The sequence below is a fragment of the Deltaproteobacteria bacterium genome, from assembly GCA_016235345.1.
GTDB lineage: Bacteria > Desulfobacterota > Desulfobacteria > Desulfobacterales > Desulfatibacillaceae > JACRLG01.
This window is the reverse complement of the sequence record JACRLG010000033.1, coordinates 1-50,561: the sequence shown is the minus strand read 5'-3', so window position 1 is coordinate 50,561 and position 50,561 is coordinate 1. Positions and strand designations below refer to the sequence as shown.

General features: G+C 56.1%; 40 protein-coding genes. 28 read left to right on the top strand and 12 right to left on the bottom strand.

All coding sequences use genetic code 11. From position 1 onward, the window contains the following. From HZB23_16125 to HZB23_16030, 20 genes are all read left to right on the top strand, one after another. The coding region (locus tag HZB23_16125; GenBank protein MBI5846186.1) for a glucosamine 6-phosphate synthetase at positions 1 to 408 on the top strand (408 nt) is incomplete at its 5' end. Then, positions 405 to 971 (top strand): gamma-glutamylcyclotransferase, encoded by a 567-nt coding sequence (locus HZB23_16120; GenBank protein MBI5846185.1) that lies wholly within the window; start codon positions 405 to 407, stop codon positions 969 to 971. The genes HZB23_16125 and HZB23_16120, both read left to right, overlap by 4 nt. 150 nt (positions 972 to 1,121) lie before the next feature. Next, positions 1,122 to 1,352 carry a helix-turn-helix transcriptional regulator gene (locus tag HZB23_16115; GenBank protein MBI5846184.1) on the top strand — a complete coding sequence of 77 codons (231 nt, stop codon included), beginning with the start codon at positions 1,122 to 1,124 and terminating at the stop codon, positions 1,350 to 1,352. Between the two features lie 91 nt (positions 1,353 to 1,443). After that, the gene (locus HZB23_16110; GenBank protein ID MBI5846183.1) at positions 1,444 to 3,129 is read left to right on the top strand and encodes an SAM-dependent DNA methyltransferase; all 1,686 of its coding nucleotides are present in this window, start codon (positions 1,444 to 1,446) and stop codon (positions 3,127 to 3,129) included. Further along, complete coding sequence (locus HZB23_16105) at positions 3,119 to 4,447, top strand: restriction endonuclease subunit S (GenBank protein MBI5846182.1); 1,329 nt, start codon at positions 3,119 to 3,121, stop codon at positions 4,445 to 4,447. The genes HZB23_16110 and HZB23_16105 overlap by 11 nt, the downstream gene beginning before the upstream one ends. Next, positions 4,437 to 5,153, top strand: coding sequence for an abortive infection family protein (locus HZB23_16100; protein MBI5846181.1), 717 nt, complete (start codon positions 4,437 to 4,439; stop codon positions 5,151 to 5,153). The genes HZB23_16105 and HZB23_16100 overlap by 11 nt, the downstream gene beginning before the upstream one ends. After that, positions 5,150 to 8,209 (top strand): type I restriction endonuclease subunit R, encoded by a 3,060-nt coding sequence (locus tag HZB23_16095; protein ID MBI5846180.1) that lies wholly within the window; start codon positions 5,150 to 5,152, stop codon positions 8,207 to 8,209. The genes HZB23_16100 and HZB23_16095 overlap by 4 nt, the downstream gene beginning before the upstream one ends. Before the next feature lie 1,121 nt (positions 8,210 to 9,330). Continuing rightward, entirely contained in the window at positions 9,331 to 10,494 is a 1,164-nt protein-coding gene (locus tag HZB23_16090; GenBank protein MBI5846179.1) for a radical SAM protein, read from the top strand. Further along, entirely contained in the window at positions 10,491 to 11,630 is a 1,140-nt protein-coding gene (locus HZB23_16085) for a radical SAM protein (GenBank protein ID MBI5846178.1), read from the top strand. Before HZB23_16090 ends, HZB23_16085 begins: the two co-directional genes overlap by 4 nt. Beyond that, entirely contained in the window at positions 11,627 to 13,714 is a 2,088-nt protein-coding gene (locus HZB23_16080) for an aminotransferase class III-fold pyridoxal phosphate-dependent enzyme (GenBank protein ID MBI5846177.1), read from the top strand. Before HZB23_16085 ends, HZB23_16080 begins: the two co-directional genes overlap by 4 nt. Further along, positions 13,714 to 14,337 (top strand): GNAT family N-acetyltransferase, encoded by a 624-nt coding sequence (locus HZB23_16075; GenBank protein ID MBI5846176.1) that lies wholly within the window; start codon positions 13,714 to 13,716, stop codon positions 14,335 to 14,337. The genes HZB23_16080 and HZB23_16075 overlap by 1 nt, the downstream gene beginning before the upstream one ends. Then, positions 14,334 to 17,399, top strand: coding sequence for a radical SAM protein (locus HZB23_16070; GenBank protein MBI5846175.1), 3,066 nt, complete (start codon positions 14,334 to 14,336; stop codon positions 17,397 to 17,399). Before HZB23_16075 ends, HZB23_16070 begins: the two co-directional genes overlap by 4 nt. Before the next feature lies 1 nt (position 17,400). Then, positions 17,401 to 18,429, top strand: coding sequence for a radical SAM protein (locus HZB23_16065; GenBank protein MBI5846174.1), 1,029 nt, complete (start codon positions 17,401 to 17,403; stop codon positions 18,427 to 18,429). Beyond that, positions 18,426 to 19,508, top strand: a complete 1,083-nt coding sequence (locus HZB23_16060; protein MBI5846173.1) for a hypothetical protein — start codon at positions 18,426 to 18,428, stop codon at positions 19,506 to 19,508. Before HZB23_16065 ends, HZB23_16060 begins: the two co-directional genes overlap by 4 nt. Before the next feature lie 50 nt (positions 19,509 to 19,558). Further along, a complete protein-coding gene (locus tag HZB23_16055; GenBank protein ID MBI5846172.1) occupies positions 19,559 to 20,095 on the top strand; it encodes a hypothetical protein in 537 nt (178 codons plus the stop codon). A gap of 109 nt (positions 20,096 to 20,204) precedes the next feature. Next, a complete protein-coding gene (locus HZB23_16050; protein ID MBI5846171.1) occupies positions 20,205 to 21,323 on the top strand; it encodes a radical SAM protein in 1,119 nt (372 codons plus the stop codon). A 132-nt stretch (positions 21,324 to 21,455) separates the two neighbouring features. Then, entirely contained in the window at positions 21,456 to 22,439 is a 984-nt protein-coding gene (locus HZB23_16045) for a glycosyltransferase family 9 protein (GenBank protein ID MBI5846170.1), read from the top strand. Positions 22,440 to 22,548: 109 nt separating this feature from the next. Further along, positions 22,549 to 24,120 (top strand): asparagine synthase, encoded by a 1,572-nt coding sequence (locus HZB23_16040; protein MBI5846169.1) that lies wholly within the window; start codon positions 22,549 to 22,551, stop codon positions 24,118 to 24,120. Next, a complete protein-coding gene (locus HZB23_16035) occupies positions 24,117 to 25,295 on the top strand; it encodes an SPASM domain-containing protein (protein MBI5846168.1) in 1,179 nt (392 codons plus the stop codon). Before HZB23_16040 ends, HZB23_16035 begins: the two co-directional genes overlap by 4 nt. Before the next feature lie 430 nt (positions 25,296 to 25,725). Continuing rightward, positions 25,726 to 26,778: a methyltransferase domain-containing protein gene (locus HZB23_16030; GenBank protein ID MBI5846167.1), complete on the top strand. Its 1,053-nt coding sequence runs from the start codon at positions 25,726 to 25,728 to the stop codon at positions 26,776 to 26,778. A gap of 399 nt (positions 26,779 to 27,177) precedes the next feature. Here HZB23_16030 and HZB23_16025 read toward each other — a convergent pair whose 3' ends face one another. The 12 genes from HZB23_16025 to HZB23_15970 form a co-directional block, all read right to left on the bottom strand. Beyond that, entirely contained in the window at positions 27,178 to 27,450 is a 273-nt protein-coding gene (locus HZB23_16025; GenBank protein MBI5846166.1) for a hypothetical protein, read from the bottom strand. A 556-nt stretch (positions 27,451 to 28,006) separates the two neighbouring features. Continuing rightward, a complete protein-coding gene (locus tag HZB23_16020; GenBank protein MBI5846165.1) occupies positions 28,007 to 28,750 on the bottom strand; it encodes an aminopeptidase in 744 nt (247 codons plus the stop codon). 52 nt (positions 28,751 to 28,802) lie between these two features. Then, positions 28,803 to 29,402 (bottom strand): hypothetical protein, encoded by a 600-nt coding sequence (locus tag HZB23_16015; protein MBI5846164.1) that lies wholly within the window; start codon positions 29,400 to 29,402, stop codon positions 28,803 to 28,805. Between the two features lie 147 nt (positions 29,403 to 29,549). Then, the gene (locus HZB23_16010) at positions 29,550 to 30,677 is read right to left on the bottom strand and encodes a protein kinase family protein (GenBank protein MBI5846163.1); all 1,128 of its coding nucleotides are present in this window, start codon (positions 30,675 to 30,677) and stop codon (positions 29,550 to 29,552) included. A 204-nt stretch (positions 30,678 to 30,881) separates the two neighbouring features. Further along, complete coding sequence (locus tag HZB23_16005) at positions 30,882 to 32,189, bottom strand: radical SAM protein (protein ID MBI5846162.1); 1,308 nt, start codon at positions 32,187 to 32,189, stop codon at positions 30,882 to 30,884. Positions 32,190 to 32,216: 27 nt separating this feature from the next. Next, positions 32,217 to 33,521, bottom strand: coding sequence for a radical SAM protein (locus HZB23_16000; GenBank protein MBI5846161.1), 1,305 nt, complete (start codon positions 33,519 to 33,521; stop codon positions 32,217 to 32,219). Between the two features lie 213 nt (positions 33,522 to 33,734). Further along, a complete protein-coding gene (locus HZB23_15995; protein MBI5846160.1) occupies positions 33,735 to 34,217 on the bottom strand; it encodes a hypothetical protein in 483 nt (160 codons plus the stop codon). Positions 34,218 to 34,252: 35 nt separating this feature from the next. Beyond that, positions 34,253 to 35,716, bottom strand: a complete 1,464-nt coding sequence (locus HZB23_15990; GenBank protein MBI5846159.1) for a hypothetical protein — start codon at positions 35,714 to 35,716, stop codon at positions 34,253 to 34,255. A gap of 305 nt (positions 35,717 to 36,021) precedes the next feature. After that, a complete protein-coding gene (locus HZB23_15985; protein ID MBI5846158.1) occupies positions 36,022 to 36,690 on the bottom strand; it encodes a DUF5343 domain-containing protein in 669 nt (222 codons plus the stop codon). A gap of 280 nt (positions 36,691 to 36,970) precedes the next feature. Further along, positions 36,971 to 37,261, bottom strand: a complete 291-nt coding sequence (locus HZB23_15980; GenBank protein ID MBI5846157.1) for an integration host factor subunit alpha — start codon at positions 37,259 to 37,261, stop codon at positions 36,971 to 36,973. Positions 37,262 to 37,549: 288 nt separating this feature from the next. After that, a complete protein-coding gene (locus HZB23_15975) occupies positions 37,550 to 37,711 on the bottom strand; it encodes a hypothetical protein (GenBank protein MBI5846156.1) in 162 nt (53 codons plus the stop codon). Between the two features lie 171 nt (positions 37,712 to 37,882). Continuing rightward, positions 37,883 to 38,227, bottom strand: coding sequence for a hypothetical protein (locus tag HZB23_15970; GenBank protein MBI5846155.1), 345 nt, complete (start codon positions 38,225 to 38,227; stop codon positions 37,883 to 37,885). 464 nt (positions 38,228 to 38,691) lie between these two features. Here HZB23_15970 and HZB23_15965 point away from each other — a divergent pair, with 464 nt between their 5' ends. From HZB23_15965 to HZB23_15930, 8 genes are all read left to right on the top strand, one after another. Beyond that, positions 38,692 to 40,947, top strand: coding sequence for a CHASE2 domain-containing protein (locus HZB23_15965; GenBank protein ID MBI5846154.1), 2,256 nt, complete (start codon positions 38,692 to 38,694; stop codon positions 40,945 to 40,947). Between the two features lie 220 nt (positions 40,948 to 41,167). Further along, positions 41,168 to 41,947: a FecR domain-containing protein gene (locus HZB23_15960; GenBank protein MBI5846153.1), complete on the top strand. Its 780-nt coding sequence runs from the start codon at positions 41,168 to 41,170 to the stop codon at positions 41,945 to 41,947. A gap of 44 nt (positions 41,948 to 41,991) precedes the next feature. Beyond that, entirely contained in the window at positions 41,992 to 43,455 is a 1,464-nt protein-coding gene (locus tag HZB23_15955; GenBank protein ID MBI5846152.1) for a CHASE2 domain-containing protein, read from the top strand. Positions 43,456 to 43,462: 7 nt separating this feature from the next. After that, complete coding sequence (locus HZB23_15950) at positions 43,463 to 46,102, top strand: DUF799 family lipoprotein (protein ID MBI5846151.1); 2,640 nt, start codon at positions 43,463 to 43,465, stop codon at positions 46,100 to 46,102. Between the two features lie 99 nt (positions 46,103 to 46,201). Continuing rightward, on the top strand, positions 46,202 to 47,113 hold the full coding sequence (locus HZB23_15945) for an LPP20 family lipoprotein (GenBank protein ID MBI5846150.1): 912 nt from the start codon (positions 46,202 to 46,204) through the stop codon (positions 47,111 to 47,113). Positions 47,114 to 47,182: 69 nt separating this feature from the next. Further along, positions 47,183 to 48,352, top strand: coding sequence for an S-layer homology domain-containing protein (locus HZB23_15940; GenBank protein MBI5846149.1), 1,170 nt, complete (start codon positions 47,183 to 47,185; stop codon positions 48,350 to 48,352). Between the two features lie 59 nt (positions 48,353 to 48,411). Further along, positions 48,412 to 49,158 carry a FecR domain-containing protein gene (locus HZB23_15935; GenBank protein MBI5846148.1) on the top strand — a complete coding sequence of 249 codons (747 nt, stop codon included), beginning with the start codon at positions 48,412 to 48,414 and terminating at the stop codon, positions 49,156 to 49,158. Positions 49,159 to 49,652: 494 nt separating this feature from the next. Further along, positions 49,653 to 50,333 (top strand): Crp/Fnr family transcriptional regulator, encoded by a 681-nt coding sequence (locus HZB23_15930; GenBank protein MBI5846147.1) that lies wholly within the window; start codon positions 49,653 to 49,655, stop codon positions 50,331 to 50,333. The last annotated feature ends 228 nt before the right edge of the window (positions 50,334 to 50,561 follow it).

Genomic DNA, 50,561 nt, shown 5'->3' with positions numbered 1-50,561 from the left:
CGCCGCTGGAAGATGCGGCGCTTCGCCGAGGTGGACAGCGAGATTCTGTTCCGCCTGGCCGCGAACGCAGCCCGGGACGGGAGCGTGGACATCGAGCGGTTCAAGGTCCGGCTCCGGCGCTGCCGCGGCCAGATCACTGCCGTCCTAGCCTGCCGGACCGACCCGGGCGCCGTCCTCGTGCTCAAAGGAAACAGGCCGCTGGAAATGCGCTGGCATCCCAAGCGAAAAGCGGTGCTATACGCTTCGGACCCAATATACTTGGACGTCGTCCTATCCGAGGAAAAGGGATGGAAGGACCTCCCGGTCCCGCCCATGAGCCTCGCGGTGTTCCGGTGCGATAACTTGGCCGGGTTTTCAGTGGAGCCCTTCGAATTCGTGGCCCAGGAGAGAAAGGGAGCGGAACCATGACAGACACCCCCATGAACCAGGCAATGAACCCAGTAGAATCCTCGAAGGCGAACACGAGCGGAATGCTGAGGCTCTTCGTCTACGGGACTCTCAAGCGAGGTTTCTGGAACCACGACCGCTTTTGCCGAGGCGTCCTGGCTGTGGAGGACGCAGTGGTCCGCGGCCGCCTCTTCGAGACGTCCTCCGGCATTCCGGTCCTGCAGGTCCCGGAGGAGGACGTCCTAGCTCATGGCACCACCGACCCCCTGGCCGACGTGGCCACACAAGCGCGCTTCGCGGCCCTCGTGCGCGACCCCGAGTCAACCCCCAATCGGCTCCCCAAGAACGCCACGTGCGCGCCCTGGGGCCCCGTGTACGGGGAACTTTTGATTTTCGACGACCCCGAGACCCGCCTCCAGGCCATTGACCGGCTGGAGGGATTTCACCCCGGCGGCCCTTGCCTCTACTGCCGCGTCCTGGTCCCGGTCCGGGTAAACGGAGCCATGCTTCCTGCCTGGCTTTACGTAGGCGAGAATCGCTGGATCAGCTCCTTCAAAGAGCTATTGGGCGGGGTCTGGCACTGAAGCCAAGTTATCTCCCATCCAGAAAAGCCTCCGGGTGGAAATCCCGCTTGACAGCGCTTTCTTAACATTGCATGATATATCATTTGATATGCTACGTATTATAATTTGTGATCTGCTCAGGTCTCTTTTGGATCTGAAAGGAGAAGATTGTTGAATACGCAGGCAGACATCCATATACTGGTCCGCAAACTTCGGGAACGCACAGGACTCACCCAGGAGAAATTCGCGGCAAAGCTCGGTGTGACCTTTCCAACCATCAACCGATGGGAGAACGGCCGAGCTAAGCCGTCGCCGCTGGCAATGAAGCAAATCGAGGACTTGCTTCGGAACCTGGGCGAGAAGAGCCGTGATCTCCTCCAAGAGTTTTTAGTAGAAGAATAATGATGGTCCATACGGACCAAGGATGTTTGCGCAGGCAAGCCAAAATCAAAAGAGGGCGCATAGGCCGGCCCACAGGGGAAGGTACTGAACCATGGCATCGAACAATCATCAATCCGGGCAAACTGCCATTATCAGCGCCGGTGAGCTAGGTGTTGACCCGGAGGCGCTGTGGCAGACCGCGGACAAACTGCGCGGCTCCATCGACGCCGCAGAGTACAAGCACGTTGTCCTCGGTCTGATCTTCCTGAAGTACATCTCCGACGCCTTCGAGGCTCGCCGGGCAGCTCTCACCGAGGAACTCCAGGCCGAGGGCATCAAGGGGAAAGAAGCCGAGGCTCTGCTCGAAAGCCGTGATGAATACACCGCTGAGAATGTCTTTTGGGTGCCACCGGAGTCCAGGTGGGGCAATATCCAGGCCCAAGGCAAGCAGCCCAACATTGCCAGGCTCATTGATGATGCAATGTATGCCATTGAGCGCGACAACCCAAAGCTCAAGGGCAAGCTCCCACGTGACTACGCCCGGCGCGGTATCGCCCCCGAACGCCTTGGTGGTCTTATTGACCAGATCGCCTCCATCGCAATAGGAACCGACCAGGCCCGCGCCAAGGATGTGCTCGGCCGCGTCTATGAATACTTCTTGGGTAAGTTTGCCGCTGCCGAGGGCAAACTGGGCGGCGAATTTTTCACGCCCCGCTCTGTCGTCCGGTTGTTGGTTGAAATGATCGAACCTTACGAGGGACGGGTCTATGACCCTTGCTGCGGATCGGGTGGCATGTTTGTACAGTCCGTCCGCTTTGTCGAAGCACACACCACTGGAAACGGGAACGGCAAGGGCCCGAAGGCCCGGGGTCAGCGCGACATCTCCATCTTCGGCCAGGAGTCCAACCCCACCACTTGGCGTTTGGCCCATATGAACCTCGCCATCCGAGGGATTGAGGCCAACCTCGGCGAGCAGCCAGCCGACAGCTTCGTCCGAGACCTGCACCCTGATCTCAAGGCCGACTATGTCCTCGCCAATCCGCCGTTCAACGTCTCCGACTGGTCGGGCGCGCTTCTGCGCGATGACGTGCGCTGGAAATTCGGCGTCCCACCGGTCGGCAACGCCAACTACGCCTGGATTCAGCACTTCATCCACCACCTGGCCCCGCCCAACGGGCGTGGGGGCGGTATTGCCGGCTTCGTCATGGCCAATGGGTCGCTCTCCTCGGGTAGCGGGGGCGAGGGCGACATCCGCAAGAATATCATCGAGGCCGATTTGGTGGACTGCATCGTCGCCATGCCGGCGCAGCTTTTTTTGACGACCGGAATCCCTGTCTGCCTCTGGTTCGTCAGCCGCGATAAAACCGGCAAGAAGCTGAAGCCGGCGGGGCGTGACCGGCGGGGTCAGACGCTCTTCATCGACGCCCGCCAGATGGGCACGATGGAAACCCGCGCACTGCGCTATCTCACCGGCCGCGACGAATATCCATTGCCGCCCGACAGCGACATAGGCCGAATCGCGCGTGCCTACCACGCTTGGCGAGGCGAAGCCGGTGCCGGCGACTACGTGGACATCCCTGGCTTCTGCGAATCCACCACGCTCGAAGAGATAAGGAAGCATGGATATGTCCTGACGCCGGGCCGCTATGTCGGCGCAGCCGAGTTCGAAGACGACGGCGAACCCTTCGAGGAAAAAATGGCAAGACTTACTTTTGCGCTAAAGGAGCAAACAAAGGAGTCAGCCAAACTCAGCCAGATCATTTCGAAGAATCTGGAGGGCATTGGCTATGGCAAGTGAATGGGTGCATCGAAGGATTGAGGACATCACCGAAAAAGTCGGAATGGGTCCTTTTGGTTCGTCAATCAAAGTGTCCACTTTCGTACCTGATGGCATACCTGTGATTAGTGGACAACATCTCCATGGTTCACGATTACAGGATGGTGAGTATAACTTTATAGCGCCTGAACATGCGGAAAAGTTAAGCAACTCAAATGTGTTCCAAGGAGACGTTATTTTTACTCACGCAGGGAATATTGGCCAAGTAGCCTATATTCCTGATACATCACGCTATGAACGATATATAATTTCACAGCGACAATTCTATTTGAGGTGTAACAGAAGAAAAGTTCTACCACCATTCATAACTTATTATTTCAAAACCCGTGAAGGCCAACATAAATTGTTGGCAAATAGCTCTCCATCAGGCGTTCCTTCCATCGCACAGCCTGTAACTTACCTCAGGTCTATAGAGGTTCCCACCCCTCCAATTCCCGAACAAGAGGCCATTGTCGACATCCTTGGGTCGTTGGATGATAAGATCGAGTTGAACCGACGGATGAATGCAACGTTGGAGAAGATGGCGCGGGCGATCTTCAGGGCGTGGTTCATCGACTTCGAGCCGGTCAAGGCCAAGGTGGCAGGTGTGACCAGTTTCCAGAGTATGCCACAGGATGTTTTCGACCAGTTGCCTGATCAGCTCACTGAAACCGAACTTGGACCCACCCCAAAGGGGTGGGATGTGGTATCCTTGGACAATTTATTTGAAATCAACCCTCGAAGACCGCTTAAAAATGGACAAATTGCACCCTATTTGGAGATGGCCGATATGCCAACTCGGGGTCATGCTCCGAACAGGTGGGATGAAAGAGCTTTCGGCTCAGGGATGCGGTTTATGAACGGGGATACCCTTGTCGCACGCATTACGCCATGCCTGGAGAACGGCAAGACGGCTTTTGTGGACTTCTTACCACCAGAGGCAATTGGCTGGGGATCGACTGAATACATTGTCCTGCGCCCTTTACCGCCTCTGCCGCCAATATACGCTTACTGCCTTGCCAGGCTGCCGGAATTCCGCGACTTCGCCATAAAGAACATGACGGGTACCAGCGGCCGCCAGCGTGTCGCAGCCTCATCGCTAACTCACTTCAAGGCCGCGCGGCCGATAAAGTCAACCGCTCTCGCTTTTGGGAAAATTGTCGGGCCGATGTTCGCAATGGTTTCTGCCAATCAAACTGAATCCCGCACCCTTGCCCTTATCCGGGATGCGCTGCTGCCGAAGCTGATCTCCGGCGAAATCAGGGTGACCAGTGCGGAGGGGGCGGATAATGGCAAATGATGTTGCCGGCTCTACGCTGCTGCCTGCATGCCGTGAGCTTCTCGCCTTACACCCTGAGTCGCTCCGAATCCGTGAACAGGTCGAAGCCCTTGAGGAGGCGATGCCGGATCGGCCCGGTGTAGTCGTATCCTTCTGTAGAACGATCATTGAGACGACCTGCAAAACCATCCTGACGGACCGAGGCATTGCCGTAGATTCCGCGTGGGAAGCACCGAAATTGGTTTCTGAATCCGTCAAATACCTCAACCTCGGACCAAGGGATGATGGCGGCGTTGATGCGCGGTTGCGCACAGGGGCGGAGCAACTTGTCCGTGGACTGAATCAGATCGTTGCAGGAATTGTGGAAATTAGAAATGCCCACGGCTCCGCAGCTCATGGCTCGGACGCCTATGCTCCCCTGTTGGATGCTCGTTATGCCGAGATTTTAGCTCGCTCTACCGATGCAGTGGTTGGCCTGTTGTTCAAGACCCACCTCGGTTCGGCACGACGCGATCCGTTGTCACGATTCCGGTATGGCGATCACGCAGATTTCGATGAGTTCATCGACAGCAATTTTGGACCATTCCAGGTGCTGGACGTGCCGTTGATTGCAAGCGAGGCATTGTTCCGCGCGGACTTCGGGGCCTACCGTAGTGCCTTGGTCCAGTTCAGACAGGGGCAAGAGACCACTGATGAAGGCGCCGAACCAGAGGAGGGCCTGGAATGAACGAAAAAATCCTGGAAAAGGCATCTCTGGGCTGGTTCGAGGCATTGGGCTACGATACCCGTAAAGGCGCGGAAGTCTCACCCGGTGCAGAAACCCCGCTCCGCATGAGCCACGAGCACGTAGTACTGGAGCCACGTCTTCGAGCAGCGCTACGGAAGATCAACGATCACTTACCCGAAGACTCCATAGAGCAGGCGGTGCGGATAGTCACACGTCCGCCGGAACCAACGATGGAGCAGAACAATCGGTGGTTCCACCGGCTGATGACCGACGGTATTGACGTTGAGTACCGCACCGCTGATGGAGAAGCTCGAGGTGACAAGGCGTGGCTGGTGGATTTTGTCTATCCGGCGAGAAATGACCTCCTTGTGGTGAACCAGTTCACCGTCAAATGCGGCAACAGCCACCGCCGGGCCGATCAGGTGCTATTTATTAATGGCCTGCCCATTGTGGTCATCGAACTAAAGGACCCCGCAAATATTCAGGCGGATGTCTGGAAAGCATACCGGCAGCTTCAAGATTACAAGCAGCATATTCCGTCGCTATTCATCTGCAATGAGTTGATGGTGATCAGCGATGGTGACTCCACGCGGGTCGGCTCGCTGACGGCTGGGTCGGACCGGTTCTCGCCCTGGCGCTCCATCGAAGACTGCCTCAAACCGGGCCAGCCAAACCTTGAGGCTCTTATCAAGGGCCTGTTCGAGCCTGCAAGGCTGCTGGACTATCTCCTGCACTGCGTCACTTTTGAAGACGATGATCGGACCGGGGAGATCATCAAGAAGGTAGCGGGATATCATCAGTTCCGCGCGGTGCGCGGGGCACGATCTACCGTCAAGGTGGCGTTGAAGCCCCCTACAGGCCACGGCGACGGGCGGGGCGGTGTGATTTGGCACACCCAGGGCTCAGGCAAGAGCCTGACGATGCTCATGCTGGCAGGGGCGCTGATTGGCGACACGGAACTGGCGAACCCGACCATCGTCGTGGTGACCGACCGCAACGACCTGGACAACCAGCTCTTCGGCACGTTTGCCTCTGGCCGGGCATTGCTTCGTCAGCAGCCCGAACAAGCCCAGAGCCGGGAAGATCTGACGGCAAAGCTGAATCGGGCCTCCGGCGGCGTTGTGTTTACGACGATCCAGAAATTCGAAGAGAGAGGCGGCCCTGTCAGTGAGCGGTCAAACATCGTCGTTCTGGCCGATGAGGCCCATCGTAGCCAGTACGGTTTTCTCCAAGGCGGTGCGCGGTGGATGCGGGACGCGATCCCAAATGCCACATTCATCGGTTTCACGGGCACTCCTTTGGAGCGCGACGACCGCAGCACGCCGGCTGTGTTCGGTGAGTACGCGGATATCTACGACATCCGCCAAGCCATTGAGGACAACGCAACCGTCCCAATCTACTACGAGATGCGGCTGGTGAAGCTGCTCCCGAATGAAGCAGGCATTGCCGAAGCCGAGAGTCTGCTCGACGCTGCAACAGCGGCCGACAAGGAAGGTTACGGCGTCCCCAAGGACATAGAGGTTCCGCTGGAAGAACTGGTCGGGGCGCGGGAACGGTTGAAGCTGGTTGCAAAAGAGATCGTGGAACACTTCGAGAAGCGCCGTGAAGTCATCGAAGGTAAGGCCATGGCGGTCTGCATGAGCCGCAACATCTGCATGGACCTCTATGAAGAGATTGTGGCTCTGAGGCCCGAGTGGCATGCGGATGGGGACGAAGCCGGATTCGTGAAGGTAGTAATGACAGGAGCGGTAGCCGAGGGTGAACGCGTGGCCTTCCATGCACGAACCAAGGGACGGCGAGAGGCCCTTGCTCGCCGTTTCAAGGACCCCGAAGATGATTTTCGCCTGGTGATCGTCTGCGATATGTGGCTGACAGGATTCGATTGCCCGCCGATGCATACGATGTATCTGGACAAACCCCTGGCGGGTCATAATCTGATGCAGGCGATAGCGCGGGTGAACCGCGTGTTTGGCGAAAAACCAGGCGGCGTGGTCGCGGACTTCCTCGGCATTGCCGATCAGCTCCGCGATGCAGTGCAGACGTACACCCAGGCTGGCGGGGAAGGCAGTCCTGTTGAAGAAATCCAGGGAGAGGCCGTGCCCCTTATGGAGCGCCAGTATGAAGCGTTGCGTGATTTTTTCAACGGCTTCGATTACAGCCCATTCGTCAAGGGTGCCGAGGCAGACCAGTTGCATGCGGTGACGTCGGGAGCGGACTATGTTTTTGAGCAGGAAGACGGTAAAAGGCGGTTCATGACGATGGTGGCGGCGTTGTCCAAGGCTTTTGCGTTGTCGGTTCCACGCAACGAAACCGAGGCCATCCGCGACCATCTGATATATTTCCAGTGTGTGCGGGCTGCGATCCGCAAACGACTTGCGGACGATGGTCCCCCGCCTCCGCCGGATTCGCGGGCTGCGGTACGTCAGGTGATCTCCGGCGCGATAGCCTCTGATGGCGTTATTGATCTGTTTAAGGCGGCTGGTTTACCGGAACCGAACGTGGGCATCCTTTCTGAAGACTTCCTTGAACGGCTGGCTGCGCTGCCGCACAAGAACCTGGCGCTGGAGACCTTGCGAAAACTTCTAAATGACCAGATCCGAAGCCGGGAGAGGGTGAACATCGTGCAGTCGCGGACATTCCGTGAATCGCTGGAGTCGGTGCTCACGCGATACACCAATCGTGCGATCACAACGGCACAGGTAATAGAGGAGTTGATCGGCTTGGCCCGTGCCATTCGGGAGGCAGTTCACCGGGGCGAGGAATCAGGCCTGACCGAAGAAGAGATCGCGTTCTACGACGCGCTCGCGGACAATGCCTCTGCCCGTGAGGTGATGCAGGCCGATACGCTCAGGGTGATTGCACGTGAGCTTGCCGATCGAATCAAGGCCAAGGCGTCGCTTGACTGGACGCAGCGGGAAACTGTGCGCGCGGACATGCGGCGGACGGTACGGCGGCTGCTGACCAAGTATGGCTATCCCCCGGATGCCCAAGAGTCGGCTACCCAACTGGTTATCCGGCAGGCGGAGTTGATGGCCGAAGGCGTTATCAGTGGCTGATAAAAGCTCTTTTGTCTTCCATGGCGAAAGCGATGTTTCGGTTCGAAAGCAACGAGCCCAGATGATATATGATCACTTCCGGGCAGTACACATGAATCGCTCACTCGAGTTCTGGGCGCTTCTCAAACCTCACGAACCTGATTTCATGAAGAAGGATAAGAAACTCCTCTCAGCCTGGCGCTTTATGCCCGTCTATCCCGCACGGCGCCGAACATTGAGATTCGGCGGGGCATTTCCACTACCTTCGATGTCGCCGGGCGTGAATGCTTCTGGACCTCGACGCGGGTTTTGACCGGCGTGAGCATAGCCCCTTCACGGCTGTCCTGGATGGCCAGGATGATTTCCACTCCTTCTTGAGCAAGGCATTCAAGAGTGTGCCGCCTGAAAAAAAAGCTTTACTGAGACGCATGGACGAGGCATACGAAGCGCAGGAGGCACTGGAGGCGTTCCGCAGATAGAGAAGTGTATCCTACCATATTTTTCTTTAAAAAGTTTGACTTCAGTATGGATTATGCCATATAATGAAAATTCTATAGGTTTGTGTGGAAACCGCCTTTGCGCGTGGGTTGCCGTGGGTCCCAAAAAGCTCCTCGCAGGGGGCAGGTTAGTGGAGGGGCGGGGTTGCATGGGACCCGGATATGCTGCCCCGCCAACAGGCTCATCCACACCAAACAGCTAAGAGGCGCTATGGTTTCCTTTGGCGTAACTGTTTAACTCCCTTGGAGGGAAAGGAGGAACACGATGCAGAAAGCAGGGGCACTTCGAAATGAGCAGTCCATCAACGAGCGCGAAAACCTAATCGAAAATCTTGAGACGAGCGATAAACCGGGTGCTCGCGTTATAGCTCGCATCATCCGTAAGGCTGATGCGGAGGATGCAGAGACCGTGATGTGGGCCCAAAACTGGAACGCCCATAGCCGCAGCTCGATGAGATGATGGCTTGATCAGAAAGAGCGGGGGGCGTGCCATTCCCGCATGACCGGGATGTCCCATTTCAAGTCGCAGGTGTTGTTCGAGGAGGATAAATGCACTGAAATTGCACAGGCCCGCTTCTTTGATCAAAGCATGTGCGTGCGCGGGGCGCCGTGTTCTGATCAAGGTCCAGAGTTTTGGAGGGGGCGATGCAAGCAGACCCTATAAAAGAGGCCGTGCTTCCTGACAATATAACAGTAGTGGTACGCATCTCTGCCCGTTGCAACTTGGCATGTACTTACTGTTATGCTAGGACTTCGAATAGGTTAGGAAGCACGGCCTCGTTTATGGCAGCGAAGACCGCTTCACTTGTATGTGAACAGTTTCTATCTTTGCCGGTCAAGCGAGTCGATTTCAATTGGCATGGTGGTGAGCCTTTGCTTTGTGATCCAGCAGTTTTGTGGAGCGCCCTGCGAACCCAACAACGGCTGAAGGCGGACGGTCGTGCTTCGGCCACAAATAAGGTACAGACAAACGGAAAGCACGTCCCCGATGAATGGCTATCATTACTCCGCGAGCATCCCATTGACATAGGGATTAGCCTTGATGGCCCCGCCCGTTTTCACAATCGCCATCGTAAGAGCATGGCTGACGACTCTTCTTCGTGCCATGAAGAAGTTATGGCAAACGCAGCCAAACTGAGAGAAATCGACCTGCCGTTTGGCACACTTCTGGTGATCACCGAGGATATGGCGGCGGCGGCGAAAGAGGTTTTCGATTTCATCACCAACGAGCAGCTCGCGGTCGATCTGCTTCCATGCTTCTGTCGAGGCCCCGGGGGTGAAGTTGCACCTCCTAGCATTAGTCCTCGTTCTCTTGCACGGTTTGTCAAGGAGTACTTCGACGAATGGATTCGCCATCCTGACCCGCCGACATGCCGGATGCTCGAGGATATCTTGGGGGGCTTATTGGGCGTCAAACCAACAACGTGTGCTTTCCGCCACAACTGCCATCATTTTTATAGTGTCGATACGGAGGGGCGCCTCTACCCCTGTGATCTGTTTCTGGGCCAGCAAGACATGTGCTTGGGCGACTTGCGATCGGAGCCTCTGTCGATAATTCTCCGTTCTCCCCGCGCCAGAGCAATTCGATCGCGTATTGCTGCTTTGCCGGAGGGATGCAGTGAGTGCAATTGGCTTGCCTCGTGCGGCGGAGGATGCGCTGCGCATCGGATTGGTCAAAAACCCAACTCCTTTGGACGATACTATTTTTGCGGAGCGCGAAAATCCATCTTCCGACATATAGAGGAGTTCATGGCAGCTAATGCAGATCTGTCTTTGACCGCGCTGACTGCTCTGAGGGGAAGGTCATGAGGGCAGATCTGCCGACCACAATTATCTTGAAGACAACTGACTCATGCAACGCAGCCTGTCGCTACTGCTACGAGGACAATGCCGCAGAGGGGAGCCCGAACACCATCTCCTTGGACGTAGTGGAAGAGGTCTATCGGTGGGCTGTGGCGTCGGGCTTAGCTAAGGTTCAGATAGTGTGGCATGGAGGGGAGCCACTGATAGCGGGCATTCCCTTTTTCCGGCAGGTCTTCTCCCTACAGAAGAGGTATGAAAAGCAAGGACTCGAGTACCTTCATAGTCTCCAGACCAACGGGGTCCTTGTCGACGACGATTGGATTGAGCTATTTCGATCGTTTGATATCGGAGTTGGACTCAGCTTGGATGGTCCCGCTTGGATTCACGATGAGCAGCGCCCGCTGACAGGAGGACGGCCCAGCCACGGTCGTGCGTTAAGTGCGCTTGAGCGCATGACGACCGCAGGACTACGCGTCAGCCTCTCAGCAGTGGTCACTCGACGAAGCCTCGGAGCAGCACGCGAAATAGTCTCCTTCTTCTCTGCACTTCGAGCGGACTCTGTGGATTTCCTTCCGATGGCGGTCCTATCACCGAAGCTCCAAGGCAACTCTTACCTGATTCGCGCCGCTGAGTTCGGAAGGTTTATAAGTGACGTTTATATGGAGTGGGCGAAGCTTGGCGAGGACCGCATCTCTATACGCTACATTGAGAACATGATTCGTGGGGTAACGGGCTACCACCCTACTCTATGCACCTTTTCGGGCCGATGCGGGGCGTACATCTCGATCGATTTCGACGGCAGCGTGTACCCATGCGACTCGTTTATGCGGGCACCAGAGTTAAAATTGGGGAACCTACAGGACCAGAACCTCAGCGCATTGCTCGCCGGGAGGCGGTACCTCACTTTTCGGAACGACATCGCGCGGCTTTCGCCTGCCTGTGAGATCTGTGAGATACTGCCAATCTGTAACGGCGGTTGCCCATCAGAGCGTTACTCGGGCGATGGGATGTTTGCGCGTCGGTATCCATTTTGCGAGACGCGCAGACACCTCGCCCGACTGATCGCATCGGATCTGGACGCCGCCGGGGCGGATGGATTGGTGCGTTTGCCCGTGTTCAATTCGATTAGGGACACGCAATGAACACCATGATCCAGCACTTGGTGCTGCAGACATTCGACGAATGCCACGGACGATTAGTGGCCCTTTGCTGCTCGGAAGAAGCCGAACTCCCGGCGCAGATAAGGTATCACAAAGCACTTTTTGCCTGCCCCGATAAGTCCTGCCGAATCGTGGAGACCTCGGCAGGCAGACCTTACCTGGTCTGCATCATGGGCCCGGGCATGGTCGCCGCCGCTGCGGCTGCATCACACTTGCTTGACACACATCAGGTCGGGCTGCTGGTGGCCGTTGGCTTCATGGGGCGGATCAGCGATGCGATTTCTCGCGACGTTGTCCTGCTCGTTTCTAAGACCGCCAATTACGCGTCGGCAGGGGCGCTGCTCCGACCGGGACAAATTGACGCCAATCATGTGCGCACGTGGTCTCTGTCTGAGGAGATCAAGCGGCTTGCCCTTTCAACGGCCGAGACATGCCGGTTGCCGCTTCGGGAAGGGATGGTTATAAGCGCAGAGGGGCCGCTCCATGATGGGGATGATGGCCGCCAGCTTTCCCGGCTGTTCTCGGCCGTCGGCGTGGACATGGAAACAGCGGCCGTTGCGCAAGTCGCAGAACTCCGGAACCGGGCATGGCTCTCTTTGCGTGTACCGAGCGATGACGCCGACCAGAATGCCGCGAAGGACCATGCGGCCGCACGCGAGTGCGGTCTTCCCCCTGCCATTGGCCAGTTCGTCGAGACTCTTGTCGATCGTCTTGCAGCACCCGTGGTTGGCGTGGCCGGTGCCACCAGGGCTGACGCGAGCATTAATAGGGATGCCGAGAAGGCGCTCCTCAGCGACAGTCGCAAAACCGTGTTTCATCCCTTCTCGTGCCCCAACCCCGACGATCCTTTTTCACCGCGAGTTGTAGAACGTGCATTTGGGGTTCGCGTGTGGGATGCGCTTGGGCGATGCTACTTCGACGGCATTGCGGGCACGAAGAACGTCTGCCTCGGACATGGACACCCGGCTATTTTTCCATTCCTTGTAGAACAAAATAGCCGACTTGCCCATTGGCCAGCCGACGGCTATACAAACGAGGCTCTGGTCTCGTTCTCCGAAAGGCTCGCGCGATTGTTTCCAGGCACGCTTCGCCACGTGTTTGCCAACAGCGGTGGGTCCGAAGCTGTCGAAACCGCTTTACGAATGTCAAGAGAGTACCATCGTTGTCGGGGGGAGGGGCACAGATACCGGGTACTATCGCTTTCGGGGGGCTATCACGGCGCAACAGCGGGCGCTCTTTCGGTCACTGGACACGCGGCGAGTCGGTCCGGGGCTGGACCTCTGCCGGAAGGCGTCATTTTTATCGAGCCCCCAATAAGTGGAGAGCCTTCGGCAGTGGAGGAAGCCCTTGTTCGCCTCGACCATGCTCTTGAGCTCGCAGACCCGAACAGTTTTGCAAGCATTATCTTCGAGCCGACTCAGGGGCTCGGCGGCGTGCGACCACTACCACCACGGTTCCTCCGTGGCCTTCTCGAGGCAGCACGGGATGCAGGTGCTCTGGCAATTGCCGATGAGGTAGCTTCTGGCCTAGGGCGTACCGGTCGGTGGTTTGACTTCACTCGAGCTCAGCAGGAACCAGACATTGTCGTATGCGGGAAGGCTCTGACCAACGGGACCATCCCGCTGTCTGCGACAGTTGCAAGCGACCTTGTTTTCGACGTAATCACTGCTCAATCTTCGTCGCTTAGACACGGCCACACCTACTCAGGTCATCCCCTCGCTGCCGCAGCTGCATGTCGCGTACTCGATGCACTCAACCAACTTGATGTGATATCAAGCGTCAATGCTCGTGCATCTGAATTCCAGTCTCACACCGCCAATGCGCTTCGACAATTACCACACGTCGCCGACGTGCGAAGCACAGGACTTTGGATTGGAGTTGAGCTCCGCACCCCTGGAGGCGGCGGACCACATCCCATTCAAAGGTTCTCGCGATCGCTAACACAGAACGGGGTGATCCACGAAGTTCTTGGGGCGACGATTGCCCTCAGCCCGCCGCTCACGATTTGCAGCGATGATTGGGCGGCAATCAGGGATATCCTCGTACGGACATTACGGGAAGAATAATGACATTGACAGAACCACAGGCGTCGAAAATTGCAATGCCTCTGCTTGAAATCGGCGGAATTCGTCTCCGTGCCGTTCGAGATGCCGATCTGCCTTTCCTGTTCGATCTGAGCACGTCCTTTGAAACTCTACACTTGTGGGACGACGGACAAATAGAAACTGTCGAAATGCAATTCGTCGATGTATTCAAGCAAAAGGCACATTCGCGCACCTTCTTCATCGTGGAGTCCATTGCCTCGAACAAAGGCCCATGCGAGCCAATTGGTCTGGCATACCTATATAGCTTTGAACCAATCAATGGATGGGCCTACTACACCATTGCGCTACTTCCCAGTCACGTCGGGCGTGGTTCTGGACATGCTGCCAGCGTGCTTTCAATAGAGTGGGCATTCCACTCGTGGAGCCTGCACAAGCTCTACGTGGAGATACTATCTGAAAACATAGCCGCTATCGAGGTCGCGACGTGCCTGGGATTTGAAAGAGAGGCGCGATTCAGGCAGCACCGACGCATTGCCGGGGAGCGCTTTGATGTCGAAGTCCTCGCCCTAAACAGACAGCGCTGGGTCTCCGAGTTCCGCAGCAGAGCAATTGAACGGGCTGTAGTAAAGAAGGCCCGCTCATGACTGCATGCACGAGGGACATTCTGCTGCTGTTTCCGCCGCATTGGGCATTCACCATGCCTCACCTTGCGCTGCCTTGCTTGCATGGCGCGCTTGCTGCGGCTGGCCACGATGCGACACTCTTGGATGCCAATCTGGATTTCCACCGATGGCTCTTTTCCTCCGACGGCGTTGAAGCACTCGACTTGCGAATCCGGAGCCAAATCGATCGCCTTGAAGAGAAATCCACAATCAGCTCGACGGAAAATGCCCGTCTTCGTAACATGGTCGTAGGGGCCGCTGTTGCCCAAAGGCTTCGAGCAGAGATCGACCATGCTGCCAAGGTACTAAGTTCTGAGGAGTTTTTTGATCCTCGTATCTTTACGTGGGCCACCGATTGCATCTCGACCGCATATGGTCTGGTTGGAAGAGCGTTCTTCCCTTCGCGTTTGGACTTTGTGTCTTTTCATTCGATTGGAAATCCAGCCACACGAGAGGGCCTTGCCGAGATCACGCAGGATGACTTTACAAACCCATACCGAGACTTCTTCACCCGCCACACAATCCCTCTGGTTCGCGATCTCAACCCTCGCCTGATCGGCATTTCGATCGCGGCAGAGACGCAGTGGGTCGCTGCTCTTACGCTGTGTCGTATGCTGCGCGAGTCGGACTGTACCGCCACGGTGGTTCTCGGCGGTGGCGTTCCGACCAGGCTTGCGGATATCCTTGCTACGCCGGAAGGCTCACTTCAAGATTACTGCGACATCATCGTGACAGGTGAAGGCGAGGACGCAATCGTTGAGATGGCGGACCGCATCTCGCGTAATAAGCCCGTCAACGACGTTGAGGGCTCGATCGCATACTTGACCGACGGCAAAATTCAAAGGAGCCCAGCCCGCGGTCACACGCCCTTTCGAAGGCTTCCTGCCCCCGTTTTCTCGGGGCTGTGCCTGTCGCGATACTTTACTCCCAAACCCGTTCTTCCGGTGATGCTTGCCCGGGGTTGCTATCATCGATGCGCTTTCTGTGATCACAGTGCGGCCTATTCGTCTCACCGTTCCGCCCGGTCCCCCGCCGACGTTGTGGCGGAGATGAAAACACTGCAGCGACTACATGGAACCACCTGCTTCGCATTTGCAGATGAAGCACTTCCAGTGGCTGCAATTCGCGGGCTCTCGACACAGCTCAGCGGCGGTGACCTTCAACTTTCCATCGCGGCGAGCTTCCGCGGAGAGGCCAACATACACCCCGAGGACTGGAGTGCATTCGCTCACGCCGGCCTTCGCCTCGCGCAGTTCGGGATCGAGTCAGGAAGTCAAAAGGTGCTCGATGCGATGCGCAAGGGAACGGTCGTGGCGTCCGTTGAGGCTTCCCTAAGCCAGGCCGGCAATGCCGGTATCTGGAATCATGGTTTCATAATGTTCGGCTTCCCTGGAGAGACACAGGAAGACGTTGCAGAGACAATCGCATTTTTGGAACGCAACAGGAAACGCCTTCACTCGGTTGGAGCGTCGCAGTTCAAGCTGATGCGTAAATCCATTATGGCCGCCAATCCTGCGGCATTCCGCATCACCATGGGGGACGCAGACCTCTGGTCCCTCGTTCATCCATACGTCCCGAGCTACGGAATGACCGTTGCCGAAGCCAACGTGGAGTGTACGTCATTCAATCGCAACATCCTCTCGGGCCTGTCGGGTGCACCTCTCTGGCATCGGCTCGAACGCTCTCAGCTTCTGCTCTACCTTGAGAGGTATTCTCGCGAGATGACGCTTGCTCTTGGCGATGATAATGGTATCCGCAGAGGTGATGCAACATCGTTGCAGCATAGTCAGCCAATTGACGTAGAACTGGCGCACATGTGGCACGACGTGACCGACTCGATGGGAGATATCTCTCGATCAGGGTCTCCTTTGCCGCTGGTTGTTGATGGGAGATCTCGGAGTGTTTCGCTTCTTTCGGATGAAGCCTGGGCCGCGGTCCATGCTTGGCGGAATGGCAACACACTTTCGGTGGCTTCCCGTAGCCTATCGCCGGCGTTTGGTGGTAATAAGCTTATCGCTGAACAGGAAATTGCTGTGCTCTGGTCAGACCTTAGCCTCGCTGAGTCGACTCCTATGCAAGAGAGACCTTTGTTCATAGAGACGCCGTTTCTGAACCTTCGCGCAGCTATCGAAGCGCCGGAAGATCTGCCAAACAGTGCGTTGCCTGAATGGCTTGGCGTTGTATCCGGGATCAAGCCGGGCATGCGAATCACGCTTTATGGATGGTCGCAAAAACGGCTTGAGAAGCTTGCCAGACATGTGATGCGAAGTGGTCTCGCCGTCCGTTTTGGAGAATTCCTCCCAGACGGCTTGGCCCACTTGTCACCGCACGAAAGATCTCTCGCTCTTGCAGCGGCCCCTATTCACGCCTACATCGCACGGACTGCGGTACTCGCGGACAGGCTTGTAGAAGCGGAGGGCCAGGGGGCGACAGCCTTCGGCAGCGCACTTGGGTATCCTGATTGCTGTGTGCGATGGCTGACAGAGCAGGACGCGGAAAGCGGCCCATGGGGCCGCCCCGCCAATCTGCCAGTCGTTAGTCTCCGGCAGACGAGCGGTCAGTGTTGCGCGGAGCTGAACAATCTGCTGTGGTACCTTTCCGACCGACCGTCGCCATTTTATCTTATTTCACACTACCCGTGCTCCTATCGCTGCCGGCATTCGCGCACGCTGGCGCGTACCCTCCACAATGAGATTGCGCGATGCTCAGCTGATGCTGCTCGCAGCATGGAGCAAGCTCTGTCTCAGCCGGTGGTAATCTGGGACGACACGTTACTCCCGCAAGTCTGCTGGGATGAAAACAAAGGCCTTGCCTTTGACGGGGACGTCATCTTGAATCGCATACGATTCAATGCCTACGTATCCCTTCGGAAGGAAAGGGACTACTCAGATCTTGGGCTGGCGTTCTCCGACGAGCTGATGGTAACTGAAGATCGCGTTTTAGGTATGACTAAGGGGCGTACAACCGGTTGCTGGTGGGCGGCTGAGCACGGCCGGGCGCACATCTTTAACTTCCGGTGGGAAAGTGGCGAGGATTGCAGTTAAGATGAACGAGCAAATACAGCTGCTGATCAAATCCGGAACAGTGTGCAACCTTGCGTGTGCATATTGCGGCGATCGTGTATCAGGGCCGGAACAACGCCTGCAATTTCCAACGCTGTCCAAACTCGCCAGTCAACTCGCTTCGCTGCCACAACCCCGAATAGTGGTCGCGTGGCACGGTGGCGAACCTCTCACTGTTGGTCAGAACTACTTCGTTCAGGCTTCCGAGATTCTCAAATCCTATTGCGGACGGCACCAGTCGATCTACACTTGCGTGCATACCAATGGACTGCTCTTGGACGAATCCTGGATGGATATCTTCAAGTCGCTTCAAGTATCTGTGTCCGTGAGCATTGATGGCCCCAAGTCTTTCCATGATCGTTACCGGCACGATGTCGACGGCTCGGGATCTTTCGAACGAGCTGTCATAGCTTTGAGAATTGCCTCCAAGTCGGAACTCGGTGCCTCTGTGAGCACGACCGTACATGATGATACATGGGAAATTGCATCTGAGTTGCTCGACTTATGCCGAAGTCTCCAGATTAACCAGCTTCACTTCGAACCTCGCTTGAATCGAGGCTCATCGCGATGGATTAGGCCCGTCTCGGCAAGCGCATTCTCAAGATTTGTCACTGCCCTGAAGGCCGCATCTGAATCAGAGTCATCATATGGGTTGGAAATTCCGACGCTTGGGGAATGGTCCACTCCCGGAGTGGGAAAGCCTTCCACGTGCGTGTTCTGTCGCGAGCAATGTTTTACAAACATCGCCGTCGACTGGACCGGGGACGTATTCCCTTGCGATCTGTTTCATGGAAACTCGAGCATGTGCGTTGGTAATATTCATACTACGTCTCTCATGGAAATCATGTCTGGTGATACGTATCTCTCGTATCAACGGGCCGCTTCTGTTGTTCCGTCAGCCTGTCGGTCATGCCAATGGGCCGAAATATGTCGTGGAGCTTGCCCGTACCAACGATATATGACGTTCGGCTCCTTCGATCATCCATCACCCTATTGCGGCATTATTCGATGAGCTATCATCTACCCAAATGGTCTTTATCGGCATTTGAGACAGACAACAGTTGTGATTACTGCCCGGTTTATCCGACAGACGCCAACGATTTGGAAATAGACACAGTTAATCGATGTTCAATACAGAGATGGAAAGAACAGTGGATTCACTTGTGGGGCTCGCGCCTAACAAGCTCCCGCGAAAGCGATCCCTTACCAGAATCGCTGCGTGGCATAGGTCCGGGCGCACAGGAGTGTCTTCTGGTCCTATGCGGCGGACGTGATACAGCTCGTATTATCGTTCCAGCCGGAATGGTTGCCGCCGCAGTGAGACGGGCCCATGTTCTGGGCTTGGCAGCTGTGCCCAGTCCGTTTCTTATGCGAACGATTCCTATAGATTCGAAGCGAACCTACTCTGATAATGTTGTGGTGCTTCCAAAAGGCGTATGGGATGCAGGAGCCAAGGTATTTGTCTATCTCTCAAGAGATGCTGATATGGTACTGAGGGCATGGGCGAGCGAGTTACTCCAGAATGATGCCGAATTGGGTAGATTGTTTGGCTATCCTCAGTGCTGCATAGCAGCCTTTAATAGAAAAGACGAATTTAAGCCGAAATGGGTTGATAATAACGTTGGATACGCACCGATATTGACAAATCAATATAGCCGATTGTTTGGATTCGAAATTATCTCGCATAAACCTTGTGCCCTCGATTGCCGTGAAACGTTGATATTGGCGAGACGAAATCTGAGAGCACTGAGATCCATTTCACCAACTGCCAGTTCGTATCTTATGGACGTGCTTTCGTCACCAGTCTTGGTAATCGATTCCATGAATTTTATTATGCCCATTGGCTATAGACCAGTAAGCAAGCACAAATTTGAGGCTCTGTCATCCGAACTCCTGTCGATCGGAATGGCAGCGAATGATCTGTGCCGACAGATAGAGCACAGAGGCAAGTTGGTCACTTTCCAGGCTATTAAAGAGGGCCTCTTGATAGAGACGGCTATGGATAAACAATTATTACCTGATGTTCGATTAATCTTGCATAAGGAAGAGAGATATTCAAATTCACAGAATCAATTTGATAACAATCGATAATTTGCGGCTTTGCCCGATCAACTCGAATGACTGACTATAAGGAGACGAGAATGGAAACAATCACTTTTATCCTTAGTATTTTTGCCACAGCCCTGGCAACGGCAATTATTGGAATTTTGAATGAGAAATATTTGAACCGGCCTCAAGGGATTGCCGCTAATATCGATACGTTTCCACTTTTATTTAAACCATCCATCAATGATATAGGCGTAAAAGTAGTAATTACCTATCATGAAGAAGTGGCAGAGTACGAAGATTTGTATAATGTTACTGTTGATATCGAAAATCTAAGCAACAAGAATTATGATAGCTTCAAATTTGGTATAGACTTCACAAATGGCGATAAAACAGTTTATGCAACAGCTACGGGAAAGGACCGGCTCCATGCGATCACGCTCCTTGAGATTCCTGAATTTTCTAAACCTTTAGAGAAAATGGATTTAATATGCAAGCCCTTTCATAAAAGAGATAAATACACAGTTAATGCATTGGTGTCTATTCCAGAAGGTTGCCGAACGACTAGTACCGTTAACATACTGATTGACGGCCGATTCAAGATTATCAACCAAGGGACATTTGGTAATTGATTGAGTATTTGGAGGTATATATCAAGCCGAGGTTTTTAAAAATGATGCGGATGGCAAAAATCACAGTAATCCAATATTCGATTACAGGTACAGGCTAAGGGGGGGCCCGATGTGGGGATTTTCGGAGAAACTGCTGGAAGCGATTCGAACCAAGGCCGAGCCACCTGCAGGGCCTTTATGGGTTCAACTGGAGATTTCGAACCGCTGTAATGTAGCTTGCTCGTTCTGCGCGATGCACGGTCCAGGGAGATATACGATGGACGGCTTCGCCATTGCTGGGGAGTCGGACGCGTTCGGGTATGACGAAGGCACGGCACTCTGGCTTGGAGAGCGGCTTCAAAGTTGCGAGATGTCCTTAGCCGTCTTCCGAAACGCCGTCGATCAGACTCGCGCCGAGGGCGCTGAGGACTTCAACCTTTGTGGACTCGGAGAGCCTACCTTAAACCTCGCATACCCTGACATGATCAAGTACATTCGGGAGACTGGGGCAAGGGTCTCTCTCGACACAAACGGTTCACGTCTTTTGACTCCGGGAGCTGTCGAGAAACTGATCCCCTTTGGGCTGCATGGCCTCCATGTGAGCGTAAATGCGGCATCGGAGGCAACCTATCGCCGAGTGAACGGTACGGCCAACTCGCTTCTCGATATACGGGAGATGCTTCACAGATTAGCAAGAGCCAAGAAAGAAGCACGGTCCGAGGAGCCCCATCTCCTGCTTTCGATGGTTGTAACCAAAGATAACTGTTCCGAGATAGATTCGTTTGTCCGGCTTGCCGCCTCCGTCGAGGCTAGACAGGTTGTGTTCGACCATATGGTCCCGAGTCGCTTGACCGCATCCGAGGTGCCGACGGGAGAAGACCGGAAACGAACCATCGAGACTATTGAGGATGCCATTCAATATGGAACCACTCGCGGTATTAACGTTGTTTCTAATTACACGAGAATCGACTCCCAGCAGCAGTACAAAATTCCGTGCATCGTCGGCTATTTATTTACCCGCGTGATGGCCGATGGGACCGTGGCTGGCTGTTGCGGTTGCTCGCATTCCCTGGGGAAGATGCCAGAGAAGGACTTCCGGTCGATTTGGTACGGCGAGCCGTACCGCGCGTTTCGGGCTGAAGAGGAAATGATTCATATCACTCATGTTCCAGTAACGTCCTGCTTATGCGGCAGCTGTCCTCATGTTGAAACCAACTACGAATTCTTAAAGAGCATCGGATGCAAGTGATCGAATACAATCATCCTCTCAGATAGAGAAGTAGTTTGGGTCGAGATCGTGAATCTTCTCTTTTATGGAGCTCTTATGCCACGCGTCAGATCTTTGATCGTCGTGGGCCCCGATCATATTGGGGACACGATAATGGCAATGCCAGCTCTCGGCGCTCTATTCGAATGTGAACGATTCGAGCGGATCGCGCTGATTATAAACGATCAGGCTGCACCCATCGTTGCCGCGATCTTCAGAGGTGCCAGTTGCCTGGCTTGCCCGCCCGTCTACCATTCGTGGTTGCGAACGACATATCACGCGGCGCGCCTATCTTTGTGGGTTTCCCTCCTCGGATGCACGGAGGTGTTAGACCTACGGCATGATCGAATCAGCGATGCGGTCTCAGCGACGATAAGCACCTTTGTTTTCACCCGGAAGTCAAAATCGAATGTTCGTGACCGAGCAAAGGAAGAGTACTCGTCAGACTCCGAGATTCAATACGCCCATGAGTACTACGAGCAACTTGTCGCGCGAACTCTGGATCGTCGTCCGCGGGACATCATCAAGATTCTCGAGACGAGTCAACATCTCATGGCCCGTGTGGTTGAGAGACGGAAATCTCCAAGCCTCCATGGGATCTGCCTTTGTCCTGGTGCAAGTACAAACTCCAAGTCCTGGCCGTTGAGCCGTTGGATTTCATTGTCAGACAAACTTCACGAAGCCGGATATTCCGTTTCAATGCTCGCAGACCCAAGCGAGGACCTACATTGCCTCCGAACTGCGGCTCGATCATCGGGCATTCGAATACTGCTTGACTCGTCTCTGCTCGGGGCTGCGCGTAATTTGGCATATGCCGACATCGCGATTACCTGCGATAGCGCCCTTGCTCACCTCGCTTTTGCTGTCGGAACACCAATCCTGACTCTCTTTGGTCCGACAGAACCCTCAAAGTGGTTTCCTTACCACCTTGTCGATGGCGGGACCACGATATCGCTGTCCGACCACCCCAACTGCTATCCGTGCCAACGCATGACTTGCACATCAAGCACGCCGTGCATGAATAGGATTGCAGTCGAAGATGTAGCAACAACTATCTGCGATTACATCGCTGAACATGAGATGGAACGCCATGCTTGAAGTGCAAACATCTACCGCAGAGCCGCCGGTTGTGCTCCGGCGAAGGTTCGATACATCCTGGCCAGCCTGGGTTGACAACGGCCCATTCATCCAATCCGTTGGAAAGACCTTGGCGATTTCAGGCGGCTGGGGAGTGCCTCCGGGACCCGAAATCCACAAGTCAAAATGGGGCCTCCCTGAGTGGGCATTTAAGACTTCGAGTGCGTTGGAGCGATCCTCGAGCTGGGCGACCAGACTGGATGTTGAGGCGAAGGATGCGGTTCTGGTCCGACGTGATGCCCTTGGCATCTCTCCTGTATTCGTGCGGTCATTTGATTGGGGCTGGGCGGTCGCAGCCGACCTACCCGTCCTCCTTCGCCTTGGATCGATCCCCGACGCCGAACCGTGCGCCTTGAGAGAGTACGTCTTCTACGATGGATGGATTGGAGGCCCTCTCCCGTTCGCGAACACATTCATGGTTCCAGCCGACGAGCTTTGGCGATTGGATTTATGTTCGAGGATTCCAGTCTGTGAAGGAAGATGGACCGGCGGCATACTGACACAACCCCGGTCCCACCTCTCGCCAGCGGCTCAAAAGGAGGAAGTAGCGACCGCCATTCGGGAAGCCTTGAGCGGTCTGAGTGGAGAAGGTCCGCTCGGACTTTTCATGAGTGGGGGTCTCGATTCGACCCTTCTGGCAGCGCTCGCGTGCGAGGGAGATGTTCCGGTGACCGCTTTCACCTGCGCGGTTGGCGAGGACAAATTTGACGAATCGGTATCCGCTTCTGCAATCGCGCGACACCTTAATTTAGAGCTTATTCAAGTGCAACTTGATCGGCGTTCATTTCTTGCCGGGCTTGTTGACGCCATAGTGAATTCTGGGCTGCCCGTGGGATTTCCGAACCATGTCGGATTGGCGCTTGTTGCCAAAGTGGCCGGGAGGGCAGGCGTTCGGCTGATGCTGACTGGAGAAGGGGCGGACGAGCTGTTTGGCGGATATCCGAGACTGATCGAACTCCGCGATCGGCTCAGAGAAGCACCTTCCGAGCCTAAGACACGATCGGTCTCAGGAAGCGATCTGGAGCGAGAAATATTCCTTCTGCGCGGTCTCGACGACCTCGCGCGAATCGGCTTTGGATTTCCGGAGCGGCTGGCATTGGCCTCGCGGCTACGCATGCTCCTATCCGAGGAGAATGATCCACTGGAGAGAGAACTGCGCATCGCCTGGATGACAGAGTTCTTCCAGACGCTACCTCTCACTCTTCTGCGCCTCCACGCGGCATCACGGTACGGTAGCGTACAGGTCGCCTTTCCGTATCTGGGACGGCGTGTCATACAGGCCGGTGTGGCGTCGCTTCCTCGGTTATCGACGCTGGAAAGAACAAAACCTGTCGTTAGAGACCTATCTGCGGGGAGACTCCCGCCTCAGGTCCTTGAGCTGCCCAAGTCTGGTTTCGACATCCCGCTTGAGTTATGGTTGCCGCCATTGGACGAGATTCTTGGGAGTGGATTTGAGGTGGTGTTCGGGCTCTCCCGTGAGCCCGCGCTGAGCTGGGCACGGTATGCACCTGCCTCACGCGATCTCCGATGGGCCACGCTCAACATCGAGATATGGTCGCGGCTTTTTGTTCTCGGCCATAGCGTCGATGCGGTGAAGGACTGGGTGACCTGCTTCGTTTATAGGAAGGAAGAGATGCAGTGAGCGAAAACGTCTTTCAAACCGTTGTGGTCGTTGTCCGGCCAACACTGCTCTGCAATTACAGTTGCGACTACTGCTACATATCTCCAAAAAACCGGCAGCAGCATGGCTGGCTTGAACCGGGGTCGGTAGGGCGATTGATCAGAGTGCTCTCCGGATTGGAGTGCCAAAAGGTCACGTTGTCTTGGCAGGGGGGCGAGCCGACGCTCGCAGGAAGGGAACGTTTGAAGCAACTCATCGATGCCGCTGAATCCGAGGCAGGCCGAGTCTCGATGTTGCTTCAAAACTGCCTCCATACCAATGGCACACTCATCGATAGCGACTGGGCCAGTTTCTTCGCCGAGCGAGGATTCTCGGTAGGGGTGAGTATCGACGCATATCAGGAGGCTAACGACCGACATCGGCGCTGGGCTTCTGGTCTGCACCACGTATCGCCTCACACCCGGGCTATGATCTCTTTGGATATACTTCGTAAGGAAGGCGTGTCGGTCGAGGTCACATCGACGTTGGTAGACCCGGATTGCTTGGATGTCGACCGCCTCTACGAGTTCTATCGCTCCTTGTGCGTTGAACGGATCAACGTGGAGCCCAAGCTGACCTGGACACCATGGAACAGGAGCCCCGATGGAAGTCAATGGCTGATGCCATATGCGCGACTACTCCTACAGCTTTTCAATCGTTGGAAGTGCGACGATGAAAACCGGCCGCGCATACAGTACTTCGAGCTCATAGATGACATATTGCTTGGAGGTGAAAACGAAGCCTGCCACATGTCAGGAGCTTGTTGGAACCACATCATGCTTCAGCCGAATGGAGATGTCTTTCCGTGTGATCAGTTCGGAGACGATCCGAACTATGTGATCGCGAACGTGGACGACGACCAGCTCGTTTCAAGGTTGCGTGAACTCCCTGCAGGGCCTTTGGCTACGATATCCGAAAAGTTCAAGGGCGCTTGCCTTGGATGCCTCTGGTACTCCCTATGCCGAGGCGGTTGCTTGTACCAGCGTCTCTCGGAGAGTTCCTCAAGCGCACAAGGCGGTGGGTACCCCAGTCAGTGCTGGCGCTCCTATATGTTTTCTGAGATCGTGCTCGGTTTAGGTAGAGCGTGGCCGCGACGCGAGGATGGGGTAGGAGCGAAGAGACGCGAACGAGCTGCCCCCTGCAACACAGAGGATTAATGATGGCGAGCCCAATCCGCGTTGAGATAGGCCCCGATGGGCTACGCGATCGCATCACCATAATGGAAGTCAAGGCACGCGAGCTGAAGGCACCAAAGTCGGCAGAGCGAGCGCAAGGATATCTCGCAGATATGTCAGCGGTCTGGGGTTCTGTTGTCGGAGATGAACGTTCCACGAATGAACTGGGGCGAGACTCCACCGCGTCAATACGTCACTGTGGAATGCGGAAGATGAGATCCGAAGCATGGATACGGATAGCGATTTCGCAGAACGGTTCATTGATGTTACACACTCGGTCCACCGCCTCAACAGTGAATGAAGCACCATGAACATCAAAGTGTGCGAGTTGCTGGGTTCGCTCCGCAACGAGGACAAAAGGTACTTCACGGCGCAGGGTGCAAGCGAGAGCGCAGAGTAGGATCGGAAAACAATGGCAACGCACAACAAGAAGACGCGAAACGCAGGGGCCTCAAGCGGCTCCCTGGAGCATGAAGTGCTCCCACATCAGGTCCAAGATCTGCTCCTGGCCCCACTTCGGTTCTGGGCAGTGGGCGCTATATTTGAGCTGGGAATCTTTTCGGCCCTCCGTTCGGGCCCTCTTTCGCGCGCGGCAGTCGCGGAACATTGCCACTGTAGCGGTGAACATCTGGAGCATCTGCTGAACGTGGGGGTTCATCTCAACTTGCTGGAGAAGAACGGAACCATCTTCGGTCTCTCGCCGCAGGGGCGTGCGTCTTTCGGCTTAAAAGAAGAGATATCCGCAGGACACCTCTTTCGGCACTTTGCGCTGTACTTTGAGCCACTTTGGAGGTACTTGCCCGATGCGCTCCGCACATCGTTCCCCCAATGGCAGCGAGAGTTCCCGGTTCCACCCGTTGGCAACGCGGAGCACTCGGAGTCGTCGCTCGAGATGTACCAGCTCGCCTTTCACTGCCTCGCGCTCGCGGAGGGCGCGACGCTCGCGGATGCCTTCGATTGGTCGCAGTTTGGCACAGTACTTGATGTAGGTGGAGGAACAGGTGCACTCTGCTTGGCTTTGCTACACCGGTATCCGCTGATTGAAGCAGTTTGTATCGATACCCCCCCCGTTTGCCGTCTCGGCGAGCGTCTCTTGTCCCGCGAAGCCTGCTCAGGCCGCCTGCGGTTCATGGGTGGTGACATGTTCTCCCTGCAGTTGCCAAGGGCCGATGCGGTGATACTATCCTTCGTTTGCACAGCGAGTGAGAAGACGAGCGATCTACTCGGCAAATGCTGTAGGTCTCTGCCACGAGGAGGTTGGTTAGTCGTGGCAGACAAGATAGACGGCGGCGAACCAGGTGACCTCTTTGCGCTCATCAAGCTGAACGCCCTTCTTTGGGAGGACGGTGGAATCGACGTTGGGAGTGCGGAATTTGCTGAGCAATTATCCGCACGAGGCATGAGGAGGGAGCGTGTCGTCCAGACCAGAGGATTTAGGGATTATGTGCTTTTCGTTCGCGAGTAGGCTCTACCGTGCGATTGTTCAATCGAAATAGTGCGGGGTTGGGTGATCGGCACAGGTTGGGCACTGCGCGCCTATGGAGAATCCAAACTCGGAATCTCAAGTGAACGCGTTAACTTCTGAGATCTGATCAGATTTCCCGATCTGGCGAACTGATGTTTGTCTTTGGTGGAGAAGGTAGTGTATTGGTTTCATATCTGTCTGTTGGGGCGTCAATGAATAGCTGCAAATCGTATCGGTCTCCCGAGAGAAACGGCTCGCACTGGAACTCAATGCTCTGCGCGAACTCATCGTTCAGGTCACTCTTCTCGAGGATGATTTGGTGCGATGCGTCCCTCCCCCCTTTGTAATTCCAGAGAATAAGTCTGTCATCACCGTGAAGTTGGAGCTTGAAGGGGTATTTTAATAAATCCTCCCCAGTTGTGTTCCAGATTCGTGCCCTACGAAGAGTTTGGCGAACTGCCTTGGTGTATCGCGGATGCTCAATTCCACCTTTGCATCGAGGCTTTTTCCGTCGAGCTTGTGAGGCAAGAGGGGCATAACGTCGATCTCGATGGCGACTTGCTTCGCTCGCCTTGCAAGACGGGCGGCCAGAATGGTGATGATGGAACCCATGGCACCGCCTGTGACGGCTGACACCGTGAGTTTGAGAAGTTCAAAGCCATCGATATTCATCCGTTCTCCTTCAATTGTCAGCGGCGGCGCGAAAATGTAGGAAAACAGCGGGTTTGAAAATGTAGCGATTTTTCGGGCACAAATATTGCTGGAGACTTGCAATCATGATTCATGAATACGCAACCTAACGCCCTGGAATGCCCTGAAAATTGAATGAAATGATGCTCATGAAGAAAAGGAAGAAAACTTGTATGTAATCCTTTCCTGAAGAAATGAGAGGCAATCTCGACATTTTCAAACCACCAAGAATAGGACACTTTCAGGTCCCCGCTGGCATCAATCCGTTCTCTCCTTCCAGCTGACTCAATGAGGTCAATTGCATATATATAAATCAACATTCTGTCAAGGCGCCAAAATGTTATGGAAAAATAGCCGAACAGTGAGTGGTTATGAAGAGGGTTGCGTTTGGGGAGCCAGAAAATTCAAAAGGGGGGTTAGCTCTTTCGAGCTAACCCCCCTTTTTTTGTGGGTGGGTATTCGGCGAAGGGTCTTGGGCGGGAGGCCGTCCGGTCATCGGGCGATCATGAGCCCAACCGGAAATGATCGGGCCGGGCGGTCATTTGGAGTATCTCTTTACAAGGTCCTCGGCTGCCGCCTCGTAGGCCATGGCCTTTAAAAGGCCCACTTGGCGCTGGTCCGCCGCCTCGCGGTTGTGGCGTCCGCTTAAGGCCGAGTCGCCGAAGGGCTCAGGCGAGAACATGTCCCACTGGCCGCTTCTGACGTCCACCACGGCCACCTTGAGCCTTATGCGCATTTCCTGGTCCTCGTCGGGAATCGCCCCGCCAACGATGGGAACCCAGGAGACCGCCTTGGTGCCAAGGCCCTTTTTGGCCGTTTCCAAAAGGCCCCAGTAAACCACCATTTTTTCGTGGCCGCCCCTGGCCGCAGCCATGCGAAGGGCCGTGGAGTAGTTCTTGCCGCCGCTTTCCTCCGGCACCCCCGAAAAAACCGCCACGCCGTAGTATTTTTCCAGGGCCTTCACCATCGCCTCGTCCGGTATCATTGCTCCCGACTGGATGAGCATTACGGACGAGCCCTTGGGAAGGGTGAGCCGCACCTTGGCGTCCAGGGCCTTTGCGATCTCCTCCTGGCTTGCCCCTGTCTCGACATTGACGCCCAGTACGTCGAACTCGGAAAGCTCGCCCTTGTACAGGCCCTGGGCCGAAGGTTCGCGCCCGTATCCGTAAGGTTCCTTGTAGCCGGAATCGGAAATCGACCGCACGGAGCAGCCGCAAGCCAGAATGGCGATGAGCGCAACGACTATCGCGGATTTTATTTGCACGGTTTTATTTTTCTGCATTTACGGGCTCCCTTCATCTCAATGCAACCGGCCAGGCAGGCTGCGGGGCGTTTCAGGGCCATTGGAAAAGTTCCAGGAATTTTTCCAGTTCCGGCCTTACGGCCTCGTTGGCCTCGCTCGGATAGGTGAAGCGGTATTTCACGAACCTGCCTTTATGAACAAAGATGTAGAGGTGCGACAGTGCGATTTCGCCTTCGGGCGTTTCCAGTTCGAATATGGCCTTTTTGCCCTTTGCGACCTGGGAACGGCGGGGCAGTTCGTAAGTGGCGTCCCAGAACAGGCGCGCCCTGTACATGGACATTATTGCGGCCTTGACCTCGCTGTAATGATCTTTCAGGATCGATTCGTCGGTCTTTTCGGGGGAATCCTTGGCCGTGGCGGGATAGACGTAGACCGTGCAGGCGGCGCGGAAATCCGGCGCATCGATGTTGTAGGAGGCCGAGAAATTGTTTCCGGTGTCGTCGAAGAAATGCAGGTCGCCGCTTCGCTGAAACGCGCCAACCGCAGCGGGAAACACGAACTTCGACCCCTTGTGTACGATGGTCTCGCTTTTCCTGTTGACCGAAGACAATTCCGGCGATGTAGCGGGGCCTGCGGCGCAGCCCGCCAAGAAGAAACAGGAGATTATAAGGCAGGTGATCGTGGTTTTCATCTTTTAAACTCCATTACGCATCACAGAAGGCGTCATAAGTCTGTTCCGATTCAGCAGCCTCATATGTGGGTGGCCCCGGCAACTCGTTGCCGGGGTGCGAAGCACAAGAGGTGCGGTGATGCAAGTGAAGGAATGAAAATCCAAGTTTTAAAATGGTATGTCGTCATCCATACTTGGATATCGCGGTAAAGAATCTAGTTTGGTATGGAGATTTGCAAGAATAACTTGGGCTTGATTTTCATTAGCTGAGTGGAGTAGGATCAAAAAATCTTTTACAATTGATACTTTAAGTCCTGTTTGCGCATAGTAAAACTCGCCACTAATAAAAAGTTTAAAAACAATACTCGCATCAGGTACATACTCTTCTAATTTTATAGCTGAATATATATTATTAAGATTATTTTTTATCTTGTCGATGTCACTTTTATATTTTGCGCTGCTTTCTATTTTTGAAATATGTTGACTTATAGCATCAGAAAAACGACGATATATCATAACTTCATCAATACTAAAACCTATATCGTCAAACTGGTTATTTTGAATTTTTAATTCAATATTATAAAAACTATTTATACGAGAAGATATGCTATGTTGGCACATCTCTGCCAGGATATTAGTATACTTGAATTGAGAAATTTTATTTTCAGTAATAATTTGGTTGAAAAGTTTTCCTACAAAATATACTTCGGTCTTAAAGTCATATATTGACAGTTCAAAGTCTTCAGGCGTCTCATATTTCCAATTTAGGCTTATACTTTTGTTGAAATCATCAGGCTTCTCAATCAATTTTCCAAAACCCAGATCAATAATTTTCAACAGCCCATCTTTTCGGACCATCAGATTTTCCGGGCGGATGTCACGGTGAAGAATCCCTGATCGTTCCAGATAGCTAAATCCCTTGATCGCCTGGATAAAAAGGTTGTTGGTTTCATCGGGATACTTAGCACAATGTTTATCAATAGCTGTGCCATCTACATATTCCATTACGATATAGCCTGTGAAGATGGCTGGGTATAAGTGATGAGCAAATACTCGAACTATATTTTCATGTAGTATTTTATATAATAACTTGATTTCACGAACGAATCCATTGAACAAATCCTGACTATGTTGTGTAGGAGCATATTTTTTGCATACAAAATACTCATCAATTTGCTCGTCGTACAACAAGACTGTTTTTCCACAAGCGCCTTGTCCTATCTCACGCAGCATTTTGTAGTCGCGATTGCGCAAAAAAGAAATTATATCATTAGGCTCTTTTATTTTTTGTTCCATGACCAACCAATTGCCCCCATACAACGTTGTGATTCCATCTTGTGCTTCGCACCCCGGCAACGAGTTGCCGGGGCCACCCGGATCAAGACATCCCCGGCATATAAAACTTTCAGACTATCATAGCCTACTATGTTCCGGGCGCATAGTGCAAATTTTTGACGGCAAGTTACGGGGCTCGCCCTGTCACCGCCCATTGCCCGCTTTCTACGAAAAAAACGGCGGGTTGGCGGGATAGATGTACGATTTTAGGGGGAAGGTGGATATGAACCCAAGGCCCTTGGCGTAGGAGCCCTTGTGCTTGGAGTAGCTCTTGTAGATGCGCCAGATGAACTCGAAAAAGCGCTTGGGGTCGTTCATGCGAAGGCAGGCGTAATCCAGGAGCTTTTCAAGTTCCCAGGGCTTTAAGTTGGGGTGATGCCAAGTCAGGTGCTTGGTGTCGAAATGGTCCCAGTTTTTCTCGAAAATGCCGAAGCGGCTGTCCACGTCGTCCCACAGGGCGGTTTTGGGGTAGGGGGTGAGAATGGTGGTCTGTACGTAGCCTATGCCGTAGGAGTGGACGGTCTCGATTTCATCCAGGGTGCTTTCGTAATCGGCGAATTCGTTGCCGATCATGTAATAGCCCCAGATGTAGCGGTTGCGGCGGTGAAGCTCATCTTTCAGGTGAAGGATGGCGTCCGGGGCCAGCTTTTTTTTCCAGGAGTCCAGCGCCTTTTTATCCACGCACTCTATGCCGATGCCCACGCCCATGAGGTTGCAGGCGCTCCAGTGATCCAGGTTCTTCAAGGCGATTTCGTACCGGGCCTGGGCGCTCCAGAAAATGCCGTGCTTTGCAAGAAGCTCCACCACGCGCTCGGTGTGAGCCGAAAGCTGGCCGAAGTTTTCATCGGGCATCACCACCCAGTCCACGCCGTTTTTCTTGTAAAAGGCAAGGACCTCATCGATGGATTCAAGGGGTATGGGCTCCGGTTTGGGTGCGAATCCGGGGGTCTGGCAGAAGGTGCACTGCATGGCGCAGCCCCGCTGGGTCTGGACCTGGGCCACCCGCTGGACCCTGTAGGGAAGGGGCGTTATGTACCACTGGTCGATCAGGGGCGGGTGCCTCAGGCGCTCGAAGGGGGTTCCAAGGATTTCCGCGAGCTTTTCCTCGGCGTAGCCGTTTATCACCCTGTCGAAGCGGTCAACAATAAAAGGGTTCATGGCCCCGTAGTTGCCGCCCCAGATTTGGGCGCTGGTGGTTTTCCGGGTGTGCTCGATCATGCGAAGCACCCGGTTGGTGCCGCTGGTGTGGAAGGAGAAACCGACGACGTCCCAGCCTTCCTTGAGCTTTTCCGTGAATTCCTCCCAGAGGGGAAATTCCATTATTTCGATCTGCGGCAGGTTCTGCTTGATGAACCTAAGTCCGTAGGAAATCTTGAGCGGATAGACGATGCGGGCCGGGTTGTGGGTGTTCTGGGCGAAATAGTCGTACCAGCCGTTTTTTTCGATATAGGGGGTGACGAAGAGTATCTTCAACGAACAAGCCTCCGTATGACTCCAGCCCTAAAGGAAGGGCAGCTCTTTATCGAGCATGTAGCTCTTTATGGGAAACGATGAAACGAGCGCGCCTGCCTTGGCGTAGCTCTTGAGATTTCTGGCGTAGTTCTTGTAGATGCGCGTCATGAACTTAAAAAGCCTTTGGGGCGTGTTGATGCGAAGGCAGGCGTACTCGTGGAGTTTCAGCATCTGGTCGGGCGTGATGTTGGGGTGCCGCCACACAAGGCGCTTGGTGTCGAAGAGGCTCCAGTCCTTGTTGAAAAAGCCGTATTTTTCCTCGGTCTGGTCGAAGAGAGGGGTTCCGGGATAGGGGGTGGCCACGGTCAGGTTGACGTAATCGATGTCGTACCTGGCCAGGGTCTCTATCTCCTCTATGGTGGACTCGTAGGTGGCGTGCTCGTTTCCTATCATGTAGAAGCCGAAGATGTAGCGGTCCCGCCTGTGAAGCTCCTCGGCGAGCTCCATCACGATTCCGGCCCTTAGGTTCTTGTCCCAGTTTTCGAGGGCCTGTTGCTCCACGCTTTCGATGCCAAGGCCCATGCCCATGAAGTTGGCGTCGCACCACTCGTCCAGGCGTTTCAGGGCGATTTCGGGCCTGCTCTGGGGGGTCCAGAACAGGCGGTGCTTGCGGAAAAGCTCCAGGACCTTTTGGGAGTGATCGTGCATGATGCCGAAGTTTTCGTCGTGCACGGCGATCCAGTCCACCCTTTTGGACTTCATGAAGCGCATGGTTTCGTCCAGGCTCTCGATGGGAAGGCCGTATGGCTTTGGCTCCCAGCGGGGGGTGTGGCAGAAGGAGCATTTCATGGGGCAGCCGCGCGAGGTCTGCATCTGGCCCACGAGCTGGACCTTTACGGGCGAGGGCGAGATGTACCACTGGTCTATGAGGGGCGGGTGCCTGAGGCGCTCGAAGGGGGCTCCCAGGGCCTCGGCCACCTCGCGTTCCGCGTAGCCCGTGAAGGTGCGGTCGAAAAGGCCGGCCACCTCAGGGTTGGTCACGCCGTAGTTGCCGCCCCACAGGACCTTCACCCCGGCCTTCCTTGCCGCCTCGGCCATCTTCACTATTCTTCCCGTGTGCTGGGTGAGGAAGGAAAAACCCACCACGTCCCAGCCCTCGGAGAGCTTTTTTACGTAGTCCTCCCAGAGGGGGAACTCCAGCATCTCAATGTTCGGCACGTTCTGCTTGATGAAGCGGATGCCGTAGGCGCGCTTCAGGGGATACACCAGCCGGAAGACGCTTTTGGAGTTGTTGCTGAAATACTCGTACCAGCCGTTTTTTTCGATGAACTGGGTGGTGAAGAGAATTTTCATTTATAACAAGTCCTTAAAAGCCCTGCAAAGTCCCCCGACCGCCCTGATGGGGGAGGCATGGAAATTTCCGATCGCGATATTTGGATACAAAGCCTGGATAAAAACGATGAAATGCAAGGAAGGCGAAAAGCCAATGAGGGAGCGTACTTTTTCGTACGTGACCGAAATTGGCTTTGATGCCTGACACAGCAGTTCGCGTTTTTATACGGGCGGTCAGGATGTCTTCTTCCAGATATGCTGCGACAGCCCCGGATTTCCGGCCATGAAGAACTGAATCCTGTCTTCGTCCACCTTTATTCCAAGGTTTAGGATTCTGGGCGCTGGCGCAGGGGCTCCGGGGGCCTTGGCGGCATTCGGCGGAGGCTCGATCTTGCTGGTTATTTCAAACCCGTTTTCGGTTTTCTTCACGCTCGTTATGGGAATCTCCACCTGCCGGCCCTCCACAACCACCGTGAGCTTGTTCTCGGCAAGGTTGAGCCTGCTGGATTTGACCACGCTTGAAAACATGGCCTCCACCTCGGCCTGCTTTTCCCTGGGAAGGGCCTTGTAGCGGTCGGTGGTCTTGATTATCTCCAGGCTCTTTACGATGTCCACCGCATAATCGCCCGTGATGGATTTGAAGGAGGCGGCCCTGTCGCAGCCGAAAGAAGCTGCGAGGACGGCTGTGAGGGCGAAAATCAAAAGCGTTCTTTTCATTTATGGCTCCGAAGGGTTATTAAGTCGTTGGCTGTTCACTTTTTTGGGGGCCTCGGCCCGGTCCTTTTGCGATAGGTGTCCACGTCGGCGAGAAGCCCGGCCACGGCCTGCCGGAAGAATTTCATGGCCTCCTTGCGGACCCCTTCCTTTATCTGCAGCCGGTGGGAAAGGGTGGAAAGGGTGAAGCCCGTGAAAAAGTTGTCCAGAAACTCCGTGCCGCCGTTGACCCGCAACACTACGTCATCTTGGTAGGTCGTGTCAAAGGAAAGGCGCAGATTGGTGCCCTGGCCGTTGTTCGCCCTGAAAAAAACATCGGCGGCGGAGTTGACCTGGCCCGCCATGTCGCTTGGAATGGCCATGTTGACGAGCCAGGCCGGAACAACGTCGCCCAACTTGCCCGTGACCCTGGTTTTCGGTGACTCGGCCAGGCGGATGTCCAGGCTTCCCGCCTTGGGGGTGTTCTGATACCGGCAGGAGAACCGTATGCGGGGGGTGTCAAATTTTAGCCCATAAACGTCAACGTGGTTGTCTATGAAAACGTCGAAGGAATAATCCGTCAGCGCGGTGAGAAGCACGGCCTCGGAAAAGACCGGGTTGCCCTTGGCGTCGAAGGGAATTATTTTTCCGTCTCTGGTGAGGGATTTGAGGGAGAAGAAATCCTCCTTGGCGTCGACGAGCATTTCCGAAAGGATGTTGCCCTGCCTGTTTTTGAGGGTGACGCGGATTCGGAAAAAGCCCTTTATGTCCTTCACGAACTGATAAAGGGCCGGAAAATCCTTTGAAATCTCCTCCATTCGGAAAAAGGCCCGCACGGTGGAGCGGGTGAATTCGGTGCCGCCCAACCGGTCCCGCCGCAGAAGGCTGTGGTAGATATAAATGTATTTCTTGAAAACCACGGCGAAACGCGGGAAGGCCTTGTAGAACTCGGCTATGACCTGGAGGGCCTCCTCCGGGATCATGCGGGTGTCGCGGCCCTTCAGGGACTGCATGGCGAAGACGTTTTCCGGCGCGGTCACCTTCAAAAGCCCGGTGGTGAAGGCGACGGTGTTTTCATGGGAAAGCATCCCGGTTCCGATCTTGGCCCTGATCCTTCCCAGATAGGTCGGCCCGGCGGTCTTTTTGAGCCCCAGCTCGGCTATGAAATTTCCCAGGCCGTTGGGCTCCATGCACTCGATGTCGGCCATGGAAAGCCGCCAGTTGTATCCGGCGGTGCCGCGCGCGCCCTGGATGGCCACGCCCCGGAAGCCGCCCGGAAGCGCCCTCATGAACTTGTTGGCGTAAAACCTGGGAAAGCTGAAATTTTCCAGGCTGTCCGCCACATAGTCGAAAAAAGCCCCGGTGGGCTGGTCCATGACGATGTCCGGGCCGTTGAAGAAGCTCAATAGGTCATGGATCGCCTCCGCCCCCTGCCTGTTCGGGGCTGAATCGAGAAGGGCGTCGTCGAAATTGTATATTCCGGTCGCCCCTATAAGCAGAATCGCAAGCAAAACTTCCCGCATGGCCCCCCCATGTCGTGTACCCGGTAAGATTTTGTTGATGAGCCCTTAAAAAAACCCGAAGGTTTTCCATAGGGTTTTGATGGCGTACTTGAAATTTTTAATCACGATCCATTTTAGCATAGCCTTAAGGCAAAGGGATTTTTTTGCAGGGCAGCAGGTTCTGGTCCGCGAAAAAATTCGACCGGCCACCCGAAAGGTTGGCCGTAAGCAGCGTGTCCGGTGGCTGGAAAATGCGGATTGCAGGGAAGACGGCAGGCGGGAAGCCTCGCCGGGGGCCTCAAAAAAAGGCCACTCGGCTGGCCTTTTCAATCGTCCTGGCGGCTCATGCGCGCAAGCTGTGCGAAAACGTAATCTATCTGGTCATTCGTGGTTTCGGGGGTTATCACCACCTGAAAGGTGACCTGGACAACGGGCCGCACCTTTCCTCCTGTTTTTGCGATAAGGCCCGAAAGTTTTTGGGAAAAGATTTCAAGGCCCGAGCCTTCTGCGGCCTCCGAAGAGTCAGCCCGGCGGGCGGGCGGCCTTGCGCCGTGGCTCTTGGAAAGGTCCGCGTCCCTGAGCAGGCTGAAAAAGGCGGTCATCTTGCGGGCGGCCACGGGCCCGGTCCCTGTGTGGGAGGCGAACCAGTTCTCTGCGTCGATCCTGTTGGCCGAAGGGTCTGGAACCGCCTGCAAAAGCTCCGCAGGATAGACGTCAGCCAGTATTTCCCGGCAGACCCCGGCGTATTTGTCGTCCGCAAGCCAGCGCTCCATGCGGTCGGTGGTGCGGTTGTCTGCGGCCAGTATGCCCACGGCCTTGAGGCAGGGCGTGACAGAGGTTGTGACCGTCGCCTCCCTTACGTTCAGAACCCCGGCAACGTACTTGTCGGTGACGATTCCGGGGACGATGTCCGCGATGCGCTCCTTGAAGCGTTTGCGCAACGTCCACCAGTGCAGTATGGGCATGGTGGGAAAGGGGGTTTCTTCCTCCGGCATAACGGCCTCCAATTTGCGCCTGTATAAAAACGCGAATCGCTGTGTCGTGCATCGCCTCGCGGCTCGGTCACGTACAAAGGCGTACGCTCCCTCGCCGCTCGCTCGCACTCCTTGCGCTTCATCGTTTTTATCCAGGCTTCACAGCCTGCCTGAAAACGCTATACTTTAGCGTTGTTCACCGCCATCATCAAAAATGGCATCCAGGTTTCGCGTAGAGCCTTTTTTGATATGGGCTTCAGGTGAGTGGCGGGGAAAACGGGCAAGGCGGCCCGGAAAGGGCTCAGTCGCCGGAGCCCTCGTTGATCTTGTCCCGGAGCTTGCCCGAACACTTGAAGGTGACCACCTGCCGCTGGCGGAGCATGAGGTCTTCACCCGTGGCGGGGTTGCGCCCGCGCCGCTCGGTCTTCTTTTTGACGCAGAACTTGCCGAAGCCGGAAATCAGGACGTCTTCACCTTCCTGAAGGCTTTTTTTGATGATCTCTATGAGATCTTCGACAATGTCCACGGATTCTTTCTTGGAAAAACCGAGGTTGTAGATTTTTTCAACGATGTCGCTTTTGGTCAGAGCCATGAGGCCTCCCGTGGCGGCCAGGGGTGAGTACCGCGTTATTGTTGGGTTATTAAGCGGAGCATGATTCTTTTCCCTTTTTTAAGGGAATCCGGCCCGGAGAAGAAATGCCCCGATCTTCTGCCCCCACCCTTTTTTCGTGGAAGCGAAAAATGGAAATAAATAGCGCTCCTTCTAATATCTTGGAAACAAATTTCCGGGGCTTATAAACCGCGCCCGATTGCCGGGGTAAATGGCCGGGCGCGACAAAGAGGCCGGGAGGCGGGCCGATGTCCGCCGACGCCGTGAGGGTCAGGACTTGCGCCCGACGCCTTCTGCGGATTCTCCCGATCCGTCCCCGGATGCGCCCTTGATGCCGTAACCTGCTTCTTCGAGTCTTTTCACAACGTTGTCAACGTTTTTCATGATGCTGTCAAGCTCGGCCATGATGCCTGCGTCGAAATTGTCATCCACCGCACTGCTCCGTAACGGCAAATTGTTATGATGCAGCCTCCCAAAGAGGCCAAAAAATATTGTAAGTCCTTTGAAAAAGGCGCTAAGCGAAGCCCGGATAACAGTCTGAATATTGGCGATGAAGCACGGGCACTGTCAATTCGCGTTTTTAGACGGGCGCTCAAGGACGTTTTAATCGGGATAGGTGTCCAACCTATACGCATAATCGAAAAAATGCTCCGAATAGCCCTCTTTGGGATTGCAGCACGGCTCCCCGTCGGCCTCGGAGTCGTTGTCGCGTTTCCGGCCAAGGGCGTCCAGAAAGCCGTTTCGGGCGTCGTCGTAAAGCACGTTTTGCAGAAAAGCCGCCGGCGTCGTTATTTCGGGGTTGGCCGAGACAAAGGCCGAGGCCGACTCGATGAGGCTTTTGGCGAAACGGATATAGGTCATTGCGTCGACCTCATCGGTTTCGTAAAGGCCCACGAAGCCCGTGATGACCTCCCGCAACACGCCCTCGATGCCGTCGATGCACTTCATGAAGCGCCTTCCGAATCAACCGGTAGTGTATTTTGGCGGCGTCATCCCCAATGGCCGGGTCAGAGCCCAGGCAGGTGGGATTCGGCGCGAACAACCTTTTTTGTACGTCTGCGTCATTTTTTTTGAAGATAACCAAATTTAAATGCATTGTCAATCACTTAGCGAGCCGAATATGCCGATTTCCCGTCAGATGACCCGGCGGGGCCGAAATTGCCCTTCCTTGCGCCTCCCGTTCCGGGCGGGCGGAACCTGAAAACCTGTCGCACGGCTTCGATGAACGTTGGGTCAGGAAACGGATTCCGGGCGTTAACGGCGCGGGAAACCCTGCTTTCCTCCCCATCCCGCAGCCGCGCGACACCTTGGGCTTGACCTCGGACCGCTCCTTGGGATATTAAACGCGGAAGCGAGTGAAAAATTTGTCAATATCCTCCATTTCCATTCACCCCAAGGCGAAGCGAGCACCCATGACCGGATTATTCCGTCGCCTCGTAAAGCCCGGCCCAGCCATGCTCACCGTCATCATCGTTCTGGCCTGGACCGCAGCCTATGTCTCCCAGCTGTCCTTCCTGGACATGGTGGAGTTGAACACGGTCGATCTCAGGTTCAGGTTCAGGGGCGAGCGCCCGGTGGGGCCCGAAGTGGTGCTGGCCGTCATCGACGAGCAGAGCCTGAAGGAAGAGGGCAAGTGGATCTGGCCCCGCGAAAAGATAGCCCGCATGATCAAAAACCTGGCCGACGCCGGGGCCGCCGTGGTGGCCCTGGATATCGGTTTCCTGGAGCCGGACCCCAACAACACCATAAAACCGGTGGAGGAGGCCGAGCGCCTGGTGAAGGAGGCCGGGGCGCTCACCCCCAACCTTTCCGAGAGCTTCGGGCGGCTGAAGGAGGCCGGGGACAACGACCGGATTCTGGCCGATACCATAAAAGCGTCCAAAACCAAGGTGGTCCTGGGCTATTTTTTCCACATGGACCGCAAGGAGCTTGGGCGGCTGGACCAGGGCGAGATTGATTCCCAGGTTGAAAACGTGCGTTCGGGCCGCTTTCAGAAGATTCGGGAGACCAAAGAGGGCCGCAGGTTCACCGGGCTCCGCACGGCCATCATGCCTGCGGCCAACATAAAGATGATAGCCGAGACCACCGATTATTCGGGCTATTTCAACATGGTGCCCGACAAGGACGGCACCGTGCGCTGGATGCCCATGGTGATAAAGTGCGAAAACCACTTTCACGCGCCTTTGGCCCTCATGGCGGTGCGGGCCTTTCGGAACGAGGAACTCTCCCTTGAAATAGAGGATTTCGGCGTGAGCCACGTAAGAAGCGGCTCCCACGAAATACCGGTGAACGAGACCGGGCATCTGCTGATCAATTACCGGGGCGGGGCCAAGACTTTTCCGCACATCTCGGTTTCCAGCATCATAGAAAACCGGGTTCCCAGGGAGAACCTGAAAGGCAAGATAGTCCTCGTTGGGGCCACTGCGGTGGGCATCTTCGACCTTCGGGTCACGCCCTTTTCGGAAATTTATCCGGGTCTTGAAATCCACGCCAACGTGGTGGACAACATCCTGCACGAGGATTACCTGTGGAGGCCCAACTGGGCCACCATCTTCGACCTTGCCGCCATCGCATTCCTGTCCGCCATAATAGGGTTTTTCGTTCCCAGAAGCCGCATAGCCTTCGGCGCTATGGTTTCCGCAGGCATTTTCGCTTTTTATCTAATCATGTGCCAGTTCCTCTTTTCAAGCCAGGGACTTTTGTTGAACATCCTCTATCCGGGCGCGGCCATGATCACCACCTACGTGGCCATGACAGCCTACAAGTACATCTCAGAGGAGAAACAAAAGCGCTTCCTCAAAAACGCCTTTTCCACCTATCTGGCCCCATCGGTGGTGTCGGAGATAATAAAGAACCCGGACAAGCTGGCCCTGGGCGGCGAGGAACGCGAAATCACAGCGTTTTTTTCCGACCTCCAGGGCTTCACCTCCATCAGCGAGCGCCTTTCGGCACATGAGCTGGTGGCGCTTCTTAACGAGTTCCTCACCGAGATGAGTGACGTGATACTGGGTGAGATGGGCACGGTGGACAAGTACGAGGGCGACGCCATAATCGCCTTTTTCGGGGCCCCCAACGATTTGCCCGATCACGCCGCCAAGGCCTGCGTGGCCTGCGTGAAGATGCAGAAAAGGCTCGCGGAGCTTAGGAAAAAACTGGCGGCTGAGGGCAGGCCCGCGCTTCACATGCGCATCGGCATGAATACCGGCAAGGCCGTCGTGGGCAACATGGGCTCGGCCATGCGAATGGACTACACCATGATGGGTGATACCGTTAACACCGCCGCCCGCCTGGAAGGCGTCAACAAAATCTACGGCACCTACGTCATGATATCGGGCAGCACATTCTCGGAGGCCAGCCACGTGATCGCGGCCCGCGAGCTTGACCTCGTCATGGTCATAGGCAAGGGCGAGCCCATAACCGTGTACGAGGTTCAGGGACTTCCGGGGGAGGTTCTCCCCGCCCAGACCGAGGCCAACCATCACTACGCCAGGGGGCTTGCCGCCTACCGGGCCTTGAAGTGGGACGAGGCCATAGCCCATTTTTCGGACGCCCTTGCCGCCCTTCCCACGGATGGGCCCAGCATGGAGATGTTCCGGCGCTGCCAGAACTACAAGGTTTCTCCGCCCCCTTCCAAGTGGAACAGGGCTTATTCCATGAAAAGTAAGTAATTTGACAGGCTGTCGAAAAACGCGATCTGCTGTGTTGCGCATCGCATCGCCGCTCGGTTACGTACGAACATCCTGATTTAGCCCAAGAACTCTTCGATTTCTTGGGCGGGTACGCGCCCTCGCAGCTCGCTCGCGCGCCTTGCAGCTCATCGTTTTTCATCAGCCTGTCAGGCAGAGGTTTTTCGACTCACTTTTGCGGGAAATGAAACGGGAAAATAAAATGAAAAAATCCCTGGTTGTTTTTGTCGTCGCCCTGGCCGTTCTCTCTTCTGCCGCAGTGCTTTTCGCCGCGCCCAGGGGCGGGGCCGCCGGGACGCTCAGTTTCTACACGGGCGAGGTCATGGTGCAGGCAAAGGGGGCGGCCTGGCGCAAGGCAGGCCTGGACGCTCCCATATACATAGGCGACACCATAAGGACCGGGGCCGACTCCACGGCTGAACTCACCCTTTCGGACGGCTCCATCCTACGCATGGGCGCGAACGGTCGCCATCGGGTTGAAAAGGCCAGTTTCGCCGGGAAGGGCAGGGTGGTGAACGTCTTTTCCACCGCAGGACGCCTGTGGGTGAACGCCCGGACCGCCGTGGGCAAGAACTCCGAGTTCAAGGTTTCCACCGACAAGGCCGTGTGCGCCATAAGGGGCACGGCCTTTGACGTGAACGCCCAGGCCGCCGAAACCACCATCTCGGTTTTCGAGGGCAGGGTGGAGACCTGGGCCCAGGTTTTCGACAGGAGATATTCCGGGAGCGCGAAAAAATCCCAGGACAGGCCGGAAAAGGTGGCTGGTCCGAGCCCGGTGGCGGGACCTACACCCGTCACCATGGAAAAATGGGTCCAGATAGTAGCCGCCATGCAGCGCATAAGGGTGGACGCGAAAGGCGGCTTCGCCCTTTCCGACGTTGCCGCAGACGAGGCGGAAACCGACTCCTGGCTCAAGTGGAACCGCGAGCGCGACAGGATGAGGGATCAGTTGATCGCGCCCGAAGACCCCGAAGCCAAGTAGCGGGAAAAATTTCGATCACTCCGGTAACCCGGGAAAAGGGGAAAATGGACCGAATTGGTCCCATACGCCTGTCCAGCCGCATAGCCGCCGTTTTCGGGCTGGCGCTCATGGGTTTCGGCCTTCTTCTGGTCTCCATAGTGTCCAAGGGCATCTTCTTCAACATGGTGACCCAGCTGGACAACGCCCTTTACGGCCAGTTTCTGGCAAGCCGCATAAGGCTTTCGGCCAATGAGTCCCAGAAGCCATCCAACGTTGTCATCGTGGGCATAGACGACAAGAGCCTGGAGGAGCTTGGGGCCTACAACCCCGAAACCTACCGCATGTATCACGTGGCGGGCCTCAGAAACCTGGTTTCCGGCAGGCCCCGCGCCGTGGTTTTCGACATCCTGTTCGCCGATCCGCACCCGGACCCGGCGGTGGACCGCGCCTTGGGCGAGGCCATGAAAAAGGGCAGGGTGTTCTCCGTTCATTTCGCCGCGTCCGAAGATCACGCAGGCCACATGTTCGACCGGGGTGCCTACGGGGGGCTGTCGAACATAAAGAGTCGGGCGGTTCAGGAGGGCGGCTTTTTCTCCATGATAACCCCGGTTTATGAGTCCCTTTCGGGCTTCGGCATCGCCAACGCATACGCGGACACCGACGGAGTTCTGAGAAAGCTGCCGGTGGTCTTCAACGTCAACGGCAAGGTCTATCCGACCGTGGCACTGGAGGTTTACCGGGCGATTTCGGGAATACCCAGGGAGTCGGTCCGGTTTTCCCGTGGAAAGATACGGGTGGGCGAAAGGGCCGTTCCTTCCGACGCAGACCTTCGCACCAGGATTCCGCTTCTTGAGGACCAGTACCGCATAAGGCAGATTTCCTTCTCGGACGTGGTGCGGGGCCGGGTTCCGGCTGAATTTTTCAGGGACAAGGTGGTCTTCGTGGCCGCCACCGCCACCGGCCTTGGGGACAACAAGCTGGTGCCGGTTTACGGCTACGTTCCGGGGGTAAAGGTTCACGCCAACCTTTTGCTGGCCCTAGAGGAAAACCGGCTTCTGGACGAACTCACCCCAAAAGAGTATTATGTGCTTTTATGTCTCGCCGCCCTTTTCTACACCTTTATATTTTACAACAAGAAGCCGGGCGACGGGTTCGTGATAGGGCTTTTGAAGGCTCTTTTCAGGCGCGTGGTTCCCATGTGGCTTGCGAATGGCTTCGACCTTAGGTTCAAGAGGGTACAGGCGGCCCTTACAAGGTTCGCCCCTTATTTCCACTGGCTCAAAAACAGCTACGTGGCGCGTTTCACGGTTCTTCTGGTCAGGCGGACCCGTTCGAGGGTCCAGGACCTTCTGGTGCAGGTGCTCCAGTTGTATGTGGTTCTTTTTGTTCTGTTTCTTTATTTCGACTTTTTCGTGAAGCCGACTGCGCTTATAATCCAGTTGCTTCTGGCCTATATAATAGTGGGTGAATACAAGGACGTGGAAACGCTTCTGGCCCAGCCTGCGACGGCTGACGCGCCCAAGGAATGACCGGAAAATGAAATCCGCGCGATTTTTCATCATACCGCTTTTCGTGGGAATTTTTTTCCTTACCGGCTGCGCCGGGGCGGGGACCAAGCCCGTCAAGTTCGGCGGAACCTACGAGAAAAGCCCGGCCATGGACAAGAAGAAGCCCAGGACCGTGGCTGTTCTGCCCTTTACGGACGAATCGGGCTCGGCCCAGGGCGCGGCGGTGGTGCGCCGGGGCTTTTACAACCATTTTTCGTCCTTGAACTATCAGGACATGGAGTTTTTCAAAATAGACCAGCTTCTGGCCATGAACGGTCTGGCCAATCCCAAGGAACTGGCCCTGGCCACCCCCCAGCGGCTGGGTGAAATACTCAAGGTGGACGCGGTGGTCATCGGGCGCGTTTCGGATTTCGACAAGCTCTTTGCCGTGATCTACTCCGACGTGGCCGTGGGGGCTGATGTTTCCATGTACGACACCGCTTCCGGCGCGCTTTTGTGGAAGGCCCGGCACACCGTCCATTACCGGGCGGGCGGCGTCCCCCTGAGCATCGGCGGGTTAATCGGCACCGTGTTCGGCACCGCCATGAACGTGAGGGACATCCAGCTTTTCCGCGCCTGCGACGATCTTTTCCGGGACATGGTGAAAACCATTCCCGAACCCGCCCTGAGGGATGCCAGGCGTCCGCCCGAAATAACGCTTGTGGTGCAGGACACGCAGAACAAGCCCAAAAAGGCGGGGGACAGGATTCAGGTGGGCGTAAGAGGCACCCCCCACATGACCGCCTGGGCGGAATTCGGCGAGTCGAAGATCAAGATCGCCCTGGATGAAAGGGAGCCGGGCGAATACATAGGGGTTTACACCGTCCGGCCCGGGGACGGCCTTGCCGACGCCCTGGTCACCGGGCACCTTGCCGACAACGCCGGAAACGCGTCATCCTGGGTGGACCCGGTGGGAACGGTGAGCCTGGACACCACCCCGCCCAAGGCCCCCACGGGGCTTTCCTCCAAAGGCAAAAACCGCGAAATCCTTCTTTCGTGGAACAAGAACACCGAGCCCGACCTTGCCGCCTACCGGGTTTACGAGAGCGCCACGCCCCTCACGGGTTTCGGCGCGCTTGCCGACACCGAGTTTTCCGGCTTTACGGCAAAGGACAGGGAAAACCTGATCGCCCGCTTTTACAGGATAACGGCCCTGGACCGGGCCGGTAACGAGAGCCCCCCCTCTGCGGTGGCGGAGGGCGTGGCGGTTGCTCCGGGGCCTGTAAGGGTAAGCGGGGCCATACCAGCCGACGCCGTGTGGCGGGCCGGGGCCGGGCCATATATCCTGGAAGGCGACGTTACCGTGGCCGCCGACACCCTTTTAACCATCCAGCCCGGCACGGAGGTGATATCCAACGGAGGGGCGCTGGTGGTGAAGGGAAGGATTTCGGCCCTTGGAACGCCCTCCGATCTCATAAGGTTTTCCGGGCCCGAAAAGGGCGTATGGGGTGGAATCGTTTTCGAGGACACCGCCGAGCGGTCGAGCGTCCTTTCCTTTTGCCGGATAACCGGGGCCTCCACGGCGGTCACCTGCATTTCGGCCTCGCCCTCCGTCACCTCCTGCGAGCTTGAAAACAACGGCACGGGGCTTACGGCCTCAGGCTCCTTTTCAAGGCCCAGGGTTTCGGGCAGCATCATAAGGGGCAACCGCGAGGCCGGGGTCCTTGTGGAAAAGGGCGCTGCCCCGGTGATAACGGCCACTTCCATAACCAAGAATCTTGGGGGCGGAGTCCGCGCCCTGGACGGCGCAGCGGATATATCCGGCAACAACATCTACGACAACCATCCCTTTGACGCCGAAGGCCCCTTTTCGGGAAAGCCGGTGACCGCCACCGGCAACTACTGGGGGACCGCCGACGTCAAGGAGGTGCTTGCCCGCATATCGGGCCGGGTGGAGCTTTACGGCATCCTGGAAAGCCCCTGGCCGACGGGCAGGATGAAAGCCTTTCCGGTCCTGGAAAGCAGGCTTTCCGGCAGGGCCGACAAGGACGCCTTCTTGCTTTTGGCCAAAAGCCCGTATACAATTGCGGGTGAATTCATCCTAGACGGCTCGGCGCTTCTCATCATCCAGCCAGGGGTGATTATAAGGTACGAGGCCGGGGCGTCCCTTTCGGTGAACGACGGCGCTGTCTGGGCGCGCGGCAGGGCCGACGCCCCCATAGTGTTTGAAAGCGCGGCGGCAAGCCCGGCTCCCGGCGATTACGGCGAGGCGGTGAGTCTCAAAAGCCCGGCGGCCAGCGTTTTCGAGTACTGCGCGGTGCGTCACGCGGCCACCGGCTTCAACGTGGAGCGCGGGGAGAGCGACATCACTCGCTGCCACATAAGCCTTTGCAAGCAAAGGGGCATACGCACCACCAACGACGCCGCGCCCAAGGTGCTTTATTCCACCATCGAGAAAAACAGTGGAAGCGGCGGCATAGAATGCCTGGGGGTTTCGCACCCAAGAATCGCCTACTGCAACATAACGGAAAACGCCGTGGGGCTCCAGGCCTTCACCAGCATAGAGATACTGGCCACGGACAACTGGTGGGGCGTGGAAAAGCCCGACAACTCGGTGATATGGGGGGATAACGTGCGCTTTTTCCCCTGGCTCGAAGCTCCGAACCCGGACGCCTTTGTCATGAAATGATGGTTGGCCGGAAAACCGAAAAAGGCGCTGTTTCTTTCATGGCCTGCCCGTAAGATTTCCGGGCCGGGTCGCCACACAAGGAACCTTAAGGAGGAATCCATGAAGAAGCGCAGTCTAACGTTGGCGCTGGTGTTTTTTGTCGCCCTTTTGGGGATGGGTTTTTCATCCGCCGAAGCCCTTGCCCAGGATGGCCCATATATCCAGGATGTGGGAGGAAAGGGCAAGGTTGACTGGACCCAGGGCTGGATCGAGGCCGTGGGCACCGGCGCTCCCCCGGAAAAATACTACGGCAAGCCCCAGGCCCGGCCCATGGCCCTCCGCGCGGCCCAGCTGGACGCCTTCCGCAACCTTCTGGAAGTGGTCAAGGGCGTGCAGCTTACCTCCTCCACCACCGTGGAGGATTTTGTCACCACCTCCGACGTGATAAGGACCCAGGTGGACGGCATGGTGAAGGGCGCTCAGACCGTGAAGCGCGAGTACCTCTCGGACGGCACGGTGGAAGTCACCGTGCGCATGGCGCTTTCCGGCAATTTCACCCAGCTTCTGCTGCCCGTCGAGGCCCGTCCCGCGCCCACGCCGGTTCCGCCTTCGGTGATCGCCCCGGCCCCCCCGGAAGTTGTCGCTCCCCCCGCCGCGCCTCCGGCAGCCCCTCCCGCAGCCCCTTCGGCCCGCATTTATACCGGGCTCGTGGTTGACGCGCGCGGCCTTTCCGCCCGTCCGGCCATGTCCCCCAAGGTGGTGGACGAGGACGGCCAGGAGGTTTACGGCACCGCCTCGGTGAGCAGGGAATACGCGGTTCAGCAGGGCATGGCCGGTTACTCCAAGGACGTCAACGCGGCCCAGACCAATTCCAGGGTCACCAACTCCCCGGTAACGGTCAAGGGCCTTCGCACCGAAGGGGCCGGGCGCAGCGACATAGTGATCTCCCGCGCCGATGCGGCGGCCCTTCGCGCCGCAGGCCAGGACCTCTCCTTTTTGCAGAAGTGCCGGGTGATGATCGTCCTGGACTAGGGTTTCCGTCTCAGGGTTTTAACTGACACGAGTTGTTGCGGTTGCCATTAGCCTTGCAAGGAGTGAAACATGACGATGAAAAGACGCTCCTCCATAGTCTTGATGATTTTACTGGCCCTGCTCATGGTCTTTGTCACGGGCTGCCCCAAAAAACGCGCTCCCCAGGCGGTTCTGGACACCCCGGCCCATCACGTGACCAACGGCCACAAACTTCTGGACAGCGGGAAATTCGCCGATGCCGGGCGTGAATTCACCATGGCCACGGAACTCGACCCCAAGTACGCGCCAGCCTGGGCCGGGCTCGCTCTCGCCGCAGCCAGCACCGGTGATTTCAAGGCCGCCATGGAAAACCTGGACAAGGCCGCAGGTCACGCCAAGGGCGACGTACAGGACGCCGAGGTGGCGGTGGCGGGAATCAGGGTGCTTACCCTGGGCAAGACGAAAATCTCATCCGGGTGGCTGAAGAAGGCGATGTCCTCCTTCGAGAAGGCCGAAGAACTCACGCCCAACGACCCGGCCCCCTACTATTACATGGGCCTCGCATACAAGGACGCCTATGAATTTTCCGGCGCGGCCCGCATGTTCGCAAAGGTCGTCGAACTGAACGGAAAATTTCTGGGCGAGGCCAACAAGGCGTACGAGACCATCCAGAAGATCGAGCGGGCAAGGCCGGGCTCCGAGGTTGCCAGGAAAATCGCCCTGGTGGAGGCTCTCACCCGTGCCGACGCAGCAGCCCTTTTCATCGAAGAGCTTCACATCGACCGCCTGTTCGCGGCCAAGAAGACCTTCGACACCCGGTTCAAGAGCCCGGAGGACGCCGCCAAGCCTGCGGCCCCGACCGGCCCCAGGGCCAGCGATACGGCGGGCCACGTGCTCGCAACCGACATCGACGCGGTGCTTCTGGTGGGGGTGAGGGGCCTCGCCCTTTACCCGGACGGCGCGTTTCAGCCCAACGCCACCATAACCCGCGCCGAATTCGCCCTCATGATGGAGGACATCCTCATCAAGGCCACGGGCGATGAAGCGCTGGCCACCCGTTTCATAGACAGCCAGTCGCCCTTTCCCGACATAAGGAGCGACATGAGCTATTTCAACGCGGTGATGGTGTGCACGTCCCGCAACATCATGACCGCCAGGGACGTGGCCACCGGCGAGTTCGCCCCCCAGGGAACGGTTCCGGGCGCTGATGCTCTTTTGGCCATCCGCCAGATGAAGACCCTTCTGAAGGTGGATTTCTGACAATCGAACATAAGCGCCGCCTGCGGCCAACCGGGGCGGCGCTTGAAAACGGAGGCGTCATGCAGCGAAAAGTCGCCTGCCTCGTGGTTTTTCTGTCCGTGGCGTTTTTTTCCCAGGCCCTGGCCGCAGAAGGCAGCCAGGCGAAGGTGACCTTCATTTCCGGGAACGCCATCGTGGAAAGAAGCGAGGTAACCACATCCCAGCCCCTGAAGCTGAACGATCCCTTAAAGGCCGGGGACATGGTGACCACGGGGAAAAAGAGCCGCCTGGAGATCACCCTGCCGGACGGAAGCCTTGCCCGGGTGGATGAGGGCTCCACCCTGACCCTTACGGCCATGGATTTTGTCCCTGAAAAGAAAAGGGACATCAAAATCCGGGTGTCCATGGGCAAGCTGTGGGCCAAGGCGGCCAAACTCGCAGGCCTTTCCGGCGGTTTCGAGGTGTCCACCCACACCATGACCGCAGGCGTGAGGGGGACCGTCTACCGCGTCAACGTCAACAGGGATGACTCGGTCCTTCTGAAGGTCTACTGGGGCGAGGTGCTGGTCACCGGCAGGCCGCCTGCGGGTGCGGCACAGACCCCGGCGGGAGCGCCGGTCATGTCGGAGCCCGCCAAGGTTATGGGGCCGGTGCCGGTTGCGGGCCCCTCCAAGGTCAGCATGACCGAGTGGACGGCCATAGTCACCAACATGCAGCAGGTGAAGATAAGCCCGGACGGCTCGATCTCCGCGCCCCGCTCCTTCGATCCCATCCAGGACCGGGACGAGTGGGTCCGCTGGAACCAGTCCAGGGACAAGCTCCGTTAGCCTGCACTTGGGAGCCAGGGCAAACGCATATGGAAAGTTTGGAAAGGATTGCGGGGGAGGGTAGGGAAACTTTTTTTGGAAAAAAAGTTTCCCTACCCCGCACCCCCTCCCCTCCCTTCAAAAAAAACTTCAAATCTTGAATTTTATGGTTAATAATATGTTTTATCAATGAGTTAGGCAAAATATTTTACAAGGCTCCTCAAGATGAAACATAGGTTTCGATTAGCAAGGATTGCTGGAATCGATTTGAAGCATTTAGATTTTCCATATGCGGAGGCCCTGCCTTGGGAGCGGGTGGCGGTTGCGCGGGGGGTAATGGCGTGTTATAGGGGACCTGGATCATCCCGGCCATTTTGGCCGTATCAGCCTGTCTAAAACGCGAATTGAAAGAGCCCGCGCTTCATCGCCAATATTTAGACTGGTATCCAGGCTTCGTATCGAGCCTTTTTCAACAGGTTGGTATCCGAACGACTCGACACCGGAAGGTTGACTCAATGGAGCCCTTGGAAATTCTGGCCCACATTCCTCTTTTTTCCGGCCTTTCCACCGAAGACCGCGCAAGCCTGGCAGGCCTTCTGCGTGTGCAGAAGGTCAAGGCCGGGGAGGTACTTTTCCGCAAGGGGTCCGAAGGGACCACCCTTTACATCATTCAGACCGGGGCCGTAAAGATTGTCCTGCCATCGCGCCTGGGCGACGAGATGATAGTCACCATCTTTTCCGAGGGCGATTTTTTTGGTGAGATGTCCCTTTTGGACGGGATGCCCCGCTCCGCCGACGCAGTGGCCGTGGACCCCTCCCGGCTCCTTCTTTTAAACCGCACCGATTTCATGCATTTTTTAAAGAGGAGCGACGGGGCCATAGAGTCCATACTCTCCCTTTTATCCGCAAGGCTTCGGAAGACCGACGATCTTCTGGAAGACACCAGTTTTTTGAACATCCCGGCGCGTTTCGCCAAAAAGCTTCTGGAACTGGGCGAGACATTCGGGCGGCGGGACGGCGATGCCTTGGAAATAAGCCTCAGGCTCACCCAGAAGGACCTTGCCGACATGGTGGGCGCAACCCGCGAGAGCATAAACAAGGAGTTGCGCACCCTAAGGGAGAAGGGCATAGTCTCGTCCACCGGGCACTGCCTTCGCGTAAACGACGTGCCCCGGCTTTTGCGCCGAGTGCGCTGAACATCCATAACAGCCTGTCTAAAAACGCGAAGCGCTGTGTCAGAGTAAAGCGGGCGGGTCGTCATGTACGAAAAGTACTATTCCTCCCCGCCCGCTTCACTCTTCCTTGCGCTTCATCGTTTTTTTCCAGGCTTCATTCCAGCCTTTTTCGTAAGCCTTCAGGGGGTATCCTTACCCGGCGTTGGGCATGAATTTGAGGGCTGGCTGCTCTCCGGCGAAGAAGCTGCG

Coding starts and splice junctions, on each gene's coding strand:
- HZB23_16120 (MBI5846185.1), top strand. CDS start 405: ATGACAGACACCCCCATGAACCAGGCAATGAACCCAGTAGAATCCTCG.
- HZB23_16110 (MBI5846183.1), top strand. CDS start 1,444: ATGGCATCGAACAATCATCAATCCGGGCAAACTGCCATTATCAGCGCC.
- HZB23_16105 (MBI5846182.1), top strand. CDS start 3,119: ATGGCAAGTGAATGGGTGCATCGAAGGATTGAGGACATCACCGAAAAA.
- HZB23_16100 (MBI5846181.1), top strand. CDS start 4,437: ATGGCAAATGATGTTGCCGGCTCTACGCTGCTGCCTGCATGCCGTGAG.
- HZB23_16095 (MBI5846180.1), top strand. CDS start 5,150: ATGAACGAAAAAATCCTGGAAAAGGCATCTCTGGGCTGGTTCGAGGCA.
- HZB23_16090 (MBI5846179.1), top strand. CDS start 9,331: ATGCAAGCAGACCCTATAAAAGAGGCCGTGCTTCCTGACAATATAACA.
- HZB23_16085 (MBI5846178.1), top strand. CDS start 10,491: ATGAGGGCAGATCTGCCGACCACAATTATCTTGAAGACAACTGACTCA.
- HZB23_16080 (MBI5846177.1), top strand. CDS start 11,627: ATGAACACCATGATCCAGCACTTGGTGCTGCAGACATTCGACGAATGC.
- HZB23_16075 (MBI5846176.1), top strand. CDS start 13,714: ATGACATTGACAGAACCACAGGCGTCGAAAATTGCAATGCCTCTGCTT.
- HZB23_16070 (MBI5846175.1), top strand. CDS start 14,334: ATGACTGCATGCACGAGGGACATTCTGCTGCTGTTTCCGCCGCATTGG.
- HZB23_16065 (MBI5846174.1), top strand. CDS start 17,401: ATGAACGAGCAAATACAGCTGCTGATCAAATCCGGAACAGTGTGCAAC.
- HZB23_16060 (MBI5846173.1), top strand. CDS start 18,426: ATGAGCTATCATCTACCCAAATGGTCTTTATCGGCATTTGAGACAGAC.
- HZB23_16055 (MBI5846172.1), top strand. CDS start 19,559: ATGGAAACAATCACTTTTATCCTTAGTATTTTTGCCACAGCCCTGGCA.
- HZB23_16050 (MBI5846171.1), top strand. CDS start 20,205: ATGTGGGGATTTTCGGAGAAACTGCTGGAAGCGATTCGAACCAAGGCC.
- HZB23_16045 (MBI5846170.1), top strand. CDS start 21,456: ATGGCAATGCCAGCTCTCGGCGCTCTATTCGAATGTGAACGATTCGAG.
- HZB23_16030 (MBI5846167.1), top strand. CDS start 25,726: ATGGCAACGCACAACAAGAAGACGCGAAACGCAGGGGCCTCAAGCGGC.
- HZB23_16025 (MBI5846166.1), bottom strand. CDS start 27,450: ATGAATATCGATGGCTTTGAACTTCTCAAACTCACGGTGTCAGCCGTC.
- HZB23_16020 (MBI5846165.1), bottom strand. CDS start 28,750: ATGCAGAAAAATAAAACCGTGCAAATAAAATCCGCGATAGTCGTTGCG.
- HZB23_16015 (MBI5846164.1), bottom strand. CDS start 29,402: ATGAAAACCACGATCACCTGCCTTATAATCTCCTGTTTCTTCTTGGCG.
- HZB23_16010 (MBI5846163.1), bottom strand. CDS start 30,677: ATGGAACAAAAAATAAAAGAGCCTAATGATATAATTTCTTTTTTGCGC.
- HZB23_16000 (MBI5846161.1), bottom strand. CDS start 33,521: ATGAAAATTCTCTTCACCACCCAGTTCATCGAAAAAAACGGCTGGTAC.
- HZB23_15995 (MBI5846160.1), bottom strand. CDS start 34,217: ATGAAAAGAACGCTTTTGATTTTCGCCCTCACAGCCGTCCTCGCAGCT.
- HZB23_15990 (MBI5846159.1), bottom strand. CDS start 35,716: ATGCGGGAAGTTTTGCTTGCGATTCTGCTTATAGGGGCGACCGGAATA.
- HZB23_15985 (MBI5846158.1), bottom strand. CDS start 36,690: ATGCCGGAGGAAGAAACCCCCTTTCCCACCATGCCCATACTGCACTGG.
- HZB23_15980 (MBI5846157.1), bottom strand. CDS start 37,261: ATGGCTCTGACCAAAAGCGACATCGTTGAAAAAATCTACAACCTCGGT.
- HZB23_15970 (MBI5846155.1), bottom strand. CDS start 38,227: ATGAAGTGCATCGACGGCATCGAGGGCGTGTTGCGGGAGGTCATCACG.
- HZB23_15965 (MBI5846154.1), top strand. CDS start 38,692: ATGACCGGATTATTCCGTCGCCTCGTAAAGCCCGGCCCAGCCATGCTC.
- HZB23_15960 (MBI5846153.1), top strand. CDS start 41,168: ATGAAAAAATCCCTGGTTGTTTTTGTCGTCGCCCTGGCCGTTCTCTCT.
- HZB23_15955 (MBI5846152.1), top strand. CDS start 41,992: ATGGACCGAATTGGTCCCATACGCCTGTCCAGCCGCATAGCCGCCGTT.
- HZB23_15950 (MBI5846151.1), top strand. CDS start 43,463: ATGAAATCCGCGCGATTTTTCATCATACCGCTTTTCGTGGGAATTTTT.
- HZB23_15945 (MBI5846150.1), top strand. CDS start 46,202: ATGAAGAAGCGCAGTCTAACGTTGGCGCTGGTGTTTTTTGTCGCCCTT.
- HZB23_15940 (MBI5846149.1), top strand. CDS start 47,183: ATGACGATGAAAAGACGCTCCTCCATAGTCTTGATGATTTTACTGGCC.
- HZB23_15935 (MBI5846148.1), top strand. CDS start 48,412: ATGCAGCGAAAAGTCGCCTGCCTCGTGGTTTTTCTGTCCGTGGCGTTT.
- HZB23_15930 (MBI5846147.1), top strand. CDS start 49,653: ATGGAGCCCTTGGAAATTCTGGCCCACATTCCTCTTTTTTCCGGCCTT.